The 57,119-nt window shown below is 71.3% G+C and carries 49 protein-coding genes and 1 pseudogene (2 of these 50 running past the window's edge); 24 read left to right on the top strand and 26 right to left on the bottom strand.

All coding sequences use genetic code 11. The annotated features are described in order from the left end of the window. The 3 genes from ACZBH1_RS05690 to purD all read right to left on the bottom strand — a co-directional run. On the bottom strand, window positions 1–488 hold the start of the coding sequence (locus ACZBH1_RS05690; RefSeq protein WP_463645783.1) for a histidine kinase. 637 nt of this gene lie to the left of the window's left edge; only the first 488 of its 1,125 coding nucleotides appear in the window; it begins with the start codon at window positions 486–488; its stop codon lies off the left edge, out of view. Window positions 489–492: 4 nt separating this feature from the next. Then, window positions 493–1,200, bottom strand: coding sequence for a DUF2306 domain-containing protein (locus tag ACZBH1_RS05685; RefSeq protein WP_463645782.1), 708 nt, complete (start codon window positions 1,198–1,200; stop codon window positions 493–495). A 92-nt stretch (window positions 1,201–1,292) separates the two neighbouring features. Continuing rightward, the gene (purD, locus tag ACZBH1_RS05680; protein ID WP_463645781.1) at window positions 1,293–2,567 is read right to left on the bottom strand and encodes a phosphoribosylamine--glycine ligase; all 1,275 of its coding nucleotides are present in this window, start codon (window positions 2,565–2,567) and stop codon (window positions 1,293–1,295) included. 83 nt (window positions 2,568–2,650) lie between these two features. Between purD and ACZBH1_RS05675 the strand changes: the two genes are divergently transcribed. From ACZBH1_RS05675 to ACZBH1_RS05665, 3 genes are read left to right on the top strand one after another with little or no spacing between them, the layout of a single operon-like run. Next, window positions 2,651–3,019 (top strand): sterol carrier family protein, encoded by a 369-nt coding sequence (locus ACZBH1_RS05675; RefSeq protein ID WP_336393910.1) that lies wholly within the window; start codon window positions 2,651–2,653, stop codon window positions 3,017–3,019. A 39-nt stretch (window positions 3,020–3,058) separates the two neighbouring features. Further along, the gene (locus ACZBH1_RS05670; RefSeq protein WP_463645780.1) at window positions 3,059–3,526 is read left to right on the top strand and encodes a hypothetical protein; all 468 of its coding nucleotides are present in this window, start codon (window positions 3,059–3,061) and stop codon (window positions 3,524–3,526) included. A gap of 7 nt (window positions 3,527–3,533) precedes the next feature. Then, window positions 3,534–3,881 carry a DUF6232 family protein gene (locus ACZBH1_RS05665; RefSeq protein ID WP_463645779.1) on the top strand — a complete coding sequence of 116 codons (348 nt, stop codon included), beginning with the start codon at window positions 3,534–3,536 and terminating at the stop codon, window positions 3,879–3,881. Window positions 3,882–3,892: 11 nt separating this feature from the next. Here ACZBH1_RS05665 and ACZBH1_RS05660 read toward each other — a convergent pair whose 3' ends face one another. Next, the gene (locus tag ACZBH1_RS05660; RefSeq protein WP_463645778.1) at window positions 3,893–4,504 is read right to left on the bottom strand and encodes a zinc-binding alcohol dehydrogenase; all 612 of its coding nucleotides are present in this window, start codon (window positions 4,502–4,504) and stop codon (window positions 3,893–3,895) included. Between the two features lie 131 nt (window positions 4,505–4,635). On the opposite strand from ACZBH1_RS05660, the gene purM reads away from it, so the two are divergent. The 3 genes from purM to ACZBH1_RS05645 are packed head-to-tail and all read left to right on the top strand — an operon-like array spanning window position 4,636 to window position 8,576. After that, window positions 4,636–5,802 (top strand): phosphoribosylformylglycinamidine cyclo-ligase, encoded by a 1,167-nt coding sequence (purM, locus tag ACZBH1_RS05655; RefSeq protein WP_336393906.1) that lies wholly within the window; start codon window positions 4,636–4,638, stop codon window positions 5,800–5,802. A 31-nt stretch (window positions 5,803–5,833) separates the two neighbouring features. Further along, window positions 5,834–7,294: an amidophosphoribosyltransferase gene (gene purF / locus ACZBH1_RS05650; RefSeq protein WP_336393905.1), complete on the top strand. Its 1,461-nt coding sequence runs from the start codon at window positions 5,834–5,836 to the stop codon at window positions 7,292–7,294. A gap of 52 nt (window positions 7,295–7,346) precedes the next feature. Next, a complete protein-coding gene (locus ACZBH1_RS05645; protein WP_463645777.1) occupies window positions 7,347–8,576 on the top strand; it encodes an MFS transporter in 1,230 nt (409 codons plus the stop codon). A 98-nt stretch (window positions 8,577–8,674) separates the two neighbouring features. Here ACZBH1_RS05645 and ACZBH1_RS05640 read toward each other — a convergent pair whose 3' ends face one another. Beyond that, window positions 8,675–8,872, bottom strand: coding sequence for a DUF3073 domain-containing protein (locus ACZBH1_RS05640; protein WP_194397108.1), 198 nt, complete (start codon window positions 8,870–8,872; stop codon window positions 8,675–8,677). A 167-nt stretch (window positions 8,873–9,039) separates the two neighbouring features. Between ACZBH1_RS05640 and ACZBH1_RS05635 the strand changes: the two genes are divergently transcribed. After that, window positions 9,040–9,579 (top strand): universal stress protein, encoded by a 540-nt coding sequence (locus ACZBH1_RS05635; protein WP_463645776.1) that lies wholly within the window; start codon window positions 9,040–9,042, stop codon window positions 9,577–9,579. A gap of 103 nt (window positions 9,580–9,682) precedes the next feature. Continuing rightward, the gene (locus ACZBH1_RS05630; RefSeq protein ID WP_463645775.1) at window positions 9,683–11,008 is read left to right on the top strand and encodes an alpha-L-fucosidase; all 1,326 of its coding nucleotides are present in this window, start codon (window positions 9,683–9,685) and stop codon (window positions 11,006–11,008) included. 75 nt (window positions 11,009–11,083) lie between these two features. Here the strand turns inward: ACZBH1_RS05630 and ACZBH1_RS05625 are convergent, their stop codons facing one another. Beyond that, on the bottom strand, window positions 11,084–11,692 hold the full coding sequence (locus ACZBH1_RS05625) for a PadR family transcriptional regulator (RefSeq protein ID WP_336393901.1): 609 nt from the start codon (window positions 11,690–11,692) through the stop codon (window positions 11,084–11,086). Further along, a complete protein-coding gene (locus ACZBH1_RS05620; RefSeq protein WP_336393900.1) occupies window positions 11,692–12,681 on the bottom strand; it encodes a DUF4097 family beta strand repeat-containing protein in 990 nt (329 codons plus the stop codon). The genes ACZBH1_RS05625 and ACZBH1_RS05620 overlap by 1 nt, the downstream gene beginning before the upstream one ends. A 167-nt stretch (window positions 12,682–12,848) precedes the next feature. Between ACZBH1_RS05620 and ACZBH1_RS05615 the strand changes: the two genes are divergently transcribed. Continuing rightward, entirely contained in the window at window positions 12,849–13,628 is a 780-nt protein-coding gene (locus ACZBH1_RS05615; protein WP_463645774.1) for a MerR family transcriptional regulator, read from the top strand. An 82-nt stretch (window positions 13,629–13,710) separates the two neighbouring features. Here ACZBH1_RS05615 and ACZBH1_RS05610 read toward each other — a convergent pair whose 3' ends face one another. Then, a complete protein-coding gene (locus ACZBH1_RS05610) occupies window positions 13,711–13,875 on the bottom strand; it encodes a hypothetical protein (protein WP_336393898.1) in 165 nt (54 codons plus the stop codon). Window positions 13,876–14,082: 207 nt separating this feature from the next. On the opposite strand from ACZBH1_RS05610, the gene ACZBH1_RS05605 reads away from it, so the two are divergent. From ACZBH1_RS05605 to ACZBH1_RS05575, 7 genes and pseudogenes are all read left to right on the top strand, one after another. After that, window positions 14,083–14,970, top strand: coding sequence for an SDR family oxidoreductase (locus ACZBH1_RS05605; protein WP_463645773.1), 888 nt, complete (start codon window positions 14,083–14,085; stop codon window positions 14,968–14,970). Window positions 14,971–15,024: 54 nt separating this feature from the next. Beyond that, window positions 15,025–15,291, top strand: coding sequence for a DUF7218 family protein (locus ACZBH1_RS05600; RefSeq protein WP_452323839.1), 267 nt, complete (start codon window positions 15,025–15,027; stop codon window positions 15,289–15,291). Between the two features lie 66 nt (window positions 15,292–15,357). Beyond that, a complete protein-coding gene (locus ACZBH1_RS05595) occupies window positions 15,358–16,362 on the top strand; it encodes a DNA topoisomerase IB (RefSeq protein WP_463645772.1) in 1,005 nt (334 codons plus the stop codon). A 4-nt stretch (window positions 16,363–16,366) separates the two neighbouring features. Then, a complete protein-coding gene (locus tag ACZBH1_RS05590) occupies window positions 16,367–16,780 on the top strand; it encodes a fluoride efflux transporter FluC (RefSeq protein WP_463645771.1) in 414 nt (137 codons plus the stop codon). Beyond that, on the top strand, window positions 16,777–17,148 hold the full coding sequence (locus ACZBH1_RS05585; protein ID WP_463645770.1) for a fluoride efflux transporter FluC: 372 nt from the start codon (window positions 16,777–16,779) through the stop codon (window positions 17,146–17,148). The genes ACZBH1_RS05590 and ACZBH1_RS05585 overlap by 4 nt, the downstream gene beginning before the upstream one ends. Before the next feature lie 168 nt (window positions 17,149–17,316). Then, window positions 17,317–20,469 (top strand): annotated as a pseudogene (locus ACZBH1_RS05580) (efflux RND transporter permease subunit); the annotation flags it as partial. 706 nt (window positions 20,470–21,175) lie between these two features. Then, complete coding sequence (locus tag ACZBH1_RS05575) at window positions 21,176–21,403, top strand: RNA-binding S4 domain-containing protein (protein ID WP_463645769.1); 228 nt, start codon at window positions 21,176–21,178, stop codon at window positions 21,401–21,403. 99 nt (window positions 21,404–21,502) lie between these two features. On the opposite strand, the gene ACZBH1_RS05570 is transcribed toward ACZBH1_RS05575, so the two are convergent. From ACZBH1_RS05570 to ACZBH1_RS05530, 9 genes are all read right to left on the bottom strand, one after another. After that, the gene (locus tag ACZBH1_RS05570) at window positions 21,503–23,665 is read right to left on the bottom strand and encodes an alpha/beta hydrolase-fold protein (RefSeq protein ID WP_463645768.1); all 2,163 of its coding nucleotides are present in this window, start codon (window positions 23,663–23,665) and stop codon (window positions 21,503–21,505) included. Between the two features lie 536 nt (window positions 23,666–24,201). After that, complete coding sequence (locus ACZBH1_RS05565) at window positions 24,202–28,467, bottom strand: hypothetical protein (protein ID WP_463645767.1); 4,266 nt, start codon at window positions 28,465–28,467, stop codon at window positions 24,202–24,204. 256 nt (window positions 28,468–28,723) lie between these two features. Continuing rightward, on the bottom strand, window positions 28,724–29,161 hold the full coding sequence (locus ACZBH1_RS05560) for a hypothetical protein (RefSeq protein ID WP_463645766.1): 438 nt from the start codon (window positions 29,159–29,161) through the stop codon (window positions 28,724–28,726). Window positions 29,162–29,499: 338 nt separating this feature from the next. Further along, a complete protein-coding gene (locus ACZBH1_RS05555) occupies window positions 29,500–30,540 on the bottom strand; it encodes a serine hydrolase domain-containing protein (protein WP_463645765.1) in 1,041 nt (346 codons plus the stop codon). 63 nt (window positions 30,541–30,603) lie between these two features. Beyond that, complete coding sequence (locus tag ACZBH1_RS05550; RefSeq protein ID WP_336393889.1) at window positions 30,604–31,275, bottom strand: VOC family protein; 672 nt, start codon at window positions 31,273–31,275, stop codon at window positions 30,604–30,606. Window positions 31,276–31,319: 44 nt separating this feature from the next. After that, complete coding sequence (locus ACZBH1_RS05545; protein ID WP_378879532.1) at window positions 31,320–32,036, bottom strand: glycosyltransferase family protein; 717 nt, start codon at window positions 32,034–32,036, stop codon at window positions 31,320–31,322. Further along, complete coding sequence (locus tag ACZBH1_RS05540) at window positions 32,033–33,415, bottom strand: PIG-L family deacetylase (RefSeq protein WP_463645764.1); 1,383 nt, start codon at window positions 33,413–33,415, stop codon at window positions 32,033–32,035. The genes ACZBH1_RS05545 and ACZBH1_RS05540 overlap by 4 nt, the downstream gene beginning before the upstream one ends. Further along, window positions 33,415–34,554, bottom strand: coding sequence for an acyl-CoA dehydrogenase family protein (locus tag ACZBH1_RS05535; RefSeq protein ID WP_463645763.1), 1,140 nt, complete (start codon window positions 34,552–34,554; stop codon window positions 33,415–33,417). The genes ACZBH1_RS05540 and ACZBH1_RS05535 overlap by 1 nt, the downstream gene beginning before the upstream one ends. Window positions 34,555–34,664: 110 nt before the next feature. Then, window positions 34,665–34,844: a hypothetical protein gene (locus tag ACZBH1_RS05530; RefSeq protein ID WP_463645762.1), complete on the bottom strand. Its 180-nt coding sequence runs from the start codon at window positions 34,842–34,844 to the stop codon at window positions 34,665–34,667. Window positions 34,845–34,993: 149 nt separating this feature from the next. Here ACZBH1_RS05530 and ACZBH1_RS05525 point away from each other — a divergent pair, with 149 nt between their 5' ends. Then, a complete protein-coding gene (locus ACZBH1_RS05525) occupies window positions 34,994–35,338 on the top strand; it encodes a CU044_2847 family protein (protein ID WP_463645761.1) in 345 nt (114 codons plus the stop codon). Between the two features lie 33 nt (window positions 35,339–35,371). Here ACZBH1_RS05525 and ACZBH1_RS05520 read toward each other — a convergent pair whose 3' ends face one another. Further along, on the bottom strand, window positions 35,372–37,105 hold the full coding sequence (locus ACZBH1_RS05520; RefSeq protein WP_463645760.1) for a CHAT domain-containing protein: 1,734 nt from the start codon (window positions 37,103–37,105) through the stop codon (window positions 35,372–35,374). Between the two features lie 41 nt (window positions 37,106–37,146). After that, on the bottom strand, window positions 37,147–38,229 hold the full coding sequence (locus ACZBH1_RS05515; RefSeq protein WP_336393882.1) for a DUF998 domain-containing protein: 1,083 nt from the start codon (window positions 38,227–38,229) through the stop codon (window positions 37,147–37,149). 133 nt (window positions 38,230–38,362) lie between these two features. On the opposite strand from ACZBH1_RS05515, the gene ACZBH1_RS05510 reads away from it, so the two are divergent. Further along, a complete protein-coding gene (locus ACZBH1_RS05510) occupies window positions 38,363–39,622 on the top strand; it encodes an LCP family protein (RefSeq protein ID WP_463645759.1) in 1,260 nt (419 codons plus the stop codon). Window positions 39,623–39,633: 11 nt separating this feature from the next. Here the strand turns inward: ACZBH1_RS05510 and ACZBH1_RS05505 are convergent, their stop codons facing one another. Next, entirely contained in the window at window positions 39,634–40,254 is a 621-nt protein-coding gene (locus ACZBH1_RS05505; protein WP_463645758.1) for a putative antibiotic biosynthesis monooxygenase, read from the bottom strand. Between the two features lie 1,181 nt (window positions 40,255–41,435). Here ACZBH1_RS05505 and ACZBH1_RS05500 point away from each other — a divergent pair. Beyond that, the gene (locus tag ACZBH1_RS05500; protein ID WP_463645757.1) at window positions 41,436–43,073 is read left to right on the top strand and encodes a DEAD/DEAH box helicase; all 1,638 of its coding nucleotides are present in this window, start codon (window positions 41,436–41,438) and stop codon (window positions 43,071–43,073) included. 30 nt (window positions 43,074–43,103) lie between these two features. On the opposite strand, the gene ACZBH1_RS05495 is transcribed toward ACZBH1_RS05500, so the two are convergent. Together ACZBH1_RS05495 and ACZBH1_RS05490 are read right to left on the bottom strand one after the other, a co-directional pair. After that, on the bottom strand, window positions 43,104–44,372 hold the full coding sequence (locus tag ACZBH1_RS05495; RefSeq protein ID WP_463645756.1) for a glycosyltransferase: 1,269 nt from the start codon (window positions 44,370–44,372) through the stop codon (window positions 43,104–43,106). A gap of 58 nt (window positions 44,373–44,430) precedes the next feature. After that, window positions 44,431–45,093: a TetR/AcrR family transcriptional regulator gene (locus ACZBH1_RS05490; protein ID WP_463645755.1), complete on the bottom strand. Its 663-nt coding sequence runs from the start codon at window positions 45,091–45,093 to the stop codon at window positions 44,431–44,433. 70 nt (window positions 45,094–45,163) lie between these two features. On the opposite strand from ACZBH1_RS05490, the gene ACZBH1_RS05485 reads away from it, so the two are divergent. Together ACZBH1_RS05485 and ACZBH1_RS05480 are read left to right on the top strand one after the other, a co-directional pair. Continuing rightward, entirely contained in the window at window positions 45,164–46,123 is a 960-nt protein-coding gene (locus ACZBH1_RS05485) for an alpha/beta fold hydrolase (protein ID WP_463645754.1), read from the top strand. 109 nt (window positions 46,124–46,232) lie between these two features. Beyond that, on the top strand, window positions 46,233–47,156 hold the full coding sequence (locus tag ACZBH1_RS05480; protein ID WP_463645753.1) for an SGNH/GDSL hydrolase family protein: 924 nt from the start codon (window positions 46,233–46,235) through the stop codon (window positions 47,154–47,156). 14 nt (window positions 47,157–47,170) lie between these two features. On the opposite strand, the gene ACZBH1_RS05475 is transcribed toward ACZBH1_RS05480, so the two are convergent. After that, complete coding sequence (locus ACZBH1_RS05475) at window positions 47,171–49,354, bottom strand: intein-containing Rv2578c family radical SAM protein (protein ID WP_463645752.1); 2,184 nt, start codon at window positions 49,352–49,354, stop codon at window positions 47,171–47,173. Window positions 49,355–49,779: 425 nt separating this feature from the next. Between ACZBH1_RS05475 and ACZBH1_RS05470 the strand changes: the two genes are divergently transcribed. Next, on the top strand, window positions 49,780–50,784 hold the full coding sequence (locus ACZBH1_RS05470) for a M15 family metallopeptidase (RefSeq protein ID WP_463645751.1): 1,005 nt from the start codon (window positions 49,780–49,782) through the stop codon (window positions 50,782–50,784). A 133-nt stretch (window positions 50,785–50,917) separates the two neighbouring features. Beyond that, entirely contained in the window at window positions 50,918–52,081 is a 1,164-nt protein-coding gene (locus tag ACZBH1_RS05465; protein WP_336393873.1) for an acyl-CoA dehydrogenase family protein, read from the top strand. 78 nt (window positions 52,082–52,159) lie between these two features. Here the strand turns inward: ACZBH1_RS05465 and ACZBH1_RS05460 are convergent, their stop codons facing one another. The 3 genes from ACZBH1_RS05460 to ACZBH1_RS05450 all read right to left on the bottom strand — a co-directional run bounded on the left by ACZBH1_RS05460 (window position 52,160) and on the right by ACZBH1_RS05450 (window position 55,676). Next, the gene (locus ACZBH1_RS05460; protein WP_463645750.1) at window positions 52,160–53,011 is read right to left on the bottom strand and encodes an energy-coupling factor transporter transmembrane component T; all 852 of its coding nucleotides are present in this window, start codon (window positions 53,009–53,011) and stop codon (window positions 52,160–52,162) included. Continuing rightward, entirely contained in the window at window positions 53,008–55,044 is a 2,037-nt protein-coding gene (locus tag ACZBH1_RS05455; protein ID WP_463645749.1) for an ABC transporter ATP-binding protein, read from the bottom strand. Before ACZBH1_RS05455 ends, ACZBH1_RS05460 begins: the two co-directional genes overlap by 4 nt. An 80-nt stretch (window positions 55,045–55,124) precedes the next feature. Beyond that, window positions 55,125–55,676 (bottom strand): ECF transporter S component, encoded by a 552-nt coding sequence (locus ACZBH1_RS05450; RefSeq protein WP_463645748.1) that lies wholly within the window; start codon window positions 55,674–55,676, stop codon window positions 55,125–55,127. Between the two features lie 142 nt (window positions 55,677–55,818). Here ACZBH1_RS05450 and ACZBH1_RS05445 point away from each other — a divergent pair, with 142 nt between their 5' ends. Continuing rightward, a protein-coding gene (locus ACZBH1_RS05445) for a S8 family serine peptidase (protein ID WP_463645747.1) crosses the window boundary here: on the top strand, window positions 55,819–57,119 show its start. The gene runs 1,717 nt beyond the window's last position; only the first 1,301 of its 3,018 coding nucleotides appear in the window; it begins with the start codon at window positions 55,819–55,821; the stop codon falls past the right edge of the window.

Below are 57,119 nucleotides of genomic sequence, written 5' to 3'. Positions count from 1 at the left end.
CGCCGACGCCAGCGCATCGCGAGTCCGAGCGTCGCCGTGGTGACCGCGACGGCGGCGCCGCCCACCGCGTCGGGCGGCGATGGGGCCGACCCGGCGGCGGTGAGCGCCATGCCGGCGGCCACGAGCGCACCGCCCGCGAGCATCGCCCGCCCGGAGCCCCAGCGGAACACCGCGTACAGCAGGATCAGGAAGTAGGCGGTCGTGTACAGCTGCGGATCGCCGCCGACGATGAAGCCGACCGCGGTGCCGACGGCGAAGGCGATCGCGAGCATCATGAAGGGGCGCGTGCGCCGCCACAGCAGCGTGGGCGCGAGGGCGGCGAGCACGACGGCCCACACCCAGCGCGACGGCACGTCGGGGCGCACGGATGCCTCCAACACGGCGAGCACGGGGATCACCGCGACGAGCACCCCGTCGCGCCACACGCGCCGGGGCGCTTCCGGAGTCGCCGCGGGCGCGTCCCAGAGCGCGCGGACCGGGCTCGTCATGCCCTCATGATAGGCGGGCGGCGGTCGGCGCCGACGTGGACCGAGGCCCCGTCCGCCGCGCGCCGGTGCGGGCCCGCCGGCGGATGACGATCTCGGCGACCACGAGGTTGATCACCCACCCCGCGGTCATGAGAAGCGTGTAGCCGACAGGCGTGGGCGCCCCGATCAGCAGCGTGAACGGGAGGAACACGACGACCTGCGTGCCGGCGCCGAGGCCGATCGCGTACGCGCGCGTCATCCACGCGCTGTGCGTGCCGACGTCGCCGCGGCGGATCGCGACGAAGGCGGCCACGATCGCCGCCGCCATCGTGACGCCGAGCACCATGCGCACGGCGGCGAGCCCCGGACCCGTCACCGCGGCCGGCATCTGGTACGACACCGTCATCCACAGCGCCGACAGCGCCGACACCAGCCCGGCCGGCGCGACGATGCGTCCGGCCACGCGGTGCCAGCGCCGGCGCCGCAGCGACGGCGCGAACTGCAGCGCGCCCAGCACCAGGAACACGGTCGAGCCGACGATGTGCGCGACGATCGGCACCGGCGCGTCGAAGAACCGGACGTTGTCGGCGGTCACGCCGGCGGAGGTCGCGAGCTGCGTGAGGCGCGCCGAGCCGGCCGCGACCGGCACGAGGCTCAGGGCGATGAGGCCTGCGGGCACGAGCCACTCGGGCGCGCGCCGCCGGGTGCGTGGGAGGGAGCTGGAGGTCGTCATGCCGCCATGGTGGCGGTGACGGATGCCACGGCACATCGGCCGTCGGGACCGACCGGCCTCGTCCTTTCGGCCGATGCGGGGCCGCGGGCGGGTCAGAGCCCTTCGGCGACCCGGGCGGCGATGTCGGTGCGGTGCTGCCCGCCCTCGAGCTCGATCTGGCCGAGCGCACGGTAGACGCGCTCGCGCGCCTCCATGAACGTCGTCCCGATCCCCACCACGTTGAGCACGCGGCCGCCGGTGGCCACGAGCCCGCCGTCGGTCTCGGCCGTCGCGGCGTGTGCGAGGTGGACGCCCGGCACCGCCGACGCCTCGCGCAGCCCCGTGAGCTCGCGCCCGGTCACCGGCGCGGCGGGATAGCCCTCGCTGGCCACCACCACGGTGACGGCCACGTCGGTGGCGAACGCCGGACGGGGGGAGTCCTCGAGGGTGCCGGATGCCGCAGCCAGCAGCAGCTCCGACAGCGGGTCGACGAGCCGGGGGAGCACCACCTGCGACTCGGGGTCGCCGAAGCGGGCGTTGAACTCGATGACCTTCACGCCGCCGTCGGTGAGGATGAGGCCGGCGTAGAGCAGCCCGATGAACGGCGTGCCCTCGGCATCCAGCTGGCGGATGACCGGTTCGGCGACGTCGCGCGTCACGAGGTCGACGAACTCCCGCTCGCTGCCGAACCTGCCGTCGAGCCACGGCAGCGGCGAGTACGCGCCCATGCCGCCGGTGTTCGGTCCCTCGTCGCCGTCGAGCAGGCGCTTGTAATCCTGCGCGGGGCTCAGCGGCAGCACGTGGTCGCCGTCGCTGAGGAAGAAGAGCGACACCTCGGGACCGTCCAGGTACTCCTCGACGAGCACCGGGCCCGAGGGGAGGTACTGGTCGGCGTGGGCGAGCGCCTCATCGCGGTCGGACGTGACGATGACCCCCTTGCCGGCGGCCAGTCCGTCCGCCTTGACCACGTGCGGAGCGCCGAGCTCGTCCAACGCGGCCTCGACCTCGGCGCGCGAGTACGCCCGCACCGCGCGGCCGGTCGGCACGCCCGCCGCCTCCATGATGCGCTTGGCGAAGGCCTTCGAGCCCTCCAGCTGCGCGGCCGCCTTGCCGGGCCCGAACGTCGGGATGCCGCGTTCGCGCACCGCATCGGCCACCCCGGCGACCAGCGGAGCCTCCGGGCCGATCACGACGAGCGCGATGTCGTTCTCGATCGCGAAGTCGGTGACGGCGACCGGGTCGTTCGCGTCGAGCGATACGAGCTGGGCGTCCTGCGCGATGCCGGCGTTGCCGGGGGCGGCGAAGATCTCGTGCTCGGCCTCCTCGGACCGCAGCGCGAGGATGATGGCGTGCTCCCGCGCGCCCGAGCCGAGAACCAGGATCTTCACGCCGTCCAGCCTACCGAGGGCGCTCCGCCGCGTTTCGGGTCGTCGAGGATTCCGCCGGCACGCGACACGCGTAGCGTGGGGTCGTGGCCCGCAAGATCTCCACCGACGACGGCCGCGCGGCCCTGCAGGCTGTCGCGGCGGCGGGCGCGGCATCCGTCCCCGCCTCCCGCACCGACCGCGCCACGGCCGTGCGCTACCTGCTGCAGCTGCTCGCCGAGAAGGCGCCGGGCAACTCGGTCGAGGTGCGCGTGCCTCCGTTCGGCGCGGTGCAGGTGGTCGAGGGGCCACGGCACACCCGCGGAACCCCACCGAACGTCGTCGAGACCGATCCCGCGACCTGGATCGCAGTGGCGACGGGGGCGGAGCACTGGGCGGATGCCTCCTCCGCCGGCCGCATCGTCGCCTCGGGCACCCGCGCCGACATCTCGCACCTGCTGCCGCTGCGCCCCTGACCCCGAGACGCGCCCGTCCCGCGGTGGGACAATGGCACCATGACCCGCGCGCGCACCGGCGCAGCCGGCGACGACGACCCCGACGAGCACGTCATCCACGAGGAGTGGGAGTCCGTCGGGGTCCGTCGCGCCCCGCGCATCGGGCGGATCATGATCTCGGGTATCGTCCTCGGCCTGGTGACGGCGGGCGTCCTCACCGCGGCGGCCGCCGTGTCCGAGGAGCCGGGCGGCCCGCTCTCCACGGGCGCCTCGGGGTACCTGCGCGTGTTCGGCGTCTTCGCCGTCATCTGCGTCGGGTTCGGGCTCCTCGTCGCGGGCCTCGTCGTCATCGTGCTCGACCGCGTGGTGGGCAGCCGCGGCCGCTCGGTCATCGCGGAGCACGCCACGAGCCTCAGCGACGACCTCGTCTCTCCGGTCACCGACGACGTGCCGCAGTGGGTGCGGGACGCCGAGGACATCGAGACCGACCGGCCCGACGGCCCGAGCGGCCGCCGGCCGAAGGGATAATGGAGACATGCCCGAGCACAGCCAGGACCGCGTCGAGACGCTGCGCGTGCGGCGGGCCCCGAAGATCTCGGTCTTCCTCATCGCCGGCGCCGCGCTGGGCCTGCTGGTCGCGATGATCCTCACCTTCGCCTTCGACGGCACGTCGCAGGTGAGCCCGAACACCGGCGTGGAGTACTCGCAGACCCAGGTGTTCGGCTTCCTGGCGCTCATCTGCGCGCCCGTCGGCATCGTGCTCGGCGCCCTGGTCGCGCTGCTCTTCGACCGTCGATCGCGCCGCCACACGCACGAGGTCTCGGTCGACCACGCGTCGGTGCAGGTCGACCCGCAGTCCGGCGCAGACGAGGATCGCCGCTGAGCTCGGGCTCTTCAGGCCAGCTCGGCGATGATCGGGTGGATCGCCGCGTCGAAGGCGGCGACGTCGCCGCGCAGGCCGTCGGTGACGGCGATCGTGAGGGAGCCGATCCACCACACGCCCCGCTGATTCAGCGGCAGCACCTGGACGTTGAGCTCGAACGAGTGCGCCCGGCGGCCCACCTGCCGCTCGTGCTCGGCGATGGCGCCCGCATAGGCCCGGTAGGCGGTGCCGGTGCTGTGCGACGCCTCTTTGCGGTAGCGCTCGTGGGCGGCCTTCGCGAAGGCCATCGCGTCGGCGGCATGCGGCGTGAACGCGTGCCGCAGGTCGTCGCAGCCCTCGACCGGCAGGGCGAGCGTCATGTCGAACCCGTCGACGAGCGCGAGCGGAACGGGCGACGGGTGCGCCTGCGGTTCGACGGTCATCGCCCAGAACTCCCGCCACTGGCGTTCGAGCGTCGCCTGCGCCTCGTCGGAGCGGTCGTTGGCGCGCAGGGGGATGCCGCGCAGATGGGGCAGCTCCTCAGGAGAGCGGATGCCGAGCACCTGGCGCAGATAGAGGGCGAGGAGAACCGGCTGACCTGCGTCCTCGCGGATCAGCCACTCCGGTGCACCGGTGCCGCCCATGCGGACATCATAGATCCGCCCCGCGACGTCCGGACCGGGGCGCGGGCAACGATCAGGGTGCCGATCGGCGCCGGGGGAGCGGCCCGTAACCCCGGCATCCGCTCCGTCACGCCGCCGGTAGGCTGGTAGCCGTGGCCTCCTCCGAACGCGACGCCCCTTCACGCCCCGAACAGCCGGTGAACCCGTACGTCGCTGCGGGCGTCGACACCGCTGCCGGCGACCTCGCCGTGGAGCTGATGAAGTCGGCCGTCCGCCGCACGCACGGACCCGAGGTGCTCGGAGGGGTCGGCGGCTTCGCCGGGCTCTTCGACGCCAGCGCGTTCAAGGCGTACGACAAGCCGCTGCTGGCCACCAGCACCGACGGCGTCGGCACCAAGGTCGCCATCGCGCAGGCGATCGACAAGCACGACACGATCGGCCAGGACCTCGTCGGCATGGTCGTCGACGACATCGTCGTCGTCGGGGCCAAGCCGCTGTTCATGACCGACTACATCGCCTGCGGCAAGGTGTTCCCCGAGCGCATCGCCGACATCGTCCGCGGCATCGCCGCCGGCTGCGCCGAGACGGGCACCGCCCTGGTCGGCGGCGAGACGGCGGAGCACCCCGGGCTGCTCGGCGTCAACGACTACGACGTCGCGGGCGCCGCGACCGGTGTTGTCGAGGCCGACCGCGTGCTCGGCGCCGAGCGGGTGCGCGAAGGCGACGTGGTGCTGGCGCTCGCGAGCTCGGGCCTGCACTCCAACGGCTACTCGCTGGTGCGCCACATCGTCACCGGCGCCGGCGTGCAGTACGGCGACAACGCCGCCGACTTCGGCGCGACGTGGGGCGAGGCCCTCCTCGAGCCGACGCGCCTGTACACCAAGCCGCTCCTGCGGCTCATCGCCGATCACGGCGACCGCGTGCACGCGCTCAGCCATGTCACCGGCGGCGGCATCGCGGCGAACCTCGCCCGCGTGCTGCCGCAGGGCACGTGGGTCGAGGTCGACCGCTCGACGTGGTCGCCCTCCCCTGTCTTCCGCGTCCTCGCCGACCTGGGCGACCTCGACCTCGAGTCGACCGAGGGCACCTGGAACCTCGGCATCGGCTTCCTCGCCGTCGTGGCGGCCGACAAGGCCGAGGCGGCGGCATCCGCTCTCTCCCTCGGCGGCATCGCGACCTGGCAGGTCGGCGTCGTCCGCGGCGGCGCCCGGCCGGACGGCGAGTGGGAGCAGGGCGCAAAGGGAGTCGACGGCGGCGCGGTGCGTCTCGTCGGCGCCTATTCAGACCACCAGGCGCACGCGAGCCACACGGCCCGCTGAGTCGCACGACCTTACGGAGCAGGCAACACCCATGTGCGGAATCGTCGGGATGGTGGGCCGCGGGTCCGTCAATCAGGAGATCTACGACTCCCTCCTCCTCCTGCAGCACCGCGGTCAGGACTCCACCGGCATCGCCACGGCCGAGCGTCATGGGGTCGTGCACATGCACAAGACGCGGGGCCAGGTGCGCGAGTCGTTCCGCACCCGCGACATGCGCGCGCTCCTCGGTGAGATCGGCCTCGGCCATGTGCGCTACGCGACCAAGGGCACCGCGTCGAATGAGGAGGAGGCGCAGCCCTTCTACGTCAACGCGCCGTATGGCATCGTCATGGTGCACAACGGCAACCTCACCAACACGCGCGAGCTGACCGAGGAGCTGTTCCACAAGGACCGCCGCCACCTCAACACCAGCTCCGACACCGAGCTGCTGGTGAACGTGCTGGCCAACGAGCTGCAGTCCTCGATCTCGGGACTCGAGCTCGACCCCGAACAGGTGTTCCAGGCGGTCACGCGCGTGCACGAGCGCGTCGAGGGATCGTACGCGGCGATCGCGCTGATCGCGGGGTACGGTCTGCTGGCGTTCCGCGATCCGTTCGGCATCCGTCCCCTCATCCTCGGCACGCGCAAGAACGCGGACGGCCACTACGAGTGGGTCGTCACGAGCGAGTCGCTCGTGCTGGAGAACGGCGAGTTCGAGGTCGTGCGCGACGTCGACCCGGGCGAAGCGGTCTTCATCGACCTCGAAGGCAACCTTCACACCCGCCAGTGCGCGAGCGACCCGCAGCTGGTGCCGTGCTCGTTCGAGTACGTGTACCTCGCGCGTCCGGACTCGGTCATGAACGGCATCTCGGTGTACGAGGCGCGCCTGCGCATGGGAGACCGCCTCGCCGACACCATCGCGAAGTACACGCCGCGCGAGGCGATCGACGTGGTCATGCCCATTCCCGACTCCTCGCGGCCGGCGGCGATGCAGGTCGCGCGCAAGCTGGGCGTGGAGTACCGCGAGGGCTTCTACAAGAACCGGTACATCGGGCGGACGTTCATCATGCCGGGGCAGGCGGTGCGCAAGAAGAGCGTGCGGCAGAAGCTCAACGCCATGTCGACCGAGTTCAAGGGCAAGAACGTGCTCCTCATCGACGACTCCATCGTGCGCGGCACGACGTCGAAGGAGATCATCCAGATGGCGCGGGATGCCGGTGCCAAGAGCGTCACGTTCGCCTCGGCGGCGCCGCCGGTGCGCTACCCGCACGTCTACGGCATCAACATGCCCTCGCGGCACGAGCTGGTCGCGCACGGCCGGACGATCCCCGAGATCGCGCAGGAGCTGGGCGCGGACTTCGTGGTCTACCAGGAGGTCGACGACCTGAAGGCCGCGATCCTCGAGGGGTCCGACGTCGAGGATCTCGACATGAGCTGCTTCGATGGCCGGTACATCACCGGCACCGTCACCGACGAGTATCTCGCGTGGGTGGAGGGCTCCCAGGAGAGCTGAGCCCGTCGGCCGGCGCGCCGAGGGCATCGGCGCCGGCTCTAGGGTTGTACGAGTGACATCGTCCCCTGCCCGCCCGCTCTGGCAGGGGCGAACCCTCGCCCTCGTCGGCATCGTGCTGTTCGCGTTCTCGCTGCGGTCGGCCGTGGCCTCGCTGTCGCCGCTCTTCGACCACATCTCGGCGGACTTCGCGCTGCCGGCCGCGGTGATCGGCCTGATCGGCACCGCCCCGCCGGTGTGCTTCGCCGTGTTCGGCCTGCTCACCCCGGCGCTCGAGCGCCGGTTCGGGCTCGAGCGGCTCGCCGTGGTGGCGATGGCGGTCGTGGCGGTCGGCCTCGTCGCCCGCAGCCTCGCGCCCAGCTCGGGGCTGCTGCTGGCCGGCACGGCGTTCGTCTTCGCGGCCGTCGGGACGGGCAACATCCTGCTGCCGCCGCTCGTGAAGCGCTACTTCCCCGACCGCATCGGGCTCATGACGACGGTGTTCTCCACGACGATGGCGGTGTCGACGTTCCTGCCCGCCCTCGTCGCGGTGCCGGTGGCGGATGCCACGGACTGGCACGTCTCGCTGGGACTGTGGGCGGTCTTCGCCCTCATCGCGACGATCCCGTGGATCACGCTGGCGCTGCGCCGCCATGCCGACGGAGCCGACGATGACATCGAGCAGGCGAGTCCTCGCGTGTTCGGGCGGATGTGGCGCATTCCGCTGGCGTGGGCGCTGCTGGTCGCGTTCGCCGTCTCGAGCACGATCGCCTACACCTCGTTCGCGTGGATGCCGAAGATGCTCGTCGAGATCGCGGGCGTCACCCCGGCCACGGCGGGCGCGCTGCTCTCGCTCTTCGGGTTCATGGGGCTGCCGGCATCCCTCGTGGTGCCGCTGCTGGTGACACGTCTGAACGCGACCCGCGCGCTCTTCGGCGTCGCCGTCGTCACCGGCTTCGCCGGCATCGCGGGCCTGCTGTTCGCGCCCGCAGCGGCGCCGTGGCTGTGGGTCGTGCTGATCGGGCTCGCGCCGCTCCTGTTCCCGGTGGTCCTCGTGCTCGTGGGGCTGCGCACGCGCACGCACGAGGGCGCGGTCGCTCTCAGCGGGTTCGTGCAGAGCGGCGGCTACGCGATCGCCGCGCTGTTCCCGGTGGGCATCGGCCTGCTGCACGACGCGACCGGTTCGTGGACCGGCCCCCTCATCGTGCTCGCGTGCGTCGTCGCCGCCGCCATCCCGGCGGGCGCGGTGGCGGCGCGGCGGCACACCGTCGAAGACGACTGGTCCCGGCGCCACGGCGCGTGGTGACCGCGCCCGGATCGTCCCCGAGCACGACGAACCCCGCGCACCGCAGCGCGCGGGGTCGTCTCAGAGCGCGGTGAGGCGTGACCGCCTCGCACGAGCGCTCAGGCTTGCGACGACGAGACGGGCGAGGTCTCGTCCTCGTCCTCGTCGTTGTACTGGTCCGCCCACTTGTCGACGTACTCGTCTTCGCTGTGGTGACCGAGCTCGCGCTCGAGCGCCGAGTAGTTCACGCTGTACGTGTCGTACTTCAGCTCTCGGGCGATCTTGGTGTGCTTCGCCTTCTGACGGCCACGCCCCATGCGAGACCCCCTCATTTAGAGTCGCGGGCTTTTCTGCGGGCTTTCCGCCGCGCAACCCGGGCATTCACGAATCCGGCTTCGAGCCGGTAAGAGTAGCATTCAGGATAACACGGAGCCCCCGCACCCCGGCGGTTCCGGCCCCAGTGGTGCGGGAGGAGCACGGACGTATGACCGACGAGGCATCCGAGCCCGAAGTCGACGGCAGGAGCAACGAGAGCCTGCACGGGGCGGTGATCGCGGGAGTGATCCCCGACCAGTCGCCGCGGGTCCTCAAAGAGGCCGCGCGGTACGCCAAGCTCCTCCGGGCGCCGCTGGCGGTCGTCCACGTCGACGTCACCCGCTTCGTCACGTACGAGGACCCCGACGGCTACGTCCACTCGGCCCCCATCGACATGAACATCACCGGTGGCGAGGGCGACCTGACGAACGTCCAGGATGCCGCGGCAGCCGTCCTCGCCGACTCCGGCGTGGACTGGACCGTGCGCCAGCTCGTCGGCGACCCGGCGATGGCGCTCAAGCACCTGGCGGACGAGATCGACGCCCGGCTGCTCGTGGTCGGCACCCGCAAGCGCGGGTTCGGTGAGTCGGTCCGCGAGTTCTTCACCGGCTCGGTCGGCGCCCGCCTCGCGCATCGGCAGCACCGCCCGATCCTGGTGGTGCCGCTGGGCGAACCGGTGCCCGACGACGAGGAGATCTGGCCCGCCTGACGCCCGTCGGTCCAGCGCCGGGCCATCCTCGAAAGAGCGGATGTTTAGGCCGCGCTGTTGACTCGCTTTCCCGATATGTCCAAGATTGAGGACGATACATCGGATGAAAGTCGAGGATGCCGTGACCGATGAGAGCTGGGACGATCTGTCGCGCCCGCTGCCCGAATGGTTCGCGAAGGCGAAGTTCGGAGTCTTCATCCACTGGGGTGCGTACTCCGTGCCCGCGTGGGCCGAGCCGATCGGCGCGCTCGGCGAGGTGCCGGACGACCAGTGGTTCGCCCACAACCCGTACGCGGAGTGGTACTTCAACACCATCCGGATCGACGGCAGCCCGGCACAGGAGCATCACCGCACCGTCCACGGAGATGCACCGTACGACGACTTCCTCGACCAGTGGAAGGCCGAGCGCTTCGATCCGGGGGCGTGGGCGGAGCTGTTCGCCCACGCGGGGGCGGAGTACGTCGTACCGACCACGAAGCACCATGACGGCATCGCGTTGTGGGACGCCCCCGGGACGGCTTCGCGCAACACCGTCCGGCGCGGCCCGCAGCGCGACCTGATCGGCGCGATCGCGGACGCGGTCCGCGCGAAGGGGATGCGGTTCGGCGTCTACTACTCGGGCGGGCTCGATTGGTCGGTGAGCGATCTGCCGCCTCACCGGTCGGGCCCGGAGGTGCACTCGATTCGTCCCAACGACGCCGCGTACAACTACTACGCGCTCGCCCACGTACGCGATCTCATCGACCGCTATCGCCCCGACGTGCTGTGGAACGACATCGACTGGCCCGACGCCGGCAAGCATTTCGGCAAGGACGGGCTGTACGAGCTGTTCGCGCAGTACTACGAGGCGAATCCCGAGGGCGTCGTCAACGACCGGTGGGGCGATACGCATTCCGACTTCGCGACCACGGAGTACTCGGCCGGACGCGAGAACGAGGCCAAGGAGGTCTGGGAGAACAACCGCGGCCTGGGGTGGTCGTTCGGATACAACCAGCTCGAGTCGCCCAAGGAGATCCTGGACTCGACCAGTCTGGCCAAGCACTGGATCGACGTCGTGGCCAAGGGCGGCCGGCTGCTGCTGAACGTGGGGCCCACCGCGGAGGGGATCATCCCGGAACTGCAGCAGGAGTCGCTGCGCGGGTTCGGCGACTGGAAGCGGGCGGTGGCCGAGGCGTCCGAGACCACGATCCGCCGCGAGAGCCCGCAGTCGTCCGATGGGCGCTGGATGCGGGAGTGGTGGACGCCGTCGGAGCGCATCGTCTTCCTCGACGGGACCGGCGACCACCGGCTCGGCCGTGACAGCGTGGACTTCGACCGCTCCCGCGTGCTGTCGGGCGACCTGGTGGTCGAGCGCGACGGCGACGACGCGATCCTGCGCGTCGGCGGCGTCGACGGCGGCCCGGCGGCGGTGGCGTTCGCGCGGCGCTGATCGGGGCGCACGCACGACGAGAGGGTGGGCTCCCGGGACGGGGCCCACCCTCTCGCATTCAGCGGATGCCGCGGCTCAGCCTCGCAGCGCGCGTGTCACGTCGCGCGCGATGCGGTCGAGCTCGCCGGCGACCTGGTCCACCACCGTGGAGGCGAGCTCGCCGCCACGGGCGACATGGACGCGGACGTCACCGCGCAGGTTCGCGCGGAACTCGTTCACGAGCGCGTCGAGCCGCTGCACCTGCTCACGGCTGCGGACGCGCGGGTCGTCCTCGCGCGGACGCTGCGGTGTGGTCTCGCGCTCCTCGCGGGAAGCGGCGGCGAGATCCGCCCGCAGGCTCTTCATGGCCTCGCGGACGCTGCCGCGCACCTCGTCGGCGATGAGCCGCACCGAGTCGGCGAGACCCGCCTCGATGCCCTCGAGCTCGCCGGCGCGGGCCTGCACCTCGGCGTGGCCTGCCTCGGTGATCGAGTAGACGGTCTTGCGGCCGTCGACGGACTTCGTCACGAGGCCCTCCTCTTCGAGCTTCGCCAGTCGCGGATAGATCGTGCCGGCGCTCGGGGTGTAGGTGCCTCCGGTGCGGTCCGACAGGGCCTGCATGATGTCGTAGCCGTGGCGGGGCCCTTCATCGAGCAGGTTCAGCAGGTACAGGCGCAGGTCGCCGTGGGAGAAGACCGGGGCCATCACAGCTCCTCCCGGTCGGCGCCGGCCTCGGCCTGCCGGTCGGTTCCGAACGGGGTGTCCGCGGTGCTGTCGCCGCCGTACGCCTCGGCCGGAGCCTCGGATCCCGCGACGGGAGCCTGAGCGGCCGGCGTCGTGCCGACGGAGGCCGCGGCCGGGGCATCCGTCATCTGGGCGGCCGCGCGGCGGAGCACGGTGATGTCGCCCGAGACGCTGTGGGCCCGCACGTCGGCGAAGTTGCCGCTCAGCTCGCCCACCGAACCGGCGTAGTTGGTCGTCGGGCCGGTGCCCTGGCCGGAGCGCACGACGCCGTCGATCTGCACGCGGCCGCTGACGCTGCGGATGACGTAGTTGGCCGGGTAGCCCTCGTCCAGCCGCACGGTGGAGCTGCCGCTGACGGTGTTGAGACCGACGGAGTGGATCTCGCCGGTGGAGTCGACCAGCACGGAGCCCGACACGGTGTCGACGGTGGCCTTGCGCAGCGAGCCGGTCGCCGCGACGTCGCCCGAGACGCTGTTGGCGTTGAGGCCGCCGACAAGCCCGCGCACCTGGACGTCGCCCGAGACGGCGTTGACCGAGAGGTCGCCGGTGAGGCCGTCGACCAGGATGTCGCCGGAGACGGTGTTCAGTGCGGCGCCGGCCTGGAGGCCGGTGACGAGGGCGCTCGCGCTGACCACGCCCAGGGTGAGCGCGACGTCGCGGGGCACGGCGACGCTGATCTCGGCCTTGGGACCGCCGGCGCCGAAGTTGCGGAACACCTCGAGGAAGTTGTCCCAGCGCAGCTGCGGGTGGTCGATCTCGACCTGGTCCTCGGTGACCTCGATGCGGAGGTCCTTGACGGTGACGTCGTGCACCTCGATCCGGATGCCCGGCTCGTCGTGGGCGACGACGTCGACCTGTCCGCCGACGAGGCCGATCTTGAGCGAACGAACGGCTTCGATGTCGATGACGCGCGTCTCGCCCGGGTGGATGATCCACTTCTCCAGGGTCATGGCTGCTTCTCCTGCCTGTCTGGGGTATTCGCGATATATCGCGTGTCTGAAGAGTAACACGATATATCGCGACCATGTCAAGAAAGTACAGCGATCATTCGGCTTGACCTTGACGCAGCGTCAACCTTTACCGTGATCAGGGACGGCACGAGAGAGGGGAAGACGTCATGACGGATCACGAGTGGTCGATCCAGCAGATCGCCAAGCTCGCCGGAACGACCAGCAGAACGCTGCGTCACTACGACGACATCGGGCTGCTCGCGCCGTCGAGCGTGGGCCACAACGGCTACCGCCACTACGACCAGGCCGCGCTCGTGCGCCTGCAGCGCATCCTGCTGCTGCGCCAGCTCGGACTGGGGCTGCCGCAGATCGGAGAGGTGCTCGATCGCGAGGCGTCCGAAGCGCACGCGCTGGAGACTCACCTCGCGTGGCTGCGGCAGGAGCAGGACCGGCTGACGCGGCAGATCGCGTCGGTCGAGAGCACGATCAGCGCATTGAGAGGAGGTGAACGACTGATGGCAGAGAACATGTTCGACGGCTTCGACCACACGCAGTACAAGGACGAGGTCGTAGAGCGCTGGGGCACGCAGGCCTACGCCGACAGCGACCGGTGGTGGCGCTCGATGAGCGCGCAGGAGAAGGCCGCGTGGCAGCAGCGCGTCTCCGACCTCGGCCGCGACTGGATCGCCGCGGCGGAGTCCGGCGTCGCGCCCGACAGTGACGAGGCGCAGGCGCTCGCGAAGCGCCACGTCCAGTGGCTGACGGGCGTGCCCGGCACGCCCGCGGCGACGCCCGGTGGCGACGTGAGGGGCTACGTCCTGGGGCTCGGGGAGATGTACGTCGCCGACCCGCGCTTCGGCGCGAACTACGCGACGAGCTCGGGCGGCACACACGGTGCGGAGTTCGTCCGCGACGCGCTCCGCGTGTACGCGGAGGCGAACCTGTAGTCCCGCGCGGACCCCGTAGACAGGCGGATGCCGCGGCCAGCTCTGGCCGCGGCATCCGCCGTCTACAGCTCAGTGGGTCGGGTCAGGCCCTGCGGTTCCCGCTGATCACTCGGAACAACCACACGATCAGCGCGATGACACCGACGATGATGGCCACCCACAGCAGCCAGTTCAGCGCGGAGTTCAGACCGCCCACGATCGCAAGGATGATCGCGACGACGATGATGATGATCAAGGCGAGGTTCATGAGATCTTCTCCTTCTGCGTGTCCGGTGCAAGGGGATGCAACGGATGCCTTGTGGGCACGGTCTCACAGTGGCACTGGTGACCGCTCCTTCGCAGGGGGTTGACGGCGTGTCGGCGCCGGTGATAGTCGCAGGGCCTCGTGTTAAGGCCGTCCGCCGGGGAAGTCAACCCCCGTGAACGCGCGCACGCGCGGCCCTAGCGTGCGGGTATGAGTTCATCGGCGCCGCAGGACCCCACGACCGCGCACCACGACGAAGGCTTCCCGGCTCAGCAGCAGGACCAGCCGGGGCTCACCGGCAAGACGCGTCCCGAACCCGATCACGGCGAGGATTCGTATCGGGGCGCTCAGCGCCTGACCGACCGCCGCACGCTGATCACCGGGGGCGACTCGGGCATCGGCCGCGCGGTCGCCGTCGCCTTCGCCCGCGAGGGCGCCGATGTGGCGCTGGTCTACATGCCCGAGGAGGAAGAGGACGCGCAGGACACCGCGCGCGTCGTCGCCGACGCCGGCCGGCGGGCGCTGACCCTTCCCGGCGACCTTCGCGAGGAGCAGTTCTGCGCCGACATCGTCGAGCGCACCGTCCAAGAGCTCGGGGGACTCGACGTCCTCGTCCTCAACGCGGCGTACCAGAAGGACCGCGACGGCATCGAGACGCTCGAGACCGCGGAGATGGAGCGGGTGTTCCGGACCAACCTCTTCGCGCAGATCTTCACACTCCGTGCCGCCGTGCCGCACCTGAAGCCGGGCGCCTCGATCATCCTCACCACGTCGGTGCAGGCGTTCAACCCCTCGCCGGGCCTCGTCGACTACGCGATGACCAAGGCCGCTCAGGTCGCGCTCGTGAAGGCGCTGGCCGAGGAGCTGGGGCCCAAGGGCATCCGCATCAACGGCGTGGCGCCCGGTCCGATCTGGACGCCGCTCATCCCCGCCACCGGCTGGGACGAGGAGCGCCTCGCGTCGTTCGGGCAGGACACGCCGCTGGGCCGCGCCGGTCAGCCCGCGGAGCTCGCCGGCGCGTACGTGTATCTCGCCTCGGACGTGTCGTCGTACACCTCCGGCGCCATTGTCCCGGTCACCGGGGGAAAGCCGCTCTGAGCGGGCGGCCAGCACGTCCGCATCCGAGCGATGCGGCGAGGGAAGGAGGAAGCGATGCCTCGAGGACGCGGATCCAACCTCAAGGATCCCGAGCTGTACGAGGAGCTCCGCAAGGACGGAGCGTCCAAGGAGAAGGCGGCGCGCATCTCGAACGCGGCGGCCAACCAGGGCCGCAAGACGGTCGGACGCCGCGGCGCCCAGGCGACGAACTACGACGACCGGACCGTGCCCGAGCTGCGCAGGCGCGCGAAGGAGCTCGGCCTCTCGGGCTACTCGGGCAAGAAGAAGTCCGAGCTCGTCGAGATGATCCGGAACCACTGACGATGTGGCCGCCGGGCCGACCGGGCAATGCGCCGGCCGGCCCGGCGGTCGGGGGAGACTGAGCACATGCCGAAGCTCACGCGTGTGCGCCCCTTCCACGACCCCGGCTTCCGGCGTCTGCGAGCCGGGTCCGGCTTCCGGTATCTCGACGCGAAGGGCCGCACGCCCGGGCAGCGGCACCTGGAGCGGATCCGGGCGCTGGTCATCCCGCCGGCCTGGCAGGACGTCTGGATCAGCGTCCGCGACGACGGCCACATCCAGGCGGTGGGGACCGACGACGCCGGGCGCCGGCAGTACATCTATCACCCCGCCTGGACGGCCGGCCGCGACCGGGGCAAGTTCGCCCGCGCCCTCGCGCTCGCCGAGGCGCTGCCCCGCGCCCGCGCACGCGTCACCACCTCGATCCGCCGGGACGACCTCGATCGCGAGCGGGTGCTCGCCGTCGCCTTCCGGCTGCTCGACAACGCCGCACCCCGCATCGGATCCGAGCGCTACCTCGCGCAGAACGGCAGCCGGGGGCTCACGACCCTCCATCGACGGGATGCCTCCGTCGAGGGCACCGTCGTCACCCTCACGTTCCCGGGCAAGAGCGGCAAGCTGCAGTACCTCGAGATCGACGACGCCGACCTGGCGGCGGCGATCGAGCTGCTCGTGCCCGGGCGCCCGCGCTCACCGCTGCTGGCGTTCAACCGCGCCGGGCGCCGCGTGCCGCTCACCCCCGCCGAGGTCAACGCCTACGTGCGGTCGCTCACCGGCGGCAAGTTCACCGCCAAGGACTTCCGCACGCTCCGCGGCACGATCCTCGCCGCCGAAGCGCTCGCGCACATCGGCACCGTCGACACCAAGACCGACCTCAAGCGCGCCGAGGTGCTCGCGGTGCGCGCCACCGCGGAGGCCCTCGGCAACACCCCGGCGGTCGCCCGCGGGTCGTACATCGATCCCCGCGTCTTCGTCCGCTACCGCGAGGGCAACATCCTGGACCTGTCCAGGACGCCCGAGTCGGCGATCCGGTCGCTGCTGCGCCCGGTCCGCAGCGATACCGAGCCGGAGGACGTCGCTGAAGTAGCGTGAGTGGATGCCCCAGCCCGTCGATGTCCGCGTGCTCGCGGTCACCGTGGCGGGCGGGGCGGTCGGCGTGCTGGCCCGGACCGCGATCGTCCTGCCGGTCAGCGACCCCGCCGCCGTGCCGTGGGTGACGCTCGGCATCAACGCGGCCGGCTCGCTGCTCCTGGGCATCGTCGTCGGATGGCTCGACGGGCGGCGTCCTCTGCTCCGCGGGTTCCTCGGCACGGGCGTGCTCGGCGGGTTCACGACCTACAGCGCATTCGCGGTGGCGACGGCCGCGTGGGCGGCGACGCCGTGGCTCGCTTCGGCGCTGGCCGCTGCATCCGTCACCGCCGGCGTCGTGGCAGCCCTCGTCGGCCTGTTCCTCGGACGCCGGATCGCCGACGCCCCCGGCCGCATCGAGGCACCCGAGGACGCCGAATGAGTCCCCTGCTGCTGGTGGTCGCCGCGGCCGGGGGCGTCGGGGCGGGCCTTCGCTACCTCGTCGACCGCCTCGTCACGCCCGCCGCGGGGGCGCGGTTCCCGGTCGGCATCCTGATCGTCAACGTCTCGGGGTCATTCGCGCTCGGCGTACTCACCGGGCTCGGCGCGGCGGTGGCGCCCGGGCTGTCCCTCGCCCTCGGTGCGGGGCTGCTGGGCGGGTACACCACCTTCAGCACGGTGTCGGTCGAGACGGTGCTGCTCGCCGAGCGGCGGCGGTGGCGGGATGCCGCGCTCAACCTCTTCGGCACGCTCGCGCTCACCGCGGTCGCCGCCGGGCTCGGGCTGCTGCTCGGCTCCGCGGCGGCGTGACCCGTCGACCGGCACTCAGGGCGCTCACATGAGAGCTGCATGAAATACTGACACCCGATACATCTTCGTATCGTGCCGGCTCCTGCCGCCGGATCGAGTGCGGTTCCGCGCGAAACGGGGACCGTATCGAGATCATCCGTCGCACCACTTCACCCAGCGAAGGCACCTGTGTCCAACCTCGCCGTCCTGAGCCTCAAGAACCGCGCGCTCATCGCGCTGATCACGATCGTCGCCGCCATCTTCGGCGGCCTGGCGCTGACGAATCTCAAGCAGGAGCTCATCCCCTCGATCGAGTTCCCCGCCCTCATCGTGGTGTCGACCTACCCGGGCGCGTCGCCCGAGGTCGTGAGCAACGACGTCTCAGTGCCGATCGAGAACGCCATCCAGGGCGTGCCGGGGCTCGAGACCTCGACGGCGACCAGCACCACCAACGCCTCGATCGTGCAGGCGTCCTTCACCTACGGCACGGATCTCGCCACCGCCGAGCAGAAGATGACGCAGGCGATCAACCGCATCAAGAGCCAGCTTCCCGAGAGCGTCGAGCCGAACGTCATCTCGGCGAGCATCGACGACTTCCCCGTCATCCAGCTGGCCGTGACCGGCTACGACGACGAGGAGGCGATCCAGTCGCAGCTGGAGGCATCCGTCATCCCCGACCTCGAGGACGTGGCGGGCGTGAACGCGGCGCAGATCGTCGGCGGCGTCGGGCAGCGGATCACCATCACGCCCGACCAGGCGGCGCTCGCGGCCGCCGGGTTCACGCAGCAGGCGATCAGCGACGCGCTCGAGCAGAACGGCGTGCTGTTCCCCGGCGGCGAGATCACCGAGGGCGACGAGACGCTCACCGTGCAGACGGGCGCCAAGATCACGACGGTCGACGAGATCGCGGCGCTGCCGCTGGTGCCGTCGACGCCGGAACAGGCGCTGGCGGGGGCGACGACGATCGCAGACGTCGCGACGGTCGCCGAGGAGGCCGACCCGGTCACGACGGTCTCGCGCGTGAACGGCGAGCCCGCGGTCACGATCGCCGTCACCAAGCTCCCGGCGGCCAACACCGTCGACGTCTCGCGGGGGGTGCTGGCGATCCTGCCCGACCTCGAGGAGTCGCTGGGCGGTGCGCAGTTCACCGTCGTCTTCGACCAGGCGCCGTACATCCAGGAGTCGATCGACACGCTGGCGAAGGAGGGCCTGCTCGGCCTCGTCTTCGCGGTGCTCGTGATCTTCGTCTTCCTGCTGTCGGTGCGCTCGACGCTCGTCGCCGCGATCTCCATCCCCACCAGCGTGCTCATCACGTTCGTGGGCATCCAGGCATTCGGGTACTCGCTGAACATCCTCACGCTCGGCGCGCTCACGATCGCCATCGGACGCGTCGTGGACGACTCGATCGTCGTCATCGAGAACATCAAGCGCCACTACGTCGGCGACGCCGACAAGCGCAGGGCGATCCTCCGCGGCGTGCGCGAGGTCGCCTCGGCCATCACGGCGTCGACGATCACGACCGTCGCGGTGTTCCTGCCCATCGCCTTCGTCGGCGACGTCACCGGCGAGCTCTTCCGCCCCTTCGCGCTGACCGTCACCATCGCAATGACCGCGTCGCTGTTCGTCGCGCTCACGATCGTGCCGGTGCTGGCGTACTGGTTCCTCAAGCCCGGCAAACCGATCCTCGACGAGCGTGGCGTCGCGATCGACCCGGAGGACCCTGCGGCGCCGCCCAGCCGCCTGCAGAAGTCGTACCTGCCGATCCTGCGCTGGACGCTGAAGCACTCGTGGGTGACGCTGGGACTCGCGCTGCTCGTGCTCGCCGCGACGATCGCCGCGGCGCCCTTCATGAAGACGAACTTCCTGGGCGACTCCGGCCAGAACACGTTCACCATGACGCAGGAGATCGGCCCGGCGCCCTCGCTCGAGGCCGAGAGCGCGGCCGCCGAGGAGGTCGAGGAGGTGCTCCTCGGCGTCGAGGGCGTCGAGACCGTCCAGGTGTCGATCGGCTCCAGCGGCTCGGCTCTGCGCGACGCCTTCTCGGGCGGCGGCAGCGGCATCACCTACTCGATCACCACAGACCCCGGTGTCGACCAGGTCGCCCTGCGCGAAGAGGTGCAGGCGGCGGTCGCCGATCTCGAAGACGCCGGCGAGATCACCGTCTCGACGGCGGGCGGCGGGTTCGGATCGAGCGACATCGAGATCGATGTGACGGCGCCCGACGCCGACACGCTGCAGACGGCGACGGATGCCGTCGTCGAGGCCGTCGACGCAGCCGAAGGCGTCGGCCAGGTCTCGAGCAACCTCTCGGCGTCGCTGCCGTACATCGCCGTGACGGTGGACCGCGAGCGGGCCGCCGAGCTGGGCCTCTCGGAGGTCGCCGTCGGCGCGCTGGTGTCGAACACGATGCAGCCGCAGTCGATCGGCTCGGTCGAGATCGACGGCACGTCGCTGACCGTGTACCTCGCGGCGTCCGAGACGCCCGCGTCGCTGGACGAGCTGCGTCAGCTCCAGGTGCCGAGCGCCACCGGACCCATCCCCCTCGAGGAGGTGGCGACCGTCGAAGAGAGCGAAGGCCCGACCTCCATCACGACCGAAGGCGGCCGGCGCACCTCGACGGTGACGGTGACGCCGTCGACCGACGACCTCGCCAGCGCCTCGGCCGCGGTCACGACCGCGCTGGAAGACGCCGACCTGCCGGCATCCGCAGACGCATCCCTCGGCGGCGTGGTGACGCAGCAGCAGGACGCCTTCACGCAGCTCGGCCTGGCGCTTCTGGCCGCGATCCTCATCGTCTACATCGTGATGGTCGCGACGTTCAAGTCGCTGCGCCAGCCGCTGCTGCTGCTGATCTCGGTGCCGTTCGCGGCGACCGGCGCCATCCTGCTGCAGATCATCACGGGTGTGCCGCTCGGGGTCGCATCGCTCATCGGCGTGCTGATGCTCATCGGCATCGTCGTCACGAACGCGATCGTGCTCGTCGATCTCGTCAACCAGTACCGCGAGAAGGGGCTGTCGGCCCACGACGCCACGATCGCCGGCGGCTCGCGCCGTCTGCGCCCGATCCTCATGACCGCGCTTGCGACGATCTTCGCCCTCACTCCGATGGCCCTCGGCATCACCGGCCAGGGCGGTTTCATCTCGCAGCCGCTCGCGATCGTCGTGATCGGCGGCCTGGTGTCGTCGACGGTGCTGACGCTCCTCGTGCTGCCGACGCTCTACAACCTCGTCGAGGGCGCGAAGGAACGGCGGGCCGAGCGCCGCCGCGGACGTGACGGCGGTCCCGGGCCGGACGGCGAGGGTCCCGCCGGCGGGACGGATGCCGCGGCCGTGCCGGCGCTCGTCGGCGCGGGCGCTCCGGCGGGCGAGGCCGATGGCAGCGGCGAGATGGCCGCGGGCGGAAGCGCTGCCGGAGCCGGTGCCGCTGCCGCCGCCGCGGCGGCGTTCGAGACGCGACGCCAGCGCCGTCTGCGCGAGTCCGCGGGCGCGGTGTCGACCGATACCTCGGAGATCGCGGTGCCCGTCATCGAGGAAGGGCCCGACATCGAGGTGTCGGATGCCACGCCGGCGCCCGCCGGCGCGGCACACGACATGGAGCCCGCGCAGGCGAACGTCGAGCCGGTGGACGTGGAGCCGGTGGACGTGGAGCCTGCGGATGCCGCTGAGCCGGCGAATGCCGGTGAGCCCGGGGATGCCGGGGCCGACGGCGAGGGCGAGGTGCCGGTGATCGAGCAGGGTCCCGACATCGAGGTGTCGGAGTCGGCTGCTGCGCCGGCGGAGGCGACGCCGAGTTCGGACGAGACCGGCGAGGCCGAGGCATCCGACGATGTCCCCGCGGAGCCTGCCGCGGCGCCGGACGAGGAGGCGGACACCGCGACTGCGGAGACCTCAGCGCCGCTCGAGCGCGAGAACGAGACCGGGGACGCGCATGATCCGGACCGGCGCGAAGACGACGGGGATCGCACCCACGGCGACGGCTGAGTCGCGGGTCCGCCCGGGCGACCGCCCCGGTTGAAGAGCCGGCGGGAGCAGCGGCTACGATTCGGGGATGACCAACCCGGCTCGCATCGACGACGTCTCGATCGGCGGGGAGGCGATCCGTCTCGGGCAGTTCCTGAAGTTCGCCGGGCTCCTCGACTCCGGAGGAGAGGTGAAGGAGGCGATCATCGACGGCGCCGTGACGGTGAACGGCGAGGTCGACCGACGCAGGGGGCGCCAGCTCCGCCTCGGTGACGTCGTCGGCTTCGAGGGCCGCCGGGTTCGCCTCTGCGCGTGAAGTCCGATCCGCCTGCTGTGCGAAGCCGGTGACCCGTGAGGGCGAGAATGCGGTTCTCGCCCTCACGGGCCGTCGTGTCACCCGATTGCGCCCGAGGCGTCAGCCCTGGAACAGGCGCGGCAGCAGGTCGATCAATGACTTCTGCCACACGTCCCAGCTGTGCGGGCCGGGGATGATCGGTGCGAACTCATGCTCGACACCGCGGTTGGTCATGCTGCTGATCAGGCTCAGCGTCGCTCCGTAGGTGAAGTCCTGGACGTCACCGGAGTAGATGCGCAGCAGCTTGGTGCCTTCGTTGATCGCTGCGACGTCGGCGCCGGCGGGAACGCTGCCGAACGCCGACATCCCGCTGATGTACGCGAACTCACCCGGGTGCGCCCACAGCGTGGTGAGAGTCGCACCGGAGCCCATCGACAGTCCCGCGAGGGCCCGGTCTTCACCCTCGCTGCTGACGTTGTACTGGGCCTCGGCTGCCACGGTGATGCGCTGCGTGATCTCGTTGGGGAAGTTCACGCCGTTGCCGTTGGCCATGACGACCACCATCGGCACGATGTTGCCCTTGGCGTAGTGGTTGTCCAGGATCTGGGCGGCGAAGCCGACCTCGATCCAGTCCGTCCACGTCTGTCCGCCGCCGTGCTGGAGGTAGAACACCGGGTAGGGCTCTTCACGCTCGGCGTCGTAGCCCGGGGGCGTCCACACGTACGCGGAGCGCTCGGGGTTGCCGTTCGCCGTGCTCGTGTAGTTCATGACCTCGACGCTGCCGCGCAGCTCGGGCGCGACCGGGGTCGTGTACTCGCCGCGCAGCGTCTCGTCACCGGGCACCTGGAACGTGCTCCAGTTGGGCTCGGAGAACACCGTCGTCGGGTTCGTCTCGTCCTTGTGGTCGACACCTTCGACCACGAACTTGTAGTAGTACGAGCCCGCCTCGACCGGCATCGTCAGGCGCCAGCGGCCGTCGTCCTGCTTGGTCATGGGCGTGCGCGGCCAGCTGCCGGCAGGGCCGAAGTTGCCCCACACCGTCACGTTGTTCGCGTCGGCGAACTCCGTCCCGGTCTCGAAGGTCACGACGCCGTTCTCGTCGATCCACGGCGTCGGAGTGGTGCCCGGGGCCGGGAGCGAGTGCGGCTCGAGCGGGAGGTGGCCTTCACTCGGACCGGTGTCGCCTGGGGCCTGGAACACCCGCTGCGCGAAGTCGTGCAGGTTCTTCTGCCAGGTGTCCCAGGTGCCGCCGGTCTCGGGGTCGGAGCCGTCCGACTGGAACTTGACGCCCGCGGCACCGAGCTTGTCGGCGAGGGCCACCGTCGGGTTGTAGTTCGGGTCGGTGACGTTCCCGACGTACAGGCGGATGAGGTCGGTCGCGTCGTTGATCTGCCGCGCCTTGCCCTTGCCCACGTTCTGCTCGAGGTCACCCGAGAAGGAGCCCACGTTCGAGAACTCGCCCGTGGCGCTGACCAGGAGGCTGAGAGCCTGCTCGGCGCCACGCCCGATACCGGCGATCGCGCGGTCATCGGCGTCGCCCGAGATGTTGAACGCCCCCTCCGCAGCCGGGAGCAGGTTCTTGACCACCTCACCGCGGATCTCATCCGTCTCGCCGTCGCCCATCACGACGACCATCGGCTCGGCGTCCCCGTCGACCGTCAGATTGTCGAGGATCTGCTTCAGCCGCCCGAGCTCGACCCATTCGCGATAGCTCTGACCCTCGTCCTGGAGGAGGTAGAGCACCGGGTACGGCTCCGCGCGGTTCTCGTCGTAACCCGGGGGCGTCCACACGAGGGCCGACCGCTCGGCGCCCGCGACGGAGCTGTCGTAGCTGAGCTCCTCGAGACTCCCGCCCGCGGGTTCGTCCGCGAGCCACTCGGCGCCCGGGCCGTCGACGAACAGCGTGTTCCACGTCGGCTTCGACGTCACCTCCTGAGCGCTGGCGGGGTTGCGGAACGCAATGGCGTCCTCACCCCACGACGGTCGTGCCGAGTACTGGTAGTAGTACAGACCCGGCTCGAGCGGGCCGATGGTCGAGGTCCAGTTGCCTCCGCCGGACCCCATGTTCAGGGTCGTCCAGGTCTTGCCCGGCGCGAAGTTGCCTTCGACCGCCACCACCGAGCCCGCGATGCCGGTCGCCGGCTGAATCGCCGAGTTGGGAACCGTGAACCGGTAGACGTCTGGGACGACGTTGTCGATCTCGGCGACCCACGGGTCTTCGGCGGCGGCGGCCGGCTGCGCCGTGAGGAGGGTAGACACTCCCAACGCGGCCGCAGTGGCCATCGCCACCAACACACGACGGGAGCGCTTCTCAGTGCCCCGCCCTTGATCTGTCCACATCACCTTTGATTTCCTCTCGTGTGACCTCCCGCATGGCGTCATGCGGGAGCCTTGCCCGCCGGGAGGGATGAACCGCCGGCGGAGCGGCGACGAAGCTCCGCGTGTGCGGTTTACAACGTCGTAAATTCCCTACCCGCCCATCGTGATGTCCCGGGCGAGTGAAGGTCAAGAGAAATTTGCAACGTTGTACAGAACCCGCATCAGGACGAGGCGCGAATCTCGGGTGGTGGAACGCGTGCGCCTATCCCGCCGCCGGCGAGCTGGCGCCGCTCGGTGAGCGAGAGGACGTGAACCTCGTCACACGGCGCCGCAACCGCGACGCCCGCATCGTCGCCAGCGACGAAGCGGAGGTCATCACGTCCGGCCGCCTGAGCGGCCGGACCCCCGGCCGATATGCCGGGTACCTGCGACAGCACGCGACCGGCCTCGCACGCGACGCCCCGGAACTGCGATCCGGTCGCGCGGCGGCATCCGGCTCGTCACGGCTTTTTGCCCGTCCCTCCCTTGACGACGATCGACGCAGAGTTTGCGTTGTTGCTCGAGTCGGGATCGGCGGTCGAGCTGGTGACGGACGCCGAGTTCAGGATCGTGCCGACACTGCCGCTCGCCTGCGCCTCGATGACGAACTGCACTGTGGCACCCGCGGGCAGCGGGTCGGCCGTGCAGGTCACGCGGTGCGTGGTCTTCGAGTAGGTGCACTGCGGAGACACGTACTGGACGACCAGCTTCTTGGCCGTCAGCGGCAGGACGTCGACCACGACGATGTCCTGGGCGTCCGAGGGCCCGCCCGTGCCGCAGTTCGGCGTGGGCGTCGACTGCGCGTCGGACTCGCACCCCGTGTCGTTGTGCACGGTGAGGGTGTAGACGATCACCGGCGCCGGATTCCCGGAGCGCTGCTCGGCCGTCTTGTCGATCCACACATCCGCAGCCGTGTTCACGTCGGTGGACGCGTTCGCGGTGTTGTCGGCCGGATCGGGATCCGGCGTCGCCGACGACACTGTTGCGGTGTTCTGCAGCACGGCGGTCGGCGGCAGCGAAGGATCGACCGTGACCGTGAGATAGATCGTCACGCTCGCGCCGGGCTGCATCGTGCCGATGTCGCAGACGACGGTGCCGGGCTGCACGAGTGCGCAGATCGTGGCGCCGTTGCCGTCGACGCCCTCGACGAACGACGTGCCGTCGGGGAGGTCATCGGTGACCTTGACCTCTGTGGCCGTCGACGGTCCCCCGTTCGCAACGGTGATCGTGTAGGTGAGGTCGTTGCCCGCGAGGACGGGGTCGGGGGTGTCGGTCTTGGTGATCGACAGATCAGCCGAAGCCGCGACGTCCGTCACGACCGTATCCAGGTTGTCGGACAGGTCGTTGTCGAAGACATCGGACGATACCCGGGCGTCGTTGTGCAGCGCACCGGTGAAGCCAGGCAGGATGTGCGCCTGGATCGTCATCGTCCTCGTCGCGCCGGAGCCGAGGTTTCCGAACGAGCAGACCGTCGGCAGCGCGGCATCGCCGGGTACGCCGGCGTTGCACGACGCACCGTTCGACCCGCTGACCGACAGGATCGTGACGCCGGCCGACAGCACATCGCGGATGACGACGCCCGTGGCCGTCGACGGTCCGTCGTTCCTGATCGACAGCGTGTAGGAGATATCGGTTCCCGCGGTCGCGGTTGCCGGGCCGGTCTTGTCGACCGACAGGTCCGACACGGCCCTCACGCTGATCGACTCCTGCGCCTTGTTGTTGGCTGCCACCGGATCGGGTGTCGGCGAGGTCACTGTAACGACGTCGTTGATGTCGACGGCCTCGTTGGCGGACACCTCGATCGTGACCGAGGCGCGGCCGATGGACGACGCGGACGCCGCGTCCAGGTCGCCGAGCTGGCACGTGATGACACCGTTCACCGGCGCCGTGCAGCTCCCCTGGCTCGGCGTCACGCTTCCGATGGTGAAGGCGCCGTCGCTCAGGTTGGCGTCGGTGAGCACGATGTCGCGCGCCGACGACGGTCCGAGGTTGTCGACGAAGACCGTGCAGATGCCGGTCTGTCCCGCCGGCAGCTGACCGTCCGGCTTGCACACCTTGGTGACGCTGAGATCTGCGCGCTCCTGGACGAAGGTCCGTTGCGTGTACGAGTTGTTCGAGAGATCGTCGTCGACGCTCGCACCCGAGACGGAGACGACGTTCTCGATCAGCATCGTGCCGTCGTCCTCCGCGACGACGGTGTCGGCGTGTACGCGGGTCTTGATCACGAACGAGCTGCTCTCGCCCGCCGGGATGTCGCCGACGGCGCACGTCAGGCGATGTTCGACGGCGGCATAGCTGCAGCCTCCGTCGTCCGACAGGTACGCCACCTGGTCGGGCAGATCATCGACGACGACGACGCCGGCGGAGGCATCCGGACCGTCGTTGCTGACGGTGACCGTGTAGAACAGCTCCTCGCCGGCGATGACCGGGTCGGGGGAGTCCGTCTTGGCGACACTCACGTCGGCGACGGGGATCGCGTCCTCGATTTCCTCGACGAGCCAGCTGCCGCGACCCATCGTGCCGACGAGCAGCACGTCATCCGTCTCGTCGACGTGCAGGTCGAACGCGATCGTGTTCGGCAGGTTGCTGCCCAGCTCGGCCCAGACGCCGAGGTTCTGCGTCTGCGAGACGAAGACGCCGGTGTCGGTCCCCGCGAGCAGGGCGAGCGTATCGATCCCCGGGACGGGCAGGACCTCGAGTGAGCGGACATTCGCACCAGGCGCGACTGAGGCGAGGTTGCCGGTGATGTCGGTGAACGTGCCCCCGGCGTCGACGGTGCGGAAGACCTGGGCGCCGGCCGCGACGAACGCGTCGGCCCAGTTCTCGGGGTTCAGCACGATGTCGCTGGTGTTGCCGCCCGTCCAGCCGGGCAGCTGGGCCGGGGCACCCGCGCCGGCGCTGCGCAGGAAGAGCTGACCGGAGTTGTCGCCGAACCAGAGCACACCGGCGTTGTCCGACCCGCCCGCGCGACCACCGTAGGCGATCGCCCGGGTCGTGCCGGTGAGGCCGGTGGCGATGATGTTCAGGTTGTCCAGCGAGTCGGTCGACTCGTACACGCGCGTCGACGACGACACGATGAATCGGGTCTGGTCGAGCGTGTTCATGGCGAGGGGGGTGTACAGCGGCATTGTCGAGTTGCCCGCACCATCCACCTCGAATGCCTGGATGGTCTGACCCTGTCCGACCACGTTGAATCCTGGCGCGCCGTTCACACAGACGTTGGCGGCGGTGCACGTACGGCGCAGGAACGACCCTGCCCCGAAGCTGTTGGAACTGCTGAACCGCACCGACGCAGCACCCGAGTCGTTCGCGGCCACGAAGCCGCCGTCGCCCTGGCTGAGCTGAACCCAGCTGGGGTTTCCGGCAGCCGACTGCTCAGTCGCTCCGGTGTCCTGGTCGCCGCAGAGGATCAGGTCGCCCACGCTGTCGTAGTCGCAGGAGTGGTGTTCCGCGATCTGGAGGTTCCCGTTGATCGACTGCCAGCGGCCGTTGGTCGTCGACGGGTCGGTCTGGCGGGTGACGCCGCCGTCATCCGTTTCGAGGATGTCGCCGTTGACGTCGAACACCATCTCGCGCGAATCCGCGTGAGGGGCGCTGTTGTTGGCGGTGCCGTTGTGCGTCAGCGGTGTGCACTGGCTGTTCGCGGCAAGCGACGCGTCGCAGCGGAAGAGGCGTCCGCTGAAGGTGTTGGCGCCGATCGAGTTCGGGAAGGTTCCGGTGTTCGGGCCGCCGTTGAGCGGCTGCCGGTCGCCTCCGACGTAGACGAGGTTCGCGTTCGCCGGATCGGCGACGATCGAGAAGTGCACGCCCCCCTGGCCGCCCGGCTTCTCGCGCGGCTGCAGGCCGACGACCACGCCGCCCTCGTTGGTGACGGGGGTGTCGAGCTGGGTCCAGTTCGCGCCCTGGTTCGCCGACCGCCACAGCCCATTCAGCTGGCCGTTGTTGACCACGCCCGCGTACACGACGTTGTTGCCCGCGGTGTTGTGGACGGCGAGCTCGAGGTTGTTCGTGCCTGCGTTGTTGATGCCGGTGACCTGATTGGTCACGTTCGTCCAGTTCGCGCCGGTGTCGACGCTGCGGAAGATTCCCTGCTGGGTGCCCGCGTAGAGCACCGCGTTGTTGGACCGGTCGCCGACGAGGTCGAACACACCGACGTTCGGGAGGCCGCTCGTGCCATTGCCGGACAGGCGGACGAAGGTCGTGCCGCCGTTCGTGCTGCGGAAGATGCCGCCCTGACCCGCGCCGATGGCATTGGTGTTGGAGTTCGAGGCGACCACGATGGTGTTGCCGCGAGGCGCGACTCCCGAGATGCTCTCGCCGGTGAGCGCGGCGGCCCCGAGCGGGGTCCAGGTCGTGCCCCCGTCGGCTGTGCGGAGCAGTCCGGTCTGCGGTCCCGAGATCCGGCCGAACGAGCTGACACGCCCGATGCCGGCCAGCAGGACGGTGTTGGTCGCCACGGTCGGGTCGAGCTCCAGCGCGCCGATCGAGAGGCTCGCCTGCTGATCGGTCAGCGGAGTCCAGGTGGGCGAGGCCGCCGTTGCATTGCCTGTTCGCCAGACGCCGCCGTTGACCGTCCCGATCCACGCGATGTCAGCGTCGGCGGGATGAGCGACGATCGTGTGCACTGCACCGGAGACCTCGTTGTTGGGCGTGACGTTCTCGACCTGACCGCCCGTGATCGGGGCAGGGCCTTGGGCCTCGTAGTCCGCGTCGATCGTCGCCGCCATGGCGGGCGAGGCGATCAGGCCACCGGCCACCAACGCCAACGCCGCGACCACTGACGCGAATCTTCTGACTCGAATCCGGCTTGTTCCGATCGACTTCCGAATCGCAGGCGCGACAAAGTGCTCGGTCATGTCAGTCCCCTAATAGCGCTCGCGGGAGCATTGGAATCGGCCTGTGACGAGCGCCTGACAGGGCACACCATAGACCTGGCTGTTCGCGCTGTCTACGGGAAGTGTTGTGAGTTTCGCGCGGGCTCGCCTACCACGGCTGGGGTTCGCTCTTTTCGGTCACGTCGAACTGGAACAGGTCGGTTTCGCGGCCACCGAGCACCTGCCGAACGAGGACTCCCTCGAGCGTGTAGGTGGCATCAGCGGTCCAGCCCGCGCACGCCGGGCGGGCGTCACCGCTCTCGTCACAGGCGACGCGGACGCCGTTCTCCATCAGGGGCAGCGCCCTCGAGGTGTCGGCGGCGATGAACGTCCGCTGCTCAGGACCGACCAGGTATCCGAGGAGAGTGCACTTGGCGGTGGACGACCCCGGCGGAGGGCACTCGGGGAAGAAGAACACGTTGCCCCCGACTCGGATGCGCGCATCGAGGTGTGCCTGCGGGTCAGCCATCAGGTCTGCGTAGACGACTTCCGATGCCGCTTCGGCGCTCTCGCTGTCAGACAGGCCTGAGCTGTCGGGATCATTCATGACATCCTCACCGCCCTTAGAAGAGGTCGCAGACGGGGTCGGTCCTGCGGCGCCGCTCTCCGGCGAGCACGCGACGAGCAGGCAGGCGATCACGATCCCCGTCGCCGATGCGGCGGCGATCAGGCCGCGATGACGTCGGCTCGCTCCGAGAGGGGGACTCGATGCCCCCTTGCCGGCGCGTACTGCACACCATCGCCGCGCTGCGGCATCCATGAGCCCATCGTGCGCTCGATCCCTTCAGCGATCAACCGTGGAGCCGCCGCGTCACATGTCGCGCGACCGTCAGAGGGATTCGGAGGTGGGACCCGAGCGGGGACCCTTGTGCGCCGGGGTACGCGCTAGTTCTCGTCGGGGAACCTGCCCCGGACGGTTCCGTCCATGGCGTCGGCGAGGGCGTAGATCACCGGCCAGGCGCCCTCCGAGCTGTTGCCCAGCACCGTCACCGTCGTGCGGGTCTCCGGGATGTGGGTGGACCGGAACGACGCGCCCGCGTCGTAGCCTTCGAGGATCAGCGACGAGTTGCGGCGGCCCAGCCACAGCCCCATCCCGTATCGCTTGTGCTCCGATGGCACATCGAGGCGAGGACGGGTCATCTCGGCGAGCGTGTCTGGCGCCACGATCCTGCCGTCCAGGAGTGCGTTCCAGAATCGGTGCAGGTCATCGGCGGTGAAGTACATGCCGCCGTCGCCGTTGCCGCGTACCGGGAGGTGCAGCACGTTGGTGCGGTCGCCCTCCCCCTCCAGGTAGCCGAGCGCGGCATCGCCCGGGAGGTCGTCGGAGCGGAGGAAGGCGGACCCGGTGAGACCCGCCCGGTCGCAGATTTCCGTGTGGACCAGGTCGTGGAAGCCGCGGCCGCTGACGCGCTCGGCGAGAAGCGCGAGCACCACGTAGCCGCCGTTGCAGTAGGAGAAGCGCTCGCCGGGCGGGAACTTCTGCGGGAAGCCGTCGAGGGCGGGGAGGAACCCCTCCGTCTCGGCGAGCAGATGCAGCGGCAGGGAGAAGATGTAGTCGTCGATCTCTCCGTCGCCCTCCTCGTCGAGGTAGTCGCCGATACCGGACGTGTGCGTGAGGAGGTGCTCGACGGTGACCCTGTCGTCGATCAGCGGCAGGTCGTCACCGAGCAGGGGACGTACGGGATCCGCGAGGCCGAGCATGCCGTCCTCGACGAGTCGCATGATCACGAGCGCGGTGAAGCCCTTGCTTCCGCTCGCGGCCGAGATGCGGGTGCTCGGCGTGTTGCGCACCCCGAGCGCGCGGTGCGCGAATCCCTCGCAGCGCTCAAGCGTGCGGGTGTCTCCCTCATCGATCGTGAGCACACCGGTGAACGACTCCGCTGCGATGGCGGCGTCAAGCGCCTCGGCGGTCAGGGGAACGCTCATGGTCGGGCCTCCGAAGCCTTGGGGGACGACTGTGCCCAACGTAGCCCCCGCCGCGTCGTCGTGTCAGCGAGGTGCGTCAGCCCAGGCGGCGATGTCCACGCCGTGGTTGTCGGGCGAGGCGAGCGACCACCACGCCGGAGCGTGGGTGTCGTCGGCCAGTCTCCCGCCGGCGGCGAGGGCGGCGTCCACTCGCGCCTGCGCCTGGTCGGCGGGCACATAGACGTCGAAGTGCGTGCGGCCTCGCGCCGCGACGTCGCCGGCGATCGGGTTGAAGGCGAGCTGGGGTCCGCGGCGCAGCGGGTCGACGGCATCCGTGTCGCCCCACGCGGAGTAGCCCAGCGCGGCCAGGAAGAACGGACGGACGTCGGCCCGTGAGTTCTGGGCGACGTAAACGCCGATGGATTGCACGCGCGAGGGTTCGGCGGCCAGCCGGAGCTCCGCGGCCGCCTCGGATACCTCCGCCGCGAACGCGATCGCCGCCGCGGGGATGCCGTCGTCGTCTGCCGGGATGCGCACGACGACCCCTTCCGGGCGCAGGTCGACGTCCGGGTGGACCCCGTACCGTTCGGCGGCGGCGACGATCGGCGCGATGAGCTCCGCTGCCTGTGAGAACGACGCGGCGGTGAAGACGGCCTCGGGACCGAAAGGCGTGACCGGCCAATCCGCCGTCTTCTTCGCCCGGCGGAAGTCGGTGGTGGAGATCCGTTCCGATGGGCCTGTCGGCGATTCGTCCATGACAGCTCCTTCACTGTTGTTCCGGTTCCGGTCGACGCGACCGTCTATTCCGAGGCGTCGCGTGCGAGATCTGTCGCCTGCTGGCGCAGGTACCCGGCATACCCACCGGGCGTCCGGCCGGTCAGGCGGCCGGACGTGATGACCTCGGCCTCGTCGCTGGCGACGATACGCGCGCCGCGGTTGCGGCACCGCGTGACGAGGTCCACGTCCTCGTGCTCACCGAGCGGCGCGAACCCGCCGGCGTCGAGATAGGTGCGCGCGCTCAGCCCGAGGTTCGCGCCGTGGACGTGCCCGTTGGGTCGGCCACGCGTGTGGGTGCGCAGCCAGAGGGCGCGCTGCGCGACCGACAGGTCATCGAAGTCGGGCCGTACGGTGCCGACGCACAGGTCCGCGATCCGCGAGATCTCGCGGAAGTGCGTGAGCCACCCTGCGGGCACCCGCGAATCGGCGTCGGTGCTGGCGATCCACACCCGCTCGAGCGGGACGCCCGCGAGCGCGTTCAACGCGTGGGCGATGCCGGCGGCGCGGGCGGCGCCCACCCGGCCGGCGGTCGAGACGAGCGTGGGGAACGCGAACTGCGCGGCGACGTCGGCGGAGGCATCCGTGCACCGATCCAGCACGATGCGCACCTCGGTCCTGATGCCGGCCGCCGACCCGCGGTCGACGGCGACGGCGAGGGCCGACAGGGATGCCTCGAGCAGCAGCTCTTCGTCGCGGACCGGGACGGCCACGACCATGACGTCGGCCTGCCGGCGGCTCATACGAGTCCCTCGGCCTCGGCCACCGAGCGCGCGGGACGCCGGGCGAAGACCTCCAGCACGAAGTCGCGCTCCTCGTGGCGGACGATCGCGTCCCACGCCGCGACGCGATGGAGCGCCTCGTGCACGTCGTCGCCCGCCTGCGGATACGCGGCGACCGGGTGACGCCAGTGACAGGCGACCAGCCGGCCGTCGTCGGCGAGCGACCCCTCGATCAGCGCGATCGTGCGCTGCAGGTCCGACGGAGAGAGGTAGTAGCCGACCTCTGACAGGACGATCGTGTCGAAACGGCCCTCCGGCCAGTCCGCCGGGACGCTACCGCGGCGGAGCGACACCCGCGCACCGTCGCCGAGGCGGGCGCGGGCCGTCTGGAGGGCGGCGGCCGCGGCATCCATCGCGATCACGTGTCTCGCGCGGTCGGCGAGCTCGCGGGTGAGCATTCCGGTGGAGCAGCCGATCTCGAAGACGTCGCCCAGCTCGGCGGTCGGCAGCGTCGCCATCAGCACCGCCCGCTTGCGCCGCTCGTACCACCGCGACTCGAATCCCCACGGGTCGTCGCCGTTGCGCCGGTAGAAGTCGTCGAACCAGCGGGCGTCGAGACTCTCCTGGGAATGCTCGAGGGCGCCCGGTTCGACCACGAAGAGCTCGACGTCGCGGTCGAAGTGCTCCAGCATGCCGGCGTGCAGGAGCGCCTCGTCGCCGGGCAGATCGGACAGCGGCGCCGTCTGGGTGGTGTGCGACGCCAGTGCCTGCCGCTTCGCGCGGCGCTCGCCGTCGTCGAGGGCGAGTGCGACCAGCCGTTCCCAGGGCAGGTCCGCCGGCGTGCCCCAGTGCCACGCCCACACCGGATACCCGAGCAGCGTGAATCCGCGACGGGCGGCGATCGCCGCGGTGACCTCGGCGGCGATCCGGTGGTCGCGGTGGCGGTCCTTCGCCCACGGAGCGGCGACGACCACCCGATGCGGGTCCACGGCCGGCACCTCGTCGAGGACGGCGCCGAGGCGCTCGCCGAGTTCGCCCTCGACCCGGTCGAGGCCGCCGTCCGGCAGGCCGAGGAAGGTGACCTCGGCGTCGGGCGCCAGCAGCCCGACGGCCCGGCCCACCTCCTCGCGGCGTAAGCGCGCGAGCGTCGCCTGGTCGTGCGTGGGGGATTCCGGGTGGGATGCCTCGCCGTCGGTCGCGATCACCACGACGATCCGCGCTCCCCGCCGGGCGGCGCGGGCGAGGAGCCCACCCGCGCCGAGGGTCTCGTCGTCGGGATGCGCGGCGACCACGACGAGCTGCTCGAACGAATCGTCGAGTCGACGGAACGTGCGGCGCGCCAGCTCGTCGCGCCAGACCGACTCGGCGGTGCCGTCGTCGAGGTGGCTGAACGGCGCCATCAGTCGCGCTCGCCCTCGATCGCGAGGCGTCCCAGCCGTGCGGCATCCCGCAGCCCGTGGTGCTGCCGGAGGTACAGGTGGAGGTCGGCCACCCTGCGTGCGTATGCGGCATCCGACACCAGCGGGCCCGGGCCGAGGGCCGAATCCGCCTCGGCGAGAACGGTGGTCGCGGCGCCGACGACGGTCGTGCGGACGCGCTCGGCCAGCAGCCGGGGGTCCGGGACGGACCCGCCGTCGATCAGGGCGGCTGCCTCCCGCAGCGCGGCGCGGGCGCCCCAGAGCGCGGCATCCGCTCGCCCGAGGTGGACGAGGGCGATCTGGTCGGCGCGCTCCGACGACGCCGCCGCGCGAACGGCGTCGGCGATCCCGCGCGCACCGCCCCACCAGCAGGCGGCGACCGACATCCCGCCCCACGCGAAACCCGGGCGCGAGAGGTACCAGCCGGCGGCGCCGACCGGGACCGCGCGGGCCCCGTCGAAGTCGACGGGCGCGCTGACGATGTCGGGCAGGCCGCGCGCCACCCAAGGCCCTTCGTGCGGGTGCACCTCCGGCTCGCGCAGCGCGACCGCGAACAGACGGCGCTCCTCGCCGACGAAGGCCGTCACCAGGGCGTGGGACAGGTGCGCCGCGAGGGAGCACCACGGCTTGGTGCCGGTGAGCCGCCACCCCGAGGACGTCTCGCCCGCGTCCACGCGCATCCCCGGCCCTTCCGCCGCGAAGACGCCCCACGACGAGGACTCATCCACCCCGATATCCCGGACCCGCCACGGATCGGCGCCGGAGGCGAGATCGGTGCCGGCCTGCCGAAGGATGCTCAGCGCATCGAGGTGGGGTTCCAGGACGCGGGCCGCTGCGACATCGCGTGCCGCGGTCGCCGCGAGGAGGTCCCACAGCTCCGTCGTGCGTCCGTCGCCCGCGGCGGGGGCCTCACGTCCGACCCGCACGCACCAGTCGATGGTGGCCGGGATGTCGCGCCCGAGGTCCGGGATGCTCACCGCCTCGGCGAGGGCCTCTGCGCACCACCGGTCGCGGGGGAGGCCTGGCGCGATGAGTGACCGACGGTCACGTTCGTCGCCGGCCGTCAGCGTCTGCTCATCCGGCGAGGGGTCGCGGAGGACCGGATCAGTCGTTCGTCCCACGATCGTGCGAACCTCCCAGGTGCGGCGGGGCCTCCTCGGAGCGTACGACGCGACGCCCGGCGCACGGTGGTCTTGACAACCGTCGCCCTATGTCGCCGTGCGGTCGGCCCTCAGTCGCCGTCAGCGTCCGCGTCGCCCGCCTCCGCGGCGGACACCTCGCGGTCCTCGAGGATGTAGGCCGTCGACGTGCTCGTCGCATCGCCGGCACGAAGGTTCACTTCCTCGAGCGCGCGCTCGATCGCGAGGTCGACTTCGCCTCCGGGCTCGAGATCCCGATCGGTGTTCGCCATGACTCCTCCTCGTGCCGTTGGGCCCAACTGTAACGCCGCTCGGGGAACCGCCGCCGGACCCGGCGCCCTGCCCGTTGCACCGCGCCGCCGCCTGCGGGAGACTCCCACCACGGCAGGCGAGCCGGCCGCCGGGGGGAGGCGCGGGTGCCATGGTCACGCAGCTTGTCGAGTTCGCGCTGGGCGACGGCGGCTCCATCGTCGTCGCCTCGAACGCTCCCGAGACGGATGCCTCGCCCGGCCCCGTCTTCCGTGGCGGCGCTCGCACCGAGGCCGTCGTCACCCGGGCGAGCGAGTCGTTCGAGAGCGTGGTGCAGCGGGCACGGCCGGCCGCCGCCGCCGTCCTCGACGCCGTGCGGTCCGGCCCGAATCCGCCGACCGAGGTGAGGGTCGAGTTCGGGCTGCAGCTGTCGGCCGACCTCGGCGCCGTCATCGCGTCGACCGCGGTGCAGGCGAACTTCACCGTCACCCTCACGTGGCGTCGCGACGCGGACTGACGCCCGGGGGATGGCCGCGGCGTCCGGTCCGTCCTATTGGTTGAGCGTGACGAACGCGGCGAACTCGCCGCTGTTGTCGGCCAGGTCGGTGTCGTTGATCCCGAGCATGAGGTCGCCCTGCGTCGGGCACTCGTAGGTGGTGCCCGCGCCGACGGCGAAGACCTCGGGCGTGGTGCTGAGCGTGCCGATGACGGCGCCGGTGCCCGCCTCGGCGAGGACGCGCGTGCCGGTGGATGCGTCGTCGACGACGCCCTCCGGCCCGATCTGCGACTCGGCCGTCTCGTCGAGCCAGCCGCGCCCGGTCACCTCGATGACGAACTCGTCGCCGAGGAGGCAGTACAGGCCCGTGTCGACCCACTCGATGTCGAGCGGGACGGCGAGGCGGGCGGTGCTGGCGGAGCCGCCGGATCCGCCCTCGTCGGTGCCGGCGGTGCCACCGCCGCCCTGGGCCACCGTCATTGCGGCGTAGATCGCCGCGCCCGCGGCGATCGCGAGGGCGGCGGCGGCACCGCCGATCGCCCATCGTCGCCAGGCGGACGCCCCGCGGGCGGATTCGGCGTCGGGCACGGCATCCCGCTGCGTGTCCGTTCCCGAGCCGGCCGTCGGGGAGGCGTCGTCGTCAGGCGGGGTGGGCGAGCGCTGCTCCGGCGGCGGGCCGGCCGCCGGGCCGACGAGATCGAACAGGTGGCCGTCGCCTCGCAGGTACAGCACCGGTGTGACCCACTCGAGCGTCCCGCGTCCGCCGCCGAGGATGCCGATCCGGCCGCTGCGGACGGCCTCGTCGACGCCGCGGTCATGGGCCAGGGCCGTGTAGAACCCGCGCGCGAACGCGAGCGCCGCGGGATCGCTGATCGGGAACTGCATCGCGGCGACCGCACGGATGCCGCTGCGCGCGAGAGCGGCCGCGGTGCCCGAGAACAGGTCGGTGGGTCCGCTGGCACCGGACTGACACGAGTTGAGCACCACCAGCGGTGGTGTCGGCTCGGCCTCGTCGAGCAGATCGGCGAGGGCGGAGGCTGTGACGTAGTCCGGCCGCCCGTCGCGTCCCACGAACGCCAGCACCCCCTCATCGGTCGCGCTGTCGTACGTCCCATGGCCGATGAAGTGGAGGACGTGCCAGGCGGATTCGAGCAGCTTCGCGTGCAGCGCGTCCCACGTGACCTCGTCGAGCCAGTGCAGCTCGACGCGGCCGTCCTCGAGGTGCGCGCGCAGCGCCTCCTCGAGCCGTGAGCGCTCGAGGTCCACATCCAGGGCGACGAGACCCCGCGGCGACGAGATCATGCCGAGCACCCGGAGCGGCCGCGTCACCTGCAGGGCGGGGACGTGCGGCGAGGGAACGTTGCGCACCAGCGGATCCTTGCGGCACAGATAGCGCTCGGTGACGGGGTCGTACAGCGTCTCCCACGGCAGCGCGGCCAGTCCCGGAGCGGTCAGCCGCAGCGAGACCTGCACGCTGAGACCGCGTTCCGAGGCGACCGCCATGCTGGTGCGGTACGCGGTGGCGACGTCACCGGTGAACGCCGCGTCGAAGAGGCGGCGGCCGACGTCCTGGACGATCGCCTCGCTGTCCGCCATCACCCGGCGGGCCGGCACCGCCGACGCCAGGACGCTCGCCTCCAGCAGCGGCCGGCGGTCGAGGAGCTCGTCCACGTCGAGCCGGAAGCTCGCGGTCGGCTCACCCCCGCCGACGGAGTGGAGCACACGGGTGACGTACGAGCCCGGCTCCGAACCGGGCCCGATCTCCAGTTCCATGACGGACGCGTCCATTGCGGACATTGTCCCGCCGCGCAGCGCCCGGCGACAGGGCGTCAGTCCTGCCGACCGGCGACGCCGAGGAAGCGGATGAAGACGGCGATCCAGCCGAAGACCAGCGCGAAGACGATGATCTCGAAGGCGGTGAGTGAGAAGAACCCGATGGCCGGGATGAAGAGGATCACCGATGCCGCCATCGCGGCCAGGAACGCCCATGAGGCCACGAAGTAGGTGCGCGGCATCCCTCGGAAGAATCTGGGGCCCCCGATCAGCAGCACGAGGAACATCGCCGCCATGCCCGAGGCCGAGATGTTGTGCAGCGCGAGATTCACGTCGACGGGAAACACGCCGACGCACGCGAGCATGATGCCCATGATCACGAAGAGCACCGGCACGGTCCGCGGCGCGCGGGGGTTCTCGAGGACCCCCGCCGCCGCGAGTGCGCGCATGTCGTTGGCGATGTAGACCGCGAACGTCGTCACGAGCAGGCCCGCCGCGATCAGGGTGCCGTTGAAGACCCAGCTCGACAGGTCGTCCTCGAAGGTGCCGAGGTGGCTGAAGTGGATCGTCCACCAGCGCGGATCGGGGGTCGTCACCATCGCGGTGAGCGTGCCGATCGCGATGAACGCCAACAGCAGCGTCGACATGCGCTGGGTGGTCATCGCCGACACCGACAGGAAGACGACCCAGGTCGTGAGGCCGAGGGTCACGGACATCAGCACCACGGCCCAGAAGGTGACGATCGGCAGCCCGATGAAGCCCATCGCGAGCACGCGGTACAGCGCGTACACGGCGACGAACGCGAGGGCCGCATGCACGATCACGACCGAGACCGTGTTCACGATGAACTTCCACGACGGCAGGGACTGCCGCCACTCCTGTCCGGGCCGGTGGCGCGCACGCCAGTACTCGGCCGTCGATGCGACGGCGGCGACGACTGTCGCGCCGGCCGCCGCCCAGACGGCGAACGAGTCCGCCTGCCCGGCCAGCTGAAGATCGGGAGCGAACATGCCGACCAAGAAGCCGTAGACGGCGCCGACCACTCCCGCGCCGAGGGCGGCGTAGACGGCCTCGGATTCCGCCCGGCGACCGGGCGTGGGTGCTGCGGCATCACGCGGCGAGGTGTTCACGGTGCTCACGAGGTCAGGGTACGACCGGCACGGGTCGCGTGGGTCGCCCGGCGCGTCAAGATTCGGTGACGGTTCTCCCTGCCCGCGCGCAGCGGTGGGAGGATGACAGGATCGCAAGGGCGCGGGGGAAGGGGTGATCCCGTTGTCGCGTTGGGGGGCTTCGAAGCGGCGGACAGTCGCGCGTCACGCACCGCTGACCTCGCCGACCCCCCTGGGCCAGGCGCTGACCATCGCGGGCGTCACGGCGACGGCGCTCCTCGTCGCCGGCGGAGCCGTCGTCGCATACTTCCTCTACGACCTCAGCGCGAGCTTCGCCGAGGACGCCGTGGTCCTGCAGGACCAGACGCCGCTGCCGCCGCCCGAGATGGGCCCCATCGAGGGGCCGTTCGACCTGCTCGTCGTCGGCACGGACGAATGCGAGCCCGAGCTCGTCGCCGCGATCGGGCCGCGGTGCACCGGGCCGGACTCGATGAACGAGCTCAACGACGTGAACGTGCTCGTCCACGTCTCGGACGACCCGCGACGGGTGACGGTGGTGTCGTTCCCGCGCGATCTCATGACGCCCGTCCCGTCGTGCACACAAGCGGACGGCTCGACGACCGACGAGATCCCCAAGCTGCAGATCAACACGGTGTACCGCCTGGGCGGGCTCGCGTGCGTGACGAAGACCGTGTCGAACCTGACGCAGCAGAACATCCAGTTCGCCGCGAAGGTCAGCTTCGGCGGCGTCGTGGCGATCACCTCCGCCATCGGCGGGGTCGAGGTCTGCATCGGCAACGACGGGATGCGCGACCCGTTCACCGGGATCGACTGGCCGCCGGGGCCGCGGACCATCGCGGGCTTCGAGGCGCTGCAGTTCCTGCGCACGCGGCACGGCGTGGGCGATCAGAGCGACCTGGCGCGCATCGGCAACCAGCAGCAGTACATGTCGCGCCTGGTGCGGAAGCTGACGAGCGAGGAGGTCCTCGCGAACCCGGCCACGCTGTTCCGGCTCGCCGCCACCGCCGCCGACAACATCACGCCGACCGAGTCGCTCGCGGACCCGTTGCGCATCGTGCAACTCGCGCTCGCGGGCAAGGACGTGCCCCTGGATCAGGTCGTGTTCGTGCAGTACCCGGTGCTGGAGGACCCCTACGATCGCAACCGGGTCGTCCCCGACCACGCTGCGGCGCAGGGACTGTGGGACGCCCTGGCGGCCAACCGGCCCCTCCAGGTGTCAGGCGACGCCGGGTCGAACGGCGGCGTGATCGAGGTCGCCCCGCCCGAGACGACCGACCCGTCGCCGAGCCCCAGCACCGGCGTCACGAGCGCGCCCGACCCGGTCGAGGAGCCCGTCGTCCTCTCCGAGAACATCACCGGGTCGACGGCCGAGCAGGCGACCTGCTCGGCGGGCAATCGCTGAGCCGGGGGGCCTCAGGCGCCCCGCTGCAGCCAGGGGCGCAGCATCCGTGTCACCCACGGGAGCACCGCGTACGTCATCACCGGCGTCAGCAGCAGCGTCGCCAGCAGCACGCGCAGGATCAGCGGCCACTCCGTGAAGCCCGGAACGAAGCCGAGGAGCCACGACGCGAGGAGGTTCGTGGGGAAGAAGCCGAGCCAGATCGTGACCGCCTGCTTCCAGCGCGGAGGAGCGGCCGGGATGGGCTGCTGCACCGGACCGGTGGCCGGTGACGAGGGACGATCCGGATGCCGGGGCTCGACGTGCGTGGCGAACGGAGCGTCGAACCACCCCTCGATGCCGGTGCGGCGCTCGACCCTGACCTCGCTCGCGAAGGCACGGCCGGAGTCGAGCCACCATGAGCGCTGCGGGGAGTCCTCCCACCCCTCGAGGGTCGGGATGTCGCGGAACCGGTACAGCATGTACCAGAGGTCGCTGGCCTCGCCGGCGCGGACCCAGCCCGACCCGAGGAAGCCAGGGAAGCCCGCGGCGAGATCGGTGCCGGCCTGCATCCAGCTCGTGGCCTCGACGGTGCGGGAAGGGTCGATGCGTCGTTCGATCGCGACGGTGATGGGGTGGGCCACGGGTTCTGCCATGGCATCCATTCTCGGGGCGCTCCGGCCGGAGGCCTCACCGGCTCGGCCGCCGGCGCGGGCGTCACCCGGTGGGCCAGGGCGCGCGGCAGCGAGAGGAGCCAGACGCCCATCGAGACGAAGGCGACGAACTCGAAGAGCGCGAGCGTGATGAAGCCCGCGGCGAGCGCGACCATGCCGGTCGCGAGCAGGCCCACGCAGAACACGGTGGCCCGGCGGAATCGCCGGCTGCGTCCGGGGATCGCCAGGCCCGTGGCCACCGTCGCAAGGAACGACAGGCCGAGCCCGCTCGCGATGACGTCGTGCACCACGGCGCTCACCGGGATCGGCACGAGGCCGACGGCGGTGAGGTGGAGCCCCGCCGAGACCACCGAGCCGCGGAACGCGCGCGCTGCGCGGCGGCCGATGCCGGCCGGCAGGGCGAGGGACAGGAACACGCCGTAGGCGGCGAGGAAGAACCCCGAGAAGATCACGATCGAGTTGAACGTGCGTCCCGACAGGTCGGAATGGGTGCCGAGCTGCGAGAAGTGGAGGTGCCACCACGTCGCGTCGCTGGTCGTCAGAACGGACACCAGCACGCCGACGGGGAGCGACAGCACGGCCAGCTTGCCGACGCGGTGCGCGATGAGCGCGGTCTCTGCGGCCGGGCGCGCGCTCCGCAGCGCGGCCGGCGCGGTCGTCGAGACGATCGACGGCGTGGCGCTCGTCCGGCGGGTCGTCGTGCTGACGGCGGGCACGACGATGTCACGCCGCGTCGCCTGCACCGGCGCCGTGTCCGCCGCGACATGTGAGAGAGTGGCGGTGGCCGCCGACATCACGGCGCCGTCCTGGACCGGTGGGGCGCTTGGTGCATCGCAAAGGGTCGTGGGAGACATTCGAGACTCACGATCGGTTCGGTGCGTGAGCCCGGTGCCGGTCGTCCCCCCATAGAATCCCCGGTCCGGGGCCCATCGGTATACGACGACTAACCCCAGGAACAGCCCTCCCAGGCTGTTGAGCGGCAAGCCGCCTGTGGTAACACTAACCTGCCGAGCCCGGCAAGCGCTGACCAGAACTTGCGCCGATCCCCCGGAAGGCGGTATCGGAGGGGTCGCCGGACGGCCGCGAGTACGCTGGGCGCACCCCGCCCACGCCGCGCCGACGGCGCTGCCGATGCCCGCCGAAACCGCACAGTGAGGAACCGGATGCCCAAGAACAAGAAGCCCGGCGGGGGGCGTGCGGCCAAGAACTTCGACCCGCGCTACAGCCCGAAGTACCGCGCCGGCGGATCGCGTGACGGCGACGACGCGAAGCGGCGTCCCGGTGAATCGTCGACGGGGAAGCCCGGCAGCCGCAGCCCGGGGCACCGCGGCCACCGCGACGACGCCGGGCCGGCGCCCGCGAAGCGTCGCTGGACGGAGCAGGAGCGGGCGGGGCGCGATGAGGCGCGCTCCATCCGGAGCCACTCCCGCGATGAGCGAGCGCGCCCCGCAGAGCCGCGACGGGATGCCGCAGCCGGCCGCGACCCGCGCCCCGGCCGCGACCCGCGCGCCGGCCGCGATTCGCGCCCCGGCCGCGATGCCGCGCCGCGCCGGGACGCCGGTCGCGCCGATCGGACGACCCGCCAGGACGTGGTGCACGAGCGGCTCGACGCCGCGGCGGTCTCGCCCACCGAGGTCGAAGGCGCCACGTTCGCCGACCTCGGCCTGGGGCAGAACATCGTCAAGGCCATCGGCGAGCTCGGGGCGCGGCATCCGTTCCCCATCCAGGCCGCGACGATCCCCGCGATCCTGGACGGCCGGGACGTGCTCGCGCGCGGGCGCACCGGCTCGGGCAAGACCATCGCCTTCGGTGCGCCGCTCGTCGAGAGCGTGCTGCGCTCGCAGGCCGGGCAGAAGCGCGACTTCGGCCGGCCGCCGCGCGCGCTGGTCCTCGCGCCGACGAGGGAGCTGGCGCTGCAGATCGACGCCACGATCCAGCCGATCGCGCGCAGCGTCGGCCTCTTCACGACGCAGATCTACGGCGGCGTGCCCAAGGCGCGGCAGCTCGGCGCGCTCAAGAAGGGCATCGACATCGTCATCGGCACGCCCGGCCGCATCGAGGACCTCGTCGAATCCCGCGCCCTCGACCTGTCGCAGGTGCGCGTCGCCGTGCTCGACGAAGCCGATCACATGTGCGAACTGGGCTTCCTCGAGCCGGTGCAGCGCCTGATGCGCCGCACGCCGCGGGAGGCGCAGCGGCTGCTGTTCTCGGCGACGCTGGACGGACAGGTGCAGACGCTCGTGCGCGAGTTCCTCGCCGAGGCCGCCGTGTTCGAGGTGGCGGGCGAGACGCAGCGCTCCGGCACCATCGACCATCGCGTGCTCGTGATCGACCACCGCGACAAGCCCGAGGTCCTGCGGGCGCTCGTCGGCGCGGCCGGGAAGGCGCTCGTGTTCACGCGCACGCGCGCGTACGCCGAGATGGTCGCGGCGCAGCTCGATGAGGCCGGCATCCGGGCCCTCGCGCTGCACGGCGATCTCGATCAGGCTCGGCGCACCCGCAACCTCGAGAAGCTCACGTCGGGGCGCATCGACGTGCTGGTGGCGACGGATGTCGCGGCCCGCGGCATCCACGTCGACGACATCGACCTCGTGGTGCAGGCCGATCCGCCGGACGAGTACAAGACGTACCTGCACCGCGCCGGCCGCACCGGCCGCGCCGGGCGCAGCGGCCTGGTGGTCACCCTCGTGACCCGCTCCCGTCGCGCACGGCTCGCCGAGCTGCTCGAGCGCGCCGACATCGACGCGCCGTTCGACGAGGCGCGGCCGGGCGATCCCCTCTTCGACAGCGGGCGCCGCTGACGGCGAGGGGCGCGCCGGCCGCAGGGGCGGTCAGCCGCGCAGCGTGAAGGCCTCGAGCAGCCGAGCGGCTCCGGCGGCTCCGCCGAGCGACCGCAGCTGTGCGCCCACGCGGCTTGCGGAATCCCTCACCGCGGGGTCGGTCGTGACGCGCTCGTAGGCACGCGCGATCTGCCCGACGGTCGGCGTGCCGGTGCGCAGATCGACGCCTGCTCCCGTCCATGCGACGCGGGCGGCAACCTCCGGCTTGTCGAGATCGCCGCCCGCGACCACGAGCGGGATGCCGTGGCTGAGCGCGGTCAGGGTGCCGCCCCATCCGCCGTTCGTGATCACGACGTCGGTGCGCGGGAGCAGCCGGTCGTAGGGGAGGAATCCCGCGACCCGGGCGTTCCCCGGCACCGGGAACGGCAGCCTGTCGCGTCCGCGCACCCCGGTCGACACCACGATGAGCAGGTTGCGGTGCGCGAGCGCCTCCAGCGCCGGCCGGATGAGGTCGGCCGGATCGATGTTCTGCGTCCCCTGTGTCACGTGCACCACCGTGCGACCGTCGAGGTCGCCCCACCAGCCCGGCAGCGGGCCGGGATCGGATGCCGGCGCCGCGAGCAGTCCCACGAAGTCCAGGTGGTCGGGCCGCGCGCGGGCGAAGTCGAGCAGTGGCGCGCCGCTGGCGAGGATGCGCTCGGGCGAGTACGCCGCTGCCGCGAACGGCGTCGCGTCCGCCGGCAGGCCTACGGCGTCGCGCGCGCGGGCGAGCGGTGCTGCGAGGGGACGCATCAGCAGCGGGGCGACTGCGCGGAGGGCGGCATCCCTCGCGCGCGTGAGGGGATTGCGCCCCGGCGCGATGCCCAGGCCGCTGGGGGCGCCCTGCCGGCTCGGCAGGCTCAGCGGCAGCACGGCGACCGTGGCCCAGGGGCATCCGATCCGCTCCGCGAAGAGCGCGACGCCGACCGAGGTCTCGTCGGCGACGACGGCATCCCACGGCTCCCGGTCCCACTCCGCCTGCAGATCCTCCACCTGCGCGGGGGCCGTGCCGATCATGACGTCCTCGAGGTTCACGAAGACCTGCCTGATGCCCTTCCTGCCCTCCAGTCGCGGGAACGACGCGCGCAGATCGTTCTCGTCGAAGTCCGGGGCGCTGCGCCATGGCACGAGGACCGCGCCGGATGCCGCCACCGCGGCCCGGAAGGCCGAGCCGGTGTAGAACCGCACGTCGTGCCCGCGCCCCACGAGCGCGTGCGCGATCGCCCGCAGCGGGGTCACGTGCCCGGTGAACGGCATCGCCGACAGCAGGAAGCGCGCCATCCCGACATCGTCCTCCGCGCATCCGGTCCGCGCCAGGGGCGCGCGGCGCGGATGCGGCTCAGGGCGTGGAGGCTGCGCCGATCGCGTCGACCAGCGCGGGGTCACCGCCGAGCGCCGTCAGCCGGGCGCGGACGGCGACCTCGGCGCGGCGGTACGGCTCATCGCTCGCGTGCAGCAGGGAGCGGGTGTTGGCGGCCTCGAGGAACGACACCAGCTCGAACGTCAGCTGGCGCGCATCGTCGAGCAGAGGCAGCTCGCCGGCGGCCATCGCGTGCTCGATGCTCGCGGTGAGGTAGTCCTCCCACTGGCCCGAGGCGGCGATGACGGCGTCCCGCACGACACCCGGCTTGGCATCGAACTCGACGGACGTCGCCGCGAAGAAGCACCCGCCGCTGAACACGCGGTCGCGCGAGTAGGAGACCCAGTCGGTGAGGAGCGCGCAGACGCGGACGAGCCCGCGCGGTGTCCTGGCACGGGCGGGCGCCACCACGCGGTCGATGAAGACCTCTCGCGCCGCCGCGACGACGGCCAGCTGCAGCTGCTCCTTCGACCCGAAGAGCGTGGCGATGCCGCTCTTGCTGTGCCCCGAGGCATCCGCCAGCCGGCCGATCGTGAGGCCGTCGAGGCCCTCGACCGTCGCCGTGTCGACCGCGTGCGACAACACGGCACGCCGCGACTCGTCGCCGCGCAGGCGGCGGCGGTCGACGGGGGGTTGTGCCATGCCTCGAGGTTACCGTACGATCGTTCGTATTCATAAGTACGACCGTTCGTATTCTTCGGATCGGAGCATCATGGATGTCGCAGCCGCCGTCGCCGGCACGTCCGTCCGCGCCGCAGGCGCCCTCTCGCCCCGGTGGGGCGCCGCCGTCGCGATGCCGCTCTTCGGCCGCGTCGCCAGTCCGCGGCCCGTTCACCCCGACCACGAGCCGACGATGTCCCGCGCCCGACGCGGTCGCGTCACGGTCGCGGGCGTAGATCGGCGCGGTGCCGAGGTCGAGACGTACGAGTGGGGCGGCGGAAACCGGGTCGTGCTGCTCGCGCACGGCTGGGATGCGCGCGCCAGTCAGTTCGCGCCGCTCATCCGCGAGCTCGTCGCCGAGGACTACCGTGTCGTCGCGTTCGACGCGCCGGCCCACGGGAACTCGGCCGGGCGGCGCACGTACCTCGTGGACTGGCTCCACGTCTTCGCGACACTCCAGGAGCGCCACGGCGGGTTCGAGGCCATGATCGGGCACTCGTTCGGCGGGCTCGCCACGCTGATCGGCGCCGCGGGAGGCATCCGGGCATCGCGGGTGGTCACCATCGCCGCGCCGGCGGACGCCGCTGCGCTGCTCACGCAGTTCCAGGCGGGCCTCGGCTACTCCGATGCCGTGTCGCTCCGGATGAAGGAGCTGTTCGCGAGCCGGTACTTCCCGGGTGAGCCCGACCCGTTCGCGTGGCTGTCGAGCGTGCAGCGGCCCGTGCCGGCCACGGTGCCGCTGCTGATCGCCCACGACCGTGAAGACCGCCTCGTGCCCTTCGCGGAGGCGCAGCGCATCGCGGCGGCGCATCCCGGTGCCCGTCTTCTGGAGACGCGCGGACTCGGGCACAACCGGCTGCTCGCGGCAGACGTCGTGCTCGACGCGGTGCTGGCGCACCTCGCCGCACCGGAGGTCGTCGCGGCGCCATCGGCCCCGCCGATCGCCCAGGGACGACCTGAGCCGGCACCGCTCCCCGCCGGCGCGGCACGCTCCGTGCCGGTGGGAGTCTGAGCCCCGTCGCAGCGGGGCCCTTCCGCCCCGATGGCCGCTGTGGTATTGCTGTGACCATCGACGAAGGCGTCGAGTCGACTGGGGGGTCGAGAGCACTGGGGGTATTCCGATGGACGTCTCGATCACACGCGTGCGGACGCACGAGGATTCGCGGCGCCGGCTGCGCGCCGTCATTGCGGTGGTCGCCGCGCTGGCGGTGGCATGCCTGCTCGCCGTCGCGGCCCCCGCTGAGGCGGGCTGGGCCGCGCCGGTCGCGGCCGCGAAGCCCGACAAGCCCGGCGGCGGCAACGGCGGAGGCGGCGGGGGCGGCGGAGGCGGCGGGGGCACCGTCGAGCCCGCGTACGCGGCGGTGGGCGACTCGTTCGCCGCCGGCGTGGGCGCCGACAGCTATCTCGACAGCTCCTGCTACCGCAGCTCAAAGAGCTACCCGAAGCTGCTCGACGCCGATCCCGACAAGCGGCTCGTCGCCTTCCTCGCCTGCTCGGGCGCCAACACGTCCGCGGTGCTGACGCAGGTCGCCGGCATCCCCGCCGACGCGAGCATCGTCACGGTGACCGTCGGCGGCAACGACGTCGGGTTCGCCGACGTCATGCAGAACTGCTTCGTCCTGGTCACCTCGACCTGCTCCTCGAAGATCGCCGCGGGGTCCGCGATCGCGACCTCGGACGCCTTCAAGGCCAGCATCGCGAACGTGATCGGGGCGATCCGCACCAAGGCCGCGACTGCGCGCATCGTGGTGACCGGGTACCCGCTGCTGTTCTGGGAGAACTCCTCGGGCGTCAACCCCAAGTACACGTGGGCGGACGAGGTGAACGACCAGACCGTCGTCCTGAACGACGTCATCGAGCAGGTGACCGTCGCCAACGGCGCCCGCTTCGTCGACGTCGAGGACGACTTCGCCGGACACGGCATCGGCAGCACCGCCCCGTGGATCAACGACTTCCGGTGGCTCAGCAGCAGGAACGCCTTCCACCCCAACAGCGCGGGGTACGTCGCGTACGCCGCGGCCGTGCGCGTGACGCTGGCCGGCTGAGGGCGGGCTCGCCGTCAGAAGAGCCGGCCGGATGCCTCGGCGCCGAGCGTCGCGATCCTCGCCGTCGCGCTCCTCGCCGTCGTGTTCCTCGCGCTCGCGGGGGCGGCACGCCCGCGTGAGGTCGTGACGATCGGAGCGGCGCGTGCGTCGGCGCGGTCGGCGAGTCCTGCCACCGGCGCCCCGCGCCCGTGCTCCTCCTCGGCGCGCCCGTCGAGCCGGTGCGCGCGCAGGAGCGGCCGCACGCGCTGCGCCAGCCATGCACGGTACGCCTTCGGCGCATTCGCGGTCACGCCGGGGTACATCCCTCGATACGACGGCACGAGTTCCGGATGCCGCTGCTCGAGCCACTGCATGAACCACTGCTTCGCGCCCGGCCGGAGGTGCAGCGCGCCGTAGACCACCCGGATCGCGCCGGCCTCTTTGATGCGGGACAGCGCGTGGTCGATCGCTGCTGTCGAGTCGGTCAGGTGCGGGATGATCGGCATCAGGAACACCGTGACGCGGAAGCCCGCGTCGGCGGCCGCGCGGACCGTCTGCAGCCGGGCGGAGGCGCTCGGCGTGCCCGGCTCGATCAGGTGCTGCAGCTCGTCGTCGAACACCGCGATCGACATGGCCAGCGTGACGGGCACGTGGGCCGCGGCATCCGTCAGCATCGGCAGATCGCGCCGCAGCAGCGTGCCCTTCGTGAGGATCGAGAACGGCGTGCCCGACTCGGCGAGCGCCGACACGATGCCCGGCATGAGCTGGTAGCGGCCCTCGGCGCGCTGGTAGGGGTCGGTGTTGGTGCCGAGCATCACCGGCTGGCGCTGCCAGCTGCCCCGCCGCAGTTCCTTCTCGAGCACGTCGGCGACGTTGATCTTCACGACGACCTGCGTGTCGAAGTCCCGCCCGGCGTCGAGGTCGAGGTACTCGTGCGTGCCCCGGGCGAAGCAGTTGTGGCTGATCACCCCGTTCGCGATGAAGTCACCCGTCGATGTCGTGATGTCGACCATGTCGATCGTCTCGCCGAGGTCTTCGATGGAGACCACCCGCAGTGGTGCGGCGGACGTGACGGCGTCGCCGATGAGGGACAGTTTGCGGGTGATCGCGGGCTGGGTGAGCTCGAAGAACCGGCGCCGGGCGGGGAGCCCGCCGAGCAGCCGCACGGCGCTCACGCCATTCGCGCGGGGCGGCTCCTGCACATGGGGGAAGCCGTGCGCGTCGAGGGCGCCGCAGATCGCAGACAGGATCCGGGGGTCGCGATTGATGATCCGCAGCACTCCCCGGCTGCAGCTCCCCTCGGCGTCGAAGACGCCGGCAAGGAACCCCCGAGACCACTCTGGCGACGGGTCAAGCGGCCATCCGATCAGTTCTGTGATCGCGTCGTCATCCGACCCGCGTGAAGTGAAGATGGCGTTCATCTCGCGGCGTTCTGCCGTCGCGGCCGAGAATCTGCGGAGGGTCGTCCGCACGCCTGCCGCCTCGAGGTAGCCGCGGGAGCGGTCCAGCGCCTCAGAATCCGCCAGAGCGAGCCGGAATCCATGTGCCACATAGGTCCCTCGCCCGTTGCTTCGCGGGTACGACCGTCTGAGCATCATCGCGTCACCGCGGATCAGGCCGCAGAGATAGCCCGACTGGTACGCGTCCGTCGGAAGCGCGGGGGACGAGGTGCCGCCGAGGCCGAAGCCCAGGAGCTTGTTGTTCGTCGTGAGGTGCGGTCGCTGCGGCGCCCCCTTCGGTGCGGGCTGCACGTGCTTCCAGCCGCGTTCGGTGAGGAAGCGGTGGTCACCGCTCGCCACGAGCAGGGTGCCGTCGGCGAGCGTCACACGATACGCGCGCTTGCGCGTCTCCCACTGTGCGGAGACTGTCGCGCGGACATATCTGCGGTAGGCGCCCTCCCGACGGGTGCCGACGACCTCGTCACCCGCGCGAACGTCACCGATGCGCTTGCTGCGTCCGTCGGCCATCAGAACCTGCGTGTCGGGATGCAGGCAGTACACGCACGAGTGACTGCATCCGCGGTACGGGTTCACGGTCCAGTCGAACGGCATCGCGGACGCCATCGGCACATGGTTGAGCGCCGACTTGCAGAGCACCTCGTGGAAGGTCACGCCGGCGAACTCGGGCGTGGTGACCGAGCGCACGAGGCCGTTGAGCTGCTCGAGGCCGGGCAGGGCCGCGGCATCCGCCACACCCAGCTCCTGACCCTGCCAACGCATTCACCCATGAGAACAAAAATTCGAAAGCGCGTCAAGACACCGGGGCGGTGTGTCGAACATCGCGGGAAAGCGTGCGCCGATGCTCCGTCCAGGTCAGAATGGCAGGCGTGACGGAGCCTGGCCGGCTCGCCACCCCCCGAGCCGTTCCCGAGACTCGTCGCGCTGCCCGAGCGATGCGCGATGAGGCGGCGCGGCGCGCCCGGGAGGAGTCCGCCGCGGTCGCACCGGACGCCGCGTCCGCCGCACCTGCACCCGCTGCCGCGGCCTGCACGGCCTCCCCCGCGTCCGCGCCTCACACCGCATCCCCCGCGTCCGCGCCTCGCACCACCTCCCCTGCGGCGGCCGCGCCCGACACGGCAGCGACGCATCCGGTTCCCTCGCTGCGAGCGCGACCGGGCGGGCGCGTCGCGCGCCATAGCCGCCCGGTGACGAGTGAGCGGCGGGCCGCCCGCGGCGCCGAGGTCCTCGCCGTCGGCGAGGACGCGCAGCCGGTCCGGCACGCGCGTCCCCGGCGGCTCACGGGCCGCGTCGCCGCGGTGGCGGGCCTCGCCGCAGGTGCGGCACTGCTGCTCGGCTCGGCGGCGATGACGGCCGCGATGCTGCCGCCCGCCCCGCCGGCAGAGGTCGAGGCTGCGCTCACCACCACGCTGGAGGCGCGTGAGATCGAGCAGCTCCCCGTGCCCGCCGTGGAGCAGTCGCCGCTGGCCGCAGACCTCTGCGCTCTGCCCGAGTTCCTCACCGCGCTCCGCTCGGGCGCCGACGAGCAGGCGATCGTCGCCGCGGGCGGCGGCGAGGCGTTCCGCTCGGCAGTGGTCGACGGCCGTGCGCCGTGCGTGGACCTCGGCGACTCGTCGCGCATCTGGGCCGTCGTCGACAAGCTGCGCCCCGCGTCTCCGATCGACTATCGCCCCGGCGGCCTGGTGCTGCCCGACGGCGTGCGCAACATCGAGGGAGGCGCCCTGCGCACGGAGGCGGCATCCGCTCTCACCTCGCTCGTCAATGCGGCGCGCACGGCTGGCGTCGGCGAGATCGCCCTGGAGAGCGGGTTCCGCTCGTACCAGACGCAGCAGCAGACCTACGGGCGGCATTTCGCAGAGCGTGGCGACCGTGCCGATCAGGTCAGTGCGCGGCCCGGGTACAGCGAGCACCAGCTGGGCCTCGGGGCCGACGTCGTCGCGTGCGCCGGCGCCTGCGGCACACTCGACGACCTCGCCGCGACGCCGCAGGGGCAGTGGGTCGCTGCGCACGCGTGGGAGCACGGGTGGATCGTGCGCTACGTCGAGGGCGCGACCGAGGTGACCGGGTACCTGCCGGAGCCCTGGCACCTGCGCTACATCGGGCCCGAACTCGCCAAGGCGTACCACGACGGCGGGTGGACGTCGCTGGAGGCCTTCTTCGCCCTCGCCCCCGCGCCGGACTACGCGCAGTGAGCGGGCGCGGCATCCGTGATGAAGGAACTCGATTCCACATCAGGTGAGACTGGATGTCGCGGGCGCGGCGTAGGATCGGGGTACCGGGGCCGCGACGGGACGCCGGCTCGACGAAGAGAGAGGTTCGCCTGCCATGGAGCGGGATATCTACGACGAGGACCACGACGCCTTCCGCGACGTCGTCAAGGAGTTCATCAAGCGCTACGCCTCGGACGAGAAGCGCCGGCAGTGGGACCGCGACGGCGAGATCGACCGCGCCACCATGCTGGCGGCGGGCGAGGCCGGGATCATCGGCCTGTCGGTGCCCGAGGAGTTCGGTGGCGCCGGCATGCTGCAGGACTACCGCTTCCGCTCGATCGTGCTCGAAGAGACGATCGGCGCGGGCCTCGGCTCGCTGGCCGGCGCCCTCGGCATCCAGGACGACCTGGCCGTGCCCTACATCGTGCACATGGGCACGCAGGAGCAGAAGGAGAAGTGGCTGCCGGGCATGGCGACCGGCGAGATCCTCGGCGCCCTCGCGATGACCGAGCCCGGCGCCGGCTCGGACCTCCGCGGCATCAAGACCACCGCCAAGCGCGTCGAGGGCGGCTACATCGTCAACGGTGCGAAGACCTTCATCTCGTCGGGCAAGACCGCCGACATGGTGGTCACCTTCGTCAAGACGGGTGAGGGCAACCGGCCGGATGCCTTCAGCCTGCTGATCCTCGAGGACGGCATGACGGGCTTCGACCACGGCAAGAAGCTCGAGAAGATGGGCTTCCACGGCTGGGACACCGCCGAGCTGTCGTTCACCGACGTCTTCGTTCCCGAAGAGAACCTCATCGGCGGCAAGGAGGGCCTCGGCTTCATCCAGCTCATGATGAACCTGCCGCTCGAGCGCCTGTCGATCGGCGTCGCGGCGGCGGCAGCGGGCGAGGCCGCGTTCGTGTGGACCCGCGACTACGTGCTCAGCCGTGAGGCGTTCGGCGAGCGCATCGCCGACTTCCAGAACACCCGCTTCAAGCTCGCCGACATGGCCACCACCGTCGACGTCATGTGGGCCTACGTCGACCGCGCGATGATGCTCTACCGGGATGAGAAGCTCACCGCCGAGGAGGCCGCGAAGGTCAAGTTCTGGACGACCGACCGCGAGGCCGAGCTCCTCGATGTCGGCGTGCAGCTGCACGGCGGCTACGGCTACATCACCGAGTACCCGATCGCCCGCGCCTATCTCGATGCCCGCGTGCACCGCATCTACGGCGGCACGAACGAGATCATGCGCGACATCGTCTCGCGCCAGATCGTCGGCAAGCGCTGACGGATGCCACGACCCGGCCCTCTGCGGAGGCGCCGGGTCTCCGGCATCCGTCGCTCCCGGGCGGAGGCCCGCTCGAGGTCAGGCCAGACCCCACGGGAAGGTGGCGGCGAGCAGAGCCGCGGAGACCGCCCAGAAGGCCAGCGTGAAGACGGTGTCGCGCGCCCGCCACGGCACGGTGTACCGCTCGGTGCGGTCGGGGTGCGCCCCGAAGGCGCGGGCATCCATCGCGAGCGCGACCCTCTCGGCGTGGCGGATCGCTCCGGCCAGAAGCGGCACGATGTAGCCGAACCACCGCGCGACCGCGACGAACGGCCCCCGTCCGCCGTGCGCACCGCGCACGCGATGCGCCTGGCGGATCACGTCGAGCTCGTACCCGAAACGGGGCAGGAACCGGAACGCCGCGAGCGCGGTGTAGCCGATCCGGTACGGCACCCGCAGCTGCTGCACCGTGGCGCGCACGAGGTCGGGACCCGTCGTCGACAGGCCGGTGATCAGGGTGAGCGCGAGGATGGCCGACAGCCGGAGCCCGGTGGCGAAGCCGACGGCGAGGGCTCCGCCGTACATCGTCCAGCCGCCCACCTGCCACACCACCCAGGACTGGTCGACGCGCGACGCGTCCGTCCACAGCGCGAATCCGAAACCGATGATCAGGGCACCGAGCGGCAGCGCGAGGAACAGGATCGCCGCCAGGCGCCGCGTGAACGAGACGCCCACCAGCAGCACGGCGTACGCGAGCGCGAGGAAGGCCGCAGGGGTCGCGGCATCCCGCACGAAGACCAGCAGCGCGGCGGCGGGCAGTGGTGCAGCGAGCTTGGCGAGCGGGTTGAGGCCGTACAGGAAGCGGACGGCGGATGCCTCGACCCGCCGCGCGTACGGATCGACCGCGCTGCGCGACGCCGTCGCCACGGTCAGGGGCCCGGTGTCGGTCACAGCGCACCTCCCGCGGCGTGCGGGGCGGGTGCCGCGTGCGGGCCGAGCTCGTGATCATTCGCGGCGGAGTGGTCGGGATCGGCGACCTTGCGCGACCTCGACGCGTCGTTCGGAAGCTCGGCCGACGCGGCGCCGTTCGGGAGCTGGGCGGGCGCCCCGTCGGGCTCGGAGCGCGGGAGGGCCGCCCGGCCGCCGGGGAGATCGGCCAGACGCGCGATGCGGGCGAGCTCGGGGTGGCGCACGAGGTTCCGCAGCGCACGCCGCAGCGGCGGCGGGCGCAGGCCTGCGCCGGTGATGAAGGCGTCGTCGGCGAACACCTCGGCGGTCGGGCCCTCGGCGAGCACGCGGCCGCCGGTCATCACGACGGTGCGGTCGGCGTAGTCGGTGACCAGCTGCATGTCGTGGGTCACCACCAGGATCGTGGTGCCCTCGGCGTTCAACTCCGACAGCAGCGACAGCAGCTCCTCCGCCCGTGCACGGTCCTGGCCGAAGGTGGGCTCGTCGAGCACGAGCACGGGGGCCCCGGCGACGAGCGCCGTGCCGACCGAGAGCCGCCGCTTCTGGCCGCCCGACAGCAGGAACGGGTGGCTCGCCGCCTTCGAGGCGAGCCCGAATCGATCCAGGAGAGCCGTCGTGCGCGTCCGCACCTCCTCCTCGGGCAGGCGCTGCAGCCGCAGGCCGTGCGCGATCTCGTCGAAGACCGTGTGCGCGATGAACTGGTGCTCGGGGTTCTGGAACACGAAGCCGATGCGCCGGCTCAGGGTGCGGGCGTCAGCGCGACCGACGTCGACCCCGTCGACGTGCACGGTGCCCTTCGGCGGCGCGACGACGCCCGCCATCGCCTGGATGAGGCTGGTCTTGCCGGCGCCATTCGCCCCGACGACCGCGACGAACGCGCCGCGCGGAACATCGAGGTCGATGTCGTGGAGCACCTCGGTGCGGCCGCGGCGCAGCGTCAGGCCGCGCACGCGGATGAGCGGGCCGGGTGGCTTGCCTGCGGCCGGTCCGGAAACCGGAGATTCAGCGGTTTTCCGGACTGCGGCGGGCGTGGCATCCGGAATCTGCGCGATTGTCCGAATCCCGGATGCCGCGGGGGCCGGTGCGGGGGGAGACCCGGACGCCGCGGGGGCCGGTGCGGGGGGAGACGCGGATGCTGCGGGGACGGGCGCGGGCTCGGCGTCGAGGGCGGCGCGCAGCTCGTCAGGGGTGAGGGGAAGGGGCTCGAGCGCGAAGCCGGCGCGGCGGAGACGCAGCGCGGCGATCGTGGACACGGGCAGCCAGACACCCATCCGCTGCAGCTCCTCGGCGCGGCCGCGGAGGACCTCGTCGACGGTGCCGTCGGCGAAGAGCCGCCCGTCGTGATCGAGCACGACCACCCGGTCGACGAATCCGACCGCGGCATCGAGGTTGTGCTCGACGAGCAGGATGGCCCGATCCCCGGCGGCCACGAGCTCGGCCAGGGCGGCGTAGACCTCTTCGATCCCGGCGGGGTCGAGGTTCGCGGTCGGCTCGTCCAGCACGAGCAGCGGCGAGCCCATCGCGAGGGCGCAGGCGATCGCCAGCCGCTGACGTCCGCCGCCCGACAGCCGGTCGGGGTTCTCGGAGCGGCGCTCCCACAGCCCCACGCGGCGCAGGGCGGCCTCGGTGCGGGCGAGGACGTCGGGCACCGGCATCCGCAGGTTCTCCGGACCGAACGCGACCTCGTCGAGAACCGTTCCGGTGACCAGCTGCGCGTCCGGATCCTGGAAGACCATGCCGACGCGGGTGCTGAGCTCGGCGACCGCGGTGTGCCGGGTGTCGAGGCCGCCGACCTCGACGGATCCCGTGACGTCGGCGGGCACGGTGTGGGGGATGAGCCCGTTCAGCGCGAGCGTGAGCGTCGACTTGCCCGAGCCGCTGGGTCCGAGGAGCAGCACGACCTCACCCGGTGAGACGTCGAACGACACGGATGCCGGCGCCGGGGCGGTCTCGCCGTCGTGGGTGACGCCGAGCTCGCGCACCCGCAGCAGCGGCGCGGCAGTGGACACGGGCATCCGATCGTGGTGGAAACTTAGCCTTCCCTAACCTACCCGCGTCCTGGGTGGCGGCGAAACGAGCTCGCGCGCGGACGACGTCAGGCGCGGCTTCGGCGCGCCACGCCGGCGCGGCGCAGCGCCGCGCCGATCCCGAGCCCCACGGCGGTCCATGCCACCGGACCGACGATGAAGAGCGCGACGTAGACGATCTGACCCCAGACCGGGAACCGCGACACGTCCGCGGCGAACCAGATCGCCACAGCGATCACGGCGCCCACGATCACCGCCGAGAGGAAGAACCGCCAGGGCTCCCAGCGCTTGTAGCGCGACGTGGCGGCGACCAGCTCCTGCAGCGCGCCGACGAGCAGGGCGGTGCCGATGTACCGGCCGATCCACAGCGGAACGACGGCGCTGGCGACGAGCGCCGCGATGAGGTGCGTGATCAGCGCGACCCACGGACGCCGGAGCAGCTCCTGGGCCACCACACCCGGAAGGACGTGCACCCCGAGCACGAGTCCGTACAGGATCGGCGCGCCCGCCGAGACGAACCCGCTGATGGCCCCGGCGCCGGCCTGCAGAACACCCGTCGCAACACCGATGGCCGCGCACGTGAGCAGAACGCTCGTCGAAAGTCGAATCGGCTCAGCCACCTGCCCAGCCTATCGGCGGGAGGCCTCTCGATTCTCACAGAGCTCTCATTAACCGAGAATCAACCGAGAGTTAGGTTTGAGGTCGCTGCGCCCCGACGAAGTGGCGCAGCGACTCCCCACGAAAACCAATATGGAGGCCACGATGGGTCGATCCTCCGTCAGAGCAGCCGCGGTCGTCACACTCGCCGCACTGTTCACGGGCACTGCCACAGCCAGCTTCGGCGCGGCGCCGGAGGAGGTGAGAACCCCCGTTCCGATCGATGCGCCCTCCGGCCGCTACATCGTCATGCTGAAGGACGCACCGCTGGCGACGTACGACGGCGGCCAGGCCGGCATCCAGCGCACGAAGCCCGAGACCGGGAGGCAGCTGGACGCGCACTCCGCGAACTCGCAGAAGTACATCGCGCACCTCAAGAAGGAGCAGCAGGAGGTCGCCGCCGAGGCGGGCGTCACGCCCGCCACGACGTACCAGGTGACCCTGAACGGGTTCACCGCCGACCTCGACGGCGCTCAGGTCGCGAAGCTGCAGAGCGACAAGAACGTGCTCGGGGTGTACCCCGACGAGATCCGCCACCCCGACGCCGTCCCGTCCACCGAGTTCCTCGGACTCGGCTCGGGTGACGCCGGCACCGGCGGAGTGTGGGATGCCGTCGGCGGCGTCGCCGAGGCCGGCAAGGGCGTCGTCGTCGGCGTGGTCGACACCGGCATCGCCCCGGAGAACCCGTCGTTCGCCGGCGACAAGCTCATCGGCAAGCCCGGAACGGGCAAGCCGTACATCAACGGCGACAACGTCGTCTTCAAGAAGTCCGACGGCAACGAGTACCGCGCCCGGCGCGTGGACGCGTCCGACCAGGGCTGGACGAAGGACCTCTACAGCACCAAGCTCATCGGCGCGCAGTTCTTCGCCGACGGCGCCGCGGCGACGGGCTTCGACTTCAGCTACGACTACCTGTCGCCGCGCGACGGTGACGGCCACGGCTCGCACACCGCGAGCACGGCGGCCGGCAACTTCGGTGTCGAGGCGTCGGTCGAGGGCGTCGGCTTCGGCGACGTCTCGGGTGTCGCCCCGGCCGCGAAGGTCGCGTCGTACAAGGCCTGCTACGTGGGTCCGGACGACCTCGTCACCAGCGACGACATCTGCGCGCTGAGCGACCTGCTCGCCGCGATCGACACGGCAGTCGCCGACGGCGTGGACGTGATCAACTACTCGATCGGCGGCGGCTCGGCCACCACCGTGCTCCAGCCGGAGGACATCTCGTTCTTCAACGCGGCGGCCGCCGGCGTGTTCGTCGCGGTGAGCGCGGGCAACAGCGGCCCCGGTGCCGCCACGGCCGACCACGCGTCGCCGTGGTACACCACGGTCGCGGCATCCACCATCCCGACGTACGAGGGCACCGTCACGCTGCCGAACGGCTTCCAGGCCGCCGGCGCCTCGGTGACCGT

It is taken from the genome of Microbacterium sp. ZXT2-5, from assembly GCF_055329545.1.
The sequence above is the reverse complement of the archived record's forward strand: the minus strand, read 5'-3'. Positions and strand labels throughout refer to the sequence as shown.

Excerpts from the sequence above, each read along its gene's own strand:
- purF (WP_336393905.1), top strand. The coding sequence starts at position 5,834 with ATGTGCGGAATCGTCGGGATGGTGGGCCGCGGGTCCGTCAATCAGGAG.
- ACZBH1_RS05495 (WP_463645756.1), bottom strand. The coding sequence starts at position 44,372 with ATGGCGCGCTTCCTGCTGTCGGCGATGCCGTTCACCGGGCACGTGACC.
- ACZBH1_RS05505 (WP_463645758.1), bottom strand. The coding sequence starts at position 40,254 with ATGGCAGAACCCGTGGCCCACCCCATCACCGTCGCGATCGAACGACGC.
- ACZBH1_RS05585 (WP_463645770.1), top strand. The coding sequence starts at position 16,777 with ATGAGTCCCCTGCTGCTGGTGGTCGCCGCGGCCGGGGGCGTCGGGGCG.
- ACZBH1_RS05545 (WP_378879532.1), bottom strand. The coding sequence starts at position 32,036 with ATGAGCCGCCGGCAGGCCGACGTCATGGTCGTGGCCGTCCCGGTCCGC.
- ACZBH1_RS05560 (WP_463645766.1), bottom strand. The coding sequence starts at position 29,161 with ATGAATGATCCCGACAGCTCAGGCCTGTCTGACAGCGAGAGCGCCGAA.
- ACZBH1_RS05525 (WP_463645761.1), top strand. The coding sequence starts at position 34,994 with ATGGTCACGCAGCTTGTCGAGTTCGCGCTGGGCGACGGCGGCTCCATC.
- ACZBH1_RS05610 (WP_336393898.1), bottom strand. The coding sequence starts at position 13,875 with ATGAACCTCGCCTTGATCATCATCATCGTCGTCGCGATCATCCTTGCG.
- ACZBH1_RS05565 (WP_463645767.1), bottom strand. The coding sequence starts at position 28,467 with ATGGCGGCGACGATCGACGCGGACTACGAGGCCCAAGGCCCTGCCCCG.
- ACZBH1_RS05475 (WP_463645752.1), bottom strand. The coding sequence starts at position 49,354 with ATGCGTTGGCAGGGTCAGGAGCTGGGTGTGGCGGATGCCGCGGCCCTG.
- ACZBH1_RS05520 (WP_463645760.1), bottom strand. The coding sequence starts at position 37,105 with ATGGACGCGTCCGTCATGGAACTGGAGATCGGGCCCGGTTCGGAGCCG.
- ACZBH1_RS05570 (WP_463645768.1), bottom strand. The coding sequence starts at position 23,665 with ATGGCCACTGCGGCCGCGTTGGGAGTGTCTACCCTCCTCACGGCGCAG.
- ACZBH1_RS05665 (WP_463645779.1), top strand. The coding sequence starts at position 3,534 with ATGCCCGAGCACAGCCAGGACCGCGTCGAGACGCTGCGCGTGCGGCGG.
- ACZBH1_RS05575 (WP_463645769.1), top strand. The coding sequence starts at position 21,176 with ATGACCAACCCGGCTCGCATCGACGACGTCTCGATCGGCGGGGAGGCG.
- ACZBH1_RS05620 (WP_336393900.1), bottom strand. The coding sequence starts at position 12,681 with ATGACCCTGGAGAAGTGGATCATCCACCCGGGCGAGACGCGCGTCATC.
- ACZBH1_RS05670 (WP_463645780.1), top strand. The coding sequence starts at position 3,059 with ATGACCCGCGCGCGCACCGGCGCAGCCGGCGACGACGACCCCGACGAG.
- ACZBH1_RS05615 (WP_463645774.1), top strand. The coding sequence starts at position 12,849 with ATGACGGATCACGAGTGGTCGATCCAGCAGATCGCCAAGCTCGCCGGA.
- ACZBH1_RS05635 (WP_463645776.1), top strand. The coding sequence starts at position 9,040 with ATGACCGACGAGGCATCCGAGCCCGAAGTCGACGGCAGGAGCAACGAG.
- ACZBH1_RS05500 (WP_463645757.1), top strand. The coding sequence starts at position 41,436 with ATGCCCAAGAACAAGAAGCCCGGCGGGGGGCGTGCGGCCAAGAACTTC.
- ACZBH1_RS05605 (WP_463645773.1), top strand. The coding sequence starts at position 14,083 with ATGAGTTCATCGGCGCCGCAGGACCCCACGACCGCGCACCACGACGAA.
- ACZBH1_RS05600 (WP_452323839.1), top strand. The coding sequence starts at position 15,025 with ATGCCTCGAGGACGCGGATCCAACCTCAAGGATCCCGAGCTGTACGAG.
- ACZBH1_RS05660 (WP_463645778.1), bottom strand. The coding sequence starts at position 4,504 with ATGGGCGGCACCGGTGCACCGGAGTGGCTGATCCGCGAGGACGCAGGT.
- ACZBH1_RS05480 (WP_463645753.1), top strand. The coding sequence starts at position 46,233 with ATGGACGTCTCGATCACACGCGTGCGGACGCACGAGGATTCGCGGCGC.
- ACZBH1_RS05540 (WP_463645764.1), bottom strand. The coding sequence starts at position 33,415 with ATGGCGCCGTTCAGCCACCTCGACGACGGCACCGCCGAGTCGGTCTGG.
- ACZBH1_RS05530 (WP_463645762.1), bottom strand. The coding sequence starts at position 34,844 with ATGGCGAACACCGATCGGGATCTCGAGCCCGGAGGCGAAGTCGACCTC.
- ACZBH1_RS05590 (WP_463645771.1), top strand. The coding sequence starts at position 16,367 with ATGCCCCAGCCCGTCGATGTCCGCGTGCTCGCGGTCACCGTGGCGGGC.
- ACZBH1_RS05490 (WP_463645755.1), bottom strand. The coding sequence starts at position 45,093 with ATGGCACAACCCCCCGTCGACCGCCGCCGCCTGCGCGGCGACGAGTCG.
- ACZBH1_RS05555 (WP_463645765.1), bottom strand. The coding sequence starts at position 30,540 with ATGAGCGTTCCCCTGACCGCCGAGGCGCTTGACGCCGCCATCGCAGCG.
- ACZBH1_RS05465 (WP_336393873.1), top strand. The coding sequence starts at position 50,918 with ATGGAGCGGGATATCTACGACGAGGACCACGACGCCTTCCGCGACGTC.
- ACZBH1_RS05640 (WP_194397108.1), bottom strand. The coding sequence starts at position 8,872 with ATGGGGCGTGGCCGTCAGAAGGCGAAGCACACCAAGATCGCCCGAGAG.
- ACZBH1_RS05550 (WP_336393889.1), bottom strand. The coding sequence starts at position 31,275 with ATGGACGAATCGCCGACAGGCCCATCGGAACGGATCTCCACCACCGAC.
- ACZBH1_RS05625 (WP_336393901.1), bottom strand. The coding sequence starts at position 11,692 with ATGGCCCCGGTCTTCTCCCACGGCGACCTGCGCCTGTACCTGCTGAAC.
- ACZBH1_RS05685 (WP_463645782.1), bottom strand. The coding sequence starts at position 1,200 with ATGACGACCTCCAGCTCCCTCCCACGCACCCGGCGGCGCGCGCCCGAG.
- ACZBH1_RS05455 (WP_463645749.1), bottom strand. The coding sequence starts at position 55,044 with ATGCCCGTGTCCACTGCCGCGCCGCTGCTGCGGGTGCGCGAGCTCGGC.
- ACZBH1_RS05595 (WP_463645772.1), top strand. The coding sequence starts at position 15,358 with ATGCCGAAGCTCACGCGTGTGCGCCCCTTCCACGACCCCGGCTTCCGG.
- ACZBH1_RS05630 (WP_463645775.1), top strand. The coding sequence starts at position 9,683 with ATGAAAGTCGAGGATGCCGTGACCGATGAGAGCTGGGACGATCTGTCG.
- ACZBH1_RS05485 (WP_463645754.1), top strand. The coding sequence starts at position 45,164 with ATGGATGTCGCAGCCGCCGTCGCCGGCACGTCCGTCCGCGCCGCAGGC.